Here is a 56,570-nt window from a genome sequence, read left to right as displayed (position 1 = left end):
ACCGCCGACGGTAACCGGACCTGCTCGTTCGCCCCGACCATCGGGTTCTTCTCCGTCGCCTGAACCGGCACAACGCAATTGGAGTTCGATCTATGAAGTTTGCCGTCCCCGGCCTGATCAGCGGGCTGGCCGGCGCGATCCTCGGGGTGATTGCCGTGTTGGGCATCACCGCTGGCGCGCAACAGAATTCGATTCCCGAGCCGGAGACGACCGGTGACCCGGGTTCGTCGCTGCTCGGCAACGTCACGTACGGCAGCCGATGAGCAACGTGCGCAGGATCATCGCCTGCATCCTCGTCGGTCTCGGTGCGCTGCTGCTCGCGTGCGCCGCCATGATTCCCACCTACACCGTCGGCAAGGTGGCCAAGACGCCACTGGACCTGCGGATCACCACCATCGCCAAGAGTGTTCCCGGTGAGGAAAGCCTCGTGCTCGACGCGAAGTCGCTCACCTCGCCCGAGGGTGCGGCGACGGTGCACACCAATGTGCCGCTCTTCTCGCAGCGCTTCCTGACGGTCGAGGAGCCCTCGGACGCCGACCAGATGACCGTCCAGGCCGGTCAGACGCTGCGTCGCGACGACCTCGATCCCCAAAACGGCCTGCTCACCGCCTCGGTCGACCGCGTAACCATCGACCGTGTCTCCGGCGAGCCGATCGACGCCTCGCCCAACGGCTCGATCGCCGTGGCTCAGGATCCCAAGTCGGGCGCCGAGATCCCCACCGAGTTGCAGCGTCGTGGCCTGCAGTACCGCTTCCCGATCGGGACCGAGAAGAAGTCGTACCCGTACTTCGACCTCAACGCCCGCGCCACCTATGACATCGACTTCGTCGAGGAGTCGGAGATCAAGGGCGTGCCGGTTTACCACTTCCGGCAGACCATCCCGGTGACGAACATGTGGGACGTCGTCAAGCACCCCTCGTATCAGCTCGCCCTGCCCGCCGCCAAGTGGGGCCTCGAGGGCACCGAGCCGGTCACCATGACCCGCTACTACACCAACACCCGCGACGTGTGGGTGGAGCCGAGGACCGGCGCCGTTCTCAAGGGCGGCGAGAGCATCCACATGTTCTACGGCCGCAGCGCGGACAAGGTCGACGTCACCGTGCTGAAGTCGCACCTGGTCTTCGACGAGGAGACCATCGACGCCCAGCTCGCCGTTACCCAGGAGAGCCTCGACAAGCTCGACCTCTTCGGCAAGACCCTGCCGGTGATCCTCGGCATCCTCGGCGCGATCTTCGTGATCGCGGGCATCGTCCTCGGTGTGCTGAGCAGCCGTGGCCGCACGATTGATCCTCCGACCGAAAGGCTCCGGCGCAACCTCTAGAACCCTCGAAACACCATCAACGCACGAACGCCCTCGGCTCCCACCTACCCCTCGGGAGCAGGGGGCGTTCGGCGTTTCGTTCGCCGTGAGTGAACGGTTGCCGGGGTCGGAACAAAGTGCGATCTTCTGTAGTTGAGTCAGCAAAGCTCAACTTTTGGAAGGGTCGATATGACTACAGCTCAGAACCTGCCGGTGCTGTTCCTGACCGATCCGATCGTGCTGCCGGGCATGGTCGTGCCCATCGAACTGGACGAATCCGCGCAGGCCGCCATCGACGCCGCGCAGGCAGGCAAGACCGGCGCCGTGCTCGTGGCGCCGCGCCTGGACGAGGGCTACGCCTCCTACGGCGTGGTCGCCACCATCGAACAGATCGGCCGGATGCGCGGTGGCGCGCCCGCGGCCGTGCTCAAGGCCGAGCGCCGGGCGCGGATCGGACACGGGGTCACCGGGCCGGGTGCTGCGCTGTGGGTCGAGGCCGAACCCGTCGAGGCGCCCGCGCCCGACGAACGGACCACCGAGCTCGCCGCCGAGTACCGCAAGCTGGTGATCGCCGTCCTGCAGCGCCGCGAGGCCTGGCAGATCATCGATATCGTCAACCAGCTCGACAACCCCGAAACCATCTCCGACACCGCCGGTTACGCGCCGTATCTGTCCAACGAGCAGAAGCGCGAACTGCTGGAGACCCCCGATGTCGCGCAGCGGCTGACCAAGCAGATCGAGTGGATCAAGGCCCATATCGCCGAGGTCGAGGTCACCGAGAAGATCAGCGAAGAAGTGCGCGACGGCATGGAGAAGAGCCAGCGCGAATTCCTGCTTCGCCAGCAGCTCAACGCCATTCGCAAGGAACTCGGCGAGGACGAGCCCGACGGCGCCGACGACTACCGCACCCGCGTGGAGAACGCCGACTTGCCCGAGAACGTGCGCGCCGAGGCGTTGCGCGAGGTCGGCAGGCTCGAACGCGCCAGCGACCAGAGCCCCGAGTCGGGCTGGATCCGCACCTGGCTCGACACCGTCCTCGACCTGCCGTGGACGGTGAAAACCGAAGACAACACCGATGTTTCGGGTGCCCGTGCGATCCTCGACGCCGATCACCACGGGCTCGACGAGGTGAAGGACCGCATGGTCGAGTACCTCGCGGTGCGCTCGCGTCGCGCGTCGCGTGGGCTCGAGGTCGTCGGCGGCCGCGGCTCGGGTGCGGTGATGGTGCTCGTCGGCCCGCCCGGTGTCGGTAAGACCTCGCTCGGCGAGTCGGTCGCGAAGGCCTTGGGCCGCAAGTTCGTTCGTGTCGCCCTCGGCGGCGTGCGCGACGAGGCCGAGATCCGCGGCCACCGCCGTACCTACGTCGGTGCCATGCCGGGCCGCATCGTCCGCGCGGTGAAGGAGGCGGGGTCGATGAATCCCGTTGTCCTGCTGGACGAGATCGACAAGGTCGGTTCCGACTTCCGCGGTGATCCAGCGGCGGCGCTGCTCGAGGTGCTCGACCCCGCGCAGAACCACACCTTCCGCGATCACTACCTGGATCTGGACCTCGACCTGTCCAACGTGCTGTTCATCGCGACCGCCAACGTCATGGACACCATCCCCGGCCCGCTGCTCGACCGCATGGAACTCATCACGGTCGACGGCTACACCGAGGCCGACAAGGTGGCGATCGCGCGCGACTTCCTCGTCCCGAGGCAGCTGGAGCGCAATGCGCTGACGGCGGAAGAGGTCTCGATCACCGAAGAGGCGTTGCGGGAGGTCGCGGCGAACTACACCCGGGAGGCCGGAGTTCGCCAGATGGAGCGTTTGGTCGCAAAGGCCTTGCGCAAGGCGGCAACTCGCCTGGTGACCGGTGATGCGGAGCCGAGCAGTGGGGCGTTCACGGACAAGGCGCAGGTCAGCGCTGCGACGGACGGCGAGGCGACTCTCGGGTACGACCCCGAACTCGGCTACGACAATGTCATCGACATCAGTACCGGTCCGCAGCCGGCGGGCCAGGTGCAGAGCCTGGTGATCGATGTGGACAACTTGACCGACTACCTCGGCCGCCCCCGCTTCACCCCGGACTCGGTGGAACGCACCGCCGTCCCCGGTGTGGCGACGGGCCTCGCGGTGACCGGTGCCGGTGGCGATGTCCTCTACATCGAGGCCAACGCCGCCGAGGGCGAGCGGTCGCTCACCCTCACCGGCCAGCTGGGTGACGTGATGAAGGAGTCGGCGCAGATCGCGCTCACCTACGTGCGTTCGCACCTGGAGGAGATCGGGATCGAGCCGAAGGTGCTCGACCGCAATATCCACATCCACTTCCCGGCGGGCGCGGTACCCAAGGACGGTCCGTCGGCGGGTGTCACCATGGTCACCGCCCTGGTGTCGCTGGCGCTGGATCGTCAGGTGCGCGCCGATGTGGGGATGACCGGCGAGGTCACTCTCAACGGCCGGGTCCTGCCGATCGGCGGGGTGAAGCAGAAGCTGCTCGCCGCGCAGCGAGCCGGCCTGAAGACGGTCTTCATCCCGGCCCGCAACGAACCGGACCTGGACGAGGTGCCCGCCGAGGTGCTCGAGGCCCTGGACGTGCGCCCCGTCGCCGACGTGGCCGACATCCTGGCCTACGCCATCGAGCCCATCGCCGAACCGGCCGCCGACGGTACGTTCGCCGTCAGCGCCTGATCGAAAAGGGGCCGTGCATTCGTGCGTGGCCCCTTTTCTCGTGCGCCGGGCTACCGGCTGACGGTCGGCGGTAGTTCGGCCATGTCCGCGGTGACGACGGTGAGCTGGTCGGTCTCGTATTCGTCCTCGTCGTCCTCGAATTCGGTGTCCTCGTCCGTTTCGGCCGTGGGGGTCAGGTCCTTCTCGACGCGGCGGGTCGTGCCCTGGGCCACGGCGCAGTGGATCGGTTCCTCGCCCTCGGTCTCGGCGTAGACGTCGCAGTGGGTGACGGCCTGGCGGCGGGTGGCGCCGAGCACCGTGGCGTGCACGCGCAGCCGCTCCCCCTTGGCCGGGCGCAGGTAGGTGATGGTGAAGCCGCCGGTGAGGACATTGGGCCCGAGTACGGTTCCGGCGGCGAAGGTGAGTGCGTTGTCGGCTGCGTAGGCGAGCACACCGCCGTGCACGAAGCCGAACTGCTGGCCGTGCTCGGGCTGGATCTCGATCACCAATGTGGCTGCACCGTCGCCGAATTCGGTCAGTTCGGTACCGACGAGACGAGCGAAGGGTTGCGCGGCGAGTACCTGCCGGGCCAGGTCGAGGTCGAGGGAGGTGGCTTCGGTCGGCATCGGGTGTTCCGTTCTTCGAGTGGCGGTGCTCGGTGACTATTCGGCGCCCTCGACCCGCAGGGTCGCCCAAGCGGCTGCGGCGAGTTCGGGAGCGACATCGGTTGGCGCGGTACGGATATTGCCACCAAGCCATTGGCGGCTGTATTCCTGTGCCGCCCCGAGCCACAGGGCGTAGACGAGGTCGAGTTCGAGGTCGCGCACCGTGCCGTACGCGACATGGGTCCGCCACCAGCGGCGGACCGAGGCGAAGAACTCCAGATTGCGCTCGCTCTCGCGCACACCCGGCGGTCGTGCGGCGGTGAGAACGGTTGCGCGGTACTGGTTTTCCTGCACCCAGCGCAGATGCGCGTGCACGCCCGCGACGACGCCGGTCTCGGCGTCGGCACAGTCGGCGACGGCGTCGTAGAAGTGCTGTTGATAGTCGGTGAGCGCGTTGACCCAGACCTGCCGGTACAGGTCGGCTTTGTCGGGGAAGTGGTGGTAGAGCGCGCCGACGCTGGCTTCGGCGGCGGCGCGGATGTCGTTGAGCGTGGCATCGAGGACACCGTGTTCGGCGAACTGCCGCTCCGCGGCGAGCAGCAACCGATCTCGGATCTTCATAACCAGAATTTAGTTCTGTTTTGCGCCGTTCGCAAGAGGTGGGCGCCATCGCGGCGGTGATGCGATAGAACGGAACAGTGCCCCGGTGGCTCCTGCATGTCGATCTCGACCAGTTCCAGGCGGCGGTGGAATTCCGGCGTCGCCCCGAGCTGCGCGGACAGCCCGTCATCGTGGGCGGTGAGGGCGACCCATCCCAACCCCGCAAGGTCGTGACCTGCGCTTCCTATCCGGCCAGGGCCTTCGGCGTGCGCGCGGGGATGCCGCTGAAAGCCGCGCAGCGCAAGTGTCCCGACGGTGTGTTCCTGCCGTTGGACATGGCGACCTACGAGGCCGCCTCCGAGGAGATCATGGCCACGCTCGCCCGGGTGGCCGGTGCGGTGGAGGTGTGGGGCATGGACGAGGCCTTCGTCGCCTCCGACAGTGATCCCTGGCAGCTCGCCGCCGAAATCCGGAGTGCTGTCACCGAACTAGGTCTCACCTGCTCCGTCGGCATCGGGGACAATAAGCTCACCGCCAAATTGGCCACCGGCTTCGCCAAGTCCACCGGCAAAACGTCAGCCGAACCCGAACACGACGCAGGAGCAGCAGGGGGCATTTTCCAGCTCACCGCCGCGAACTGGACCGAACTCATGGGCCACCGCCCCACCGATGCGCTCTGGGGCGTCGGGGCACGCATCGCCAAACGTCTGGCCGAACTCGATATCGCCACCGTCGCCGATCTGATGGCCGCCGACCGCCAACGCCTCGCCGCCGAGTTCGGCCCCAACACCGGCCCGTACCTGTGGGTTCTCGGCCACGGCAAAGGCGACACCGAGCTGACCACCACTCCGCGAATCCCGGTGGGCCGCAGCAAGTCCGAGACCTTTCCACACGACCTCACCGACCCCGAGGAGATCCGCCGCGAGGTCGCCCGCATCGCAACCGAAGTCGCCGAGGAGATGCTCGCCCATAACCGCGTGAGCACCCGAGTCTCGGTCACCGTGCGAACCAAAACGTTCTACACCCGCAGCAAGCAGCGCAAACTCCCCCAGCCGACCTCCGACATCGCCACCATCGTCGACACGGCCCTTGCCGTCATCGACCGCTTCGACCTCGATCGCCCCGTCCGCCTCCTCGGCGTCCGCCTCGAGCTCCTGCCCTTGGACGAGTGATCACCACGCTCTGGTGGTGGCATCGGCCGGGAGGCTCGCGCCACCGGAGGGTGATGATCGAACGTCCAGGATTTGATTCGTCGCTGGACGGGTGGATGACTCGTATGCTCGGCTCATGAACTTCTCCGCGATGGTGGCCCGTGAGTCGGATGGTGGGATCGTGCTCGGTCGGGAGGAGGTAGGGGACGATTTCCTCGGCACCGGCGATGTGACGATCAAGATCCACTACTCGAGTGCGAACTACAAAGACCTGCTGGCGATCACGCCGCGCGGTGGGGTCGTCCGCAACTACCCGATCGTCCCCGGCATCGACCTCACCGGCGAGGTGACCGCCTCGGAGTCCGAGGACTTCGCCGTCGGTGACCAGGTGATCGCGCACGGCTACGACCTGGGTGTCTCCCGCAACGGCGGCTTCGCCGAATACACCAGGGTGCCCGCCGAATGGGTGGTCAAACTCGACGGCCTCGACACCCGCGACGCCGCGACCATCGGCACCGCGGGCTTCACCGCCGCGATGAGCGTGCAGGCCCTGCTCGACCACGGCCTCACCCCCGACGACGGCGCGGTGCTCGTCACCGGCGCCACCGGCGGTGTCGGCACCGTCGCCATCGACATCCTGTCCGGCCTGGGCTTCGAGGTGATCGCCTCGACCGGCAAGACCGACGCGGGCGACCTGCTCGCCGAACTCGGCGCCAACGAGGTGATCGGTCGGCTCCCGCTCGATCCTGAGGCCAAGCCGCGCCCGCTGAACAAGGCGAACTGGGCTGCCGCGGTCGACAGCGTCGGCGGCTCCTCGCTGGCATTCGTCCTCAGCTCCATCGGCTACGGCGGTGCGGTCGCGGCCAGCGGGCTCACCGGCGGGTCCGACCTGCCCGCCACGGTGCTGCCGTTCATTCTGCGCGGGGTGAGTCTGCTGGGTATCGACTCGGTGTTCCTGCCTATCGAGAAGCGCCGTGCACTGTGGACGGCTCTTGGTAAAGAGCTTCGGCCGCAGCATCTTTCATCGCTGGAGTCGTTCGCTCCGATCGTCGAAGTGGGCAATGTCCTGCAGTCGATCAAGGAGGGTACGCACTCCGGTCGCACGGTGATCGGGGTCGCGGGCGAGTTCTGAGGTCGGGGGCCTTTTTAGGACGCGGCACTGCCTCGGTGTTTTGTGCACCACAAAGGTATTGGGCTGTGTTTGTTGGAGCGCTGGCGCGCTCGAGCGCGGCCCCTGAGGGGCCGCTGCGCCGCTTCGCGGCGGACCCTCCTCGAGGTCGGGTCGTGCGGGGCTGGGAGTGCGGTCATGGCGGACTTAAGTGGTGCCGTGCGGCTGGGAGTGCGGTAGGTGGCGGACTCGAGCGGTGCCACGTGGGTTGGGGTAGGCGGCCAGCTTGCGCGGTGCCACGTGGGCTGGGGGGTGCGGCAGGTGGCCAGCTTGCGCGGTGCCGCGTCGGCTGGGGGGTGCGGCAGGTGGCTAGCTGGTGTGGTGCCAGGTGGACTGGGTGTGCGGTGGGAGGCGGGACTTGAGCAGTGCCGCATCGGCTGCGGGGTGCGGCAGGTGGCCAGCTGGTGTGGTGCCACGTGGGCTGGGGGTGCGGTAGGCGGCCAGGTTGTGCGGTAGGTGGCGGATTTGGGGTGGTGCCACGTGGGCGCGCAGTCGGCCGTCGGCGGGCACGGGAGCGGTGGCCAGGGCGGCGGCACAGGCCGCAGCGAGGAGGGTGCGGAATGCGGGTGTGTTCATCGGTGGTACGAGCCTGCTGACTTCTCGAAGAGCGACCGGGGGCCGGCCGATAGGCCGGCCCCCGTGACAGAGCTGAGGGCTACTTGCCGGGCGACAGCGTGCCGCCGCTGGCCGAGATGAGCGCCTGCACGAAGGGCAACGCCGCATTGGCGGGTAGTGGGTTCGGTTGGTGCCGGGTGGGCGCGGAGTGCGGTCGGTGGTGGACTCGGGTGGCTTCCGGCCGAGTGGTGCCTGGGTCAGGCGATGGCGGGGGTCATCGGGTCGTCGGCGAACTGGGTGCGGTACAGCTCGGCGTAGCGGCCGTCGGCGTTGAGGAGGTCGGCGTGGGTGCCGCGTTCGATGATGCGGCCGTCTTCCAGGACGAGGATCTGGTCGGCGGCGCGGATGGTCGAGAGGCGGTGGGCGATCACCAGGGCGGTGCGGCCGGTGAGGGCCTCGGTGAGGGCTTCCTGGACGGCGGCTTCGGAGGTGGAGTCCAGGGAGGCGGTTGCCTCGTCGAGGATCACCACGCGGGGCTGCTTGAGCAGTAGGCGGGCGATGGTGAGGCGTTGGCGTTCACCGCCGGAGAGGCGGTAGCCGCGTTCGCCGACGACGGTGTCGAGGCCGTCGGTGAGCGAGTCGACCAGGTCGCCGAGGCGGGCGCGGTGCAGCGCGTCCCAGAGTTCGTCTTCGGTGGCTTCGGGGCGCGCGAGCAGCAGGTTGGCGCGGATGGTGTCGTGGAACAGGTGCCCGTCCTGGGTGACCAGGCCGACGGCGCGCTGGATCGATTCGGTGGTGAGCTCACGCACGTCGGTGCCGTTGAGCCGGACCGCGCCGGAATCGACATCGTAGAGGCGCGAAACCAGTTGGGCGATGGTCGATTTGCCCGCACCGGAGGAGCCGACGAGCGCGATCAGCTGGCCGGGTTCGGCGCGCAGCGACACATCGTGGAGCACCTCCACCCCGCCGCGCGTGTCGAGCGTCGCGACGTCCTCGAGCGAGGCGAGCGACACCTTGTCGGCCGACGGGTACCCGAAGTGCACGCCGTCCAGTTCCACCGAGACCGGGCCGTCGGGCACCGCGACGGCCCCGGGCGCGTCCTCGATCAGCGGCTTCAGGTCCAGCACCTCGAACACCCGCTCGAAACTCACCAGTGCCGACATGATCTCGAGCCGGGCACTCGCCAGCGCGGTGAGCGGAGTGTAGAGCCTGGTCAGCAGCAGCGACAGCGCGACGACCGACCCGGCGTCGAGGCTGCCCGCCAGCGCGTACCAACCGCCGAGGCCGTAGACCAGGGCCAGCGCCAGCGCCGATACCAGCGTGAGCGAGGTGACGAACGTGGTCTGCAGCATCGCCGTACGCACCCCGATATCGCGCACCCGGGTGGCCCGGACCGCGAATTCCGCCGACTCCTGCTGCGGCCTGCCGAACAGCTTCACCAGGGTGGCGCCGGGCGCGGAGAACCGCTCGGTCATCTGGGTGCTCATGGCCGCGTTGAGCTGGGCGGCCTCGCGTTGCATCTCCGCGAGCCGATTACCCGCGCGCCGGGCGGGGATGACGAACACCGGGAGCAGCACGAGCGCCAGCAGCGTGATCTGCCAGGAGATGCTGAGCATCACCGCGAGGGTGAGCAGCAGCGTCACCAGATTGGTGATCACGCCGGACAGGGTGTCGCTGAACGCGCGCTGCGCCCCGATCACATCGGAGTTCAGCCGGCTCACCAGCGCACCGGTCCTGGTCCGGGTGAAGAAGGCCACCGGCATCTTCTGCACGTGGTCGAACACGGCGGTCCGCAGATCGAGGATCAGCCCCTCGCCGATCCGCGCCGACAACCACCGGATCACCAGCCCGAGCCCCGCGTCGACGATCGCCAACCCCGCGATGGCGAGCGCCAGAATCACCACCGTGCGCGGCGCCGACCCATTCACGATGCCGTTGACCACCTTGCCCGCCAGCACGGGTGTCGCGACGCCGAGCACGGCGGCAACCACGCTGAGCAGCAGGAACGCCGAAATCCGGCGCCGATGTGCCTGCGCGAACAGCAGGATCCGGCGCGCGGTGGCCATGCTGAACGGCCGCTCCTCCTCCGGCGCGTTCATCCGCCGATACATCTGGCTGTAGGCCACGGACTCGATACTCATGTGTGTTCTCCCTCGGCTCCCCGCCCAGTCAACTCCTGCCCACCGACAGTAGAACCTCAAGTTAGGTTGAGAGCAAGCCGAAATTCGGCACCATACACCTGGACCGGGAGGTGGCAGTAACTGCATGGTGCCGAGTGCAGGGGCCTGTGCGGGGTGACCCGCTGCCCCTTCTGCAGGCTGACCGGCCGGTCCTTGCTGAGGCGGGCCTCCCCGGTCGGCTGCGGCGGCACGGCCGGAGCTTGTCGACCCGAGTAGTGCCGAATGGCCCGGCGTGCGTCCGGGTGGGCGCCCGGGCCGAGGCAACTACCGGGAATAGGCTGGACGGGTGACGAGGCGCGTTGATGCGGAGCGGGCGGCCGATGCCTTGCGAGCGCGGGTCGGCTGCGTGGTCGATGTGTCCTCGCGCAGACTGGCCGAGTACTCCTCCGACGCCTCCAACTATCGCGTCCGGCCCACCATGGTCGTGTTCCCGCGCGGCGACGACGATGTGGCGGCGACGCTCGAATTCGCGCGCGAGAACAGCCTGTCCGTGACCCCGCGCGGGGCGGGCACTTCCGTCGCCGGAAACGCGATCGGCCCCGGGATCGTCGTCGACTTCAGCCGCCATATGAATGCCGTGCGTGCGGTCGACGTGGAGTCCGCAACCGCACGGGTCCAACCGGGTCTCGTACTCTCCGACCTCCAAGCCCACCTGCGCCCGCACGGCCTGCGTTTCGGTCCCGATCCCTCCACCCAGGACCGCTGCACCCTCGGCGGCATGATCGGCAACAACGCCTGCGGCCCCCATGCCCTGGCCTGGGGCCGAACCTCCGACACGGTGCGTGAACTGCGCATTCTCGACGGAACGGCCACCGAGCGGCGCTTCGGCACCGGCCCTTCCACGCTTGCGCGGTCGCACGCCGACGGCCGATTGCTGGACAGCGGCCTCCGAACATCCGGGCTTTCCGCGATACCGGGCCTGGCCGAATTCACCCGCGACAACCTCGCGGTGCTGCGGACAGAACTCGGCCGGTTCGACAGGCAGGCGTCGGGATACAGCCTGGAACACCTCTTACCGGAACGAGGTTCGTCGATAGCGAAGGCCTTCGTCGGCTCGGAAGGAACGTGCGGCTTGCTGCTCGAGGCCGAAGTCGAGCTGGCACCCCTGCCGGGCGCGACAGTCCTCACCGTGCTGGGCTACGCCGATATCGCCTCGGCCGCAGACGATATCGCGGCTGTCATGCAGTGCGCACCGATCGCGGTGGAGGGAATCGATGCCGGTCTGGTCGACGTCGTGCGCACCCACCGCGGCACGGTCCCCGACCTCCCACGCGGCCGCGGCTGGCTGTTCGTCGAAACCGCCGGCGCCACACCCGCCGAAGCCCTGGCGGTAGCCCGGCAACTCGTCAGGGAAGCTCACGCCGACGACCACCGCATCGTCACGGATGCCGCTGAGACGAAAGCACTCTGGCGTATCCGGGCCGACGGTGCGGGACTCGCCGGCCGCTCCCCCGACGGCAAGCCTGCCTGGCCTGGTTGGGAGGATGCCGCAGTCCCGCCGGTAAATCTCGGGACCTACCTGCGCGAATTCGCCTCGCTCACCGAAGAATACGACGTATCCGGGCTCCTCTACGGCCATCTCGGTGACGGCTGCATCCATGTCCGCCTCGACTTCCCCATCACCGACGCCCCACAGCGCTTCCGCTCCTTCCTCTTCGACGCGGCGCATCTGGTTGTGCGCCACGGTGGTTCACTGTCCGGCGAACACGGTGACGGCCGCGCCCGCTCCGAACTGCTCGAGGTCATGTACTCACCGGCCGCACGCACCGCCTTCGCCGGCTTCAAATCCCTGTTCGACCCGGACGACATCCTGAACCCGGGCGTGCTGGTCGCCCCGAGCCCCGTCGATACCGACCTGCGCGTAGCCGGTCTGAGCCCGGTCCGCGCCCATGGCTTCGCCCTCCACAACGACAAGGGTGATTTATCCACAGCTGTGCACAGATGTGTAGGAATCGGCAAGTGCCGAGCCGACACCGGTGCATCGGGTGGCTTCATGTGCCCGTCGTACCTGGCGACCGGCGATGAAAAGGACACCACACGTGGCCGCGCGCGGGTCCTCCAGGAAGTGGTCCGTGGGGAACTGGACTGGCGCGCAAAGGAAGTCGAGGAGTCCCTCGACCTGTGCCTGTCGTGCAAAGCCTGCTCCTCGGACTGCCCGGCAGGCGTCGACATGGCCACCTACAAGTCCGAGACGCTCTACCGCCGCTACCGCCGCCGCCTTCGCCCTGTGGATCACTACGTGCTCGGCCAACTCCCGCGCTGGCTCGCCCTGGCTCAACGTGCCCCACGCCTGGTCAACACCCTCGCCGCCGCGACCTTCTTGCGCCGAATCGGAATGCGACTGTCTCGCATAGACACTCGCCGCGAGATGCCGACGCTGGCACCGAAGTCGTTCCGCCGAATATGGTCGACGCTGGGCGGAAACCAGCGCACCGAGCCACTGTCGCGCGCGTTCTCCCCCTTCGCGCAGCTCGCGATCGGCCGGGATTCCGGCACTCAGCCGGGTGAGCGCGGCACCGTCATGCTCTGGATCGACACCTTCACCGACACCTTCGACCCCGAAAACGCCCTCGCCGCAACCGAACTCCTCGAACGGCTCGGCTACCGGGTCGTCGTCCCCGCCACCCGGGTCTGCTGCGGTCTCACCTGGATCAGCACCGGCCAGCTCGACGGCGCCCGCACCCGCCTGCGCGGCACCGTCGACGCGCTCGCCGCGCACGTGGCCGAGGGCGGCAAGGTGGTCGGGCTGGAACCGTCCTGCACCGCCACCCTGCGCGCCGACCTCCCCGAGCTCCTCCCCGACGACCCACGCGCCGCCCGGGTGGCCGCGTCTGTCCGCACGCTCGCCGAATTCCTCCTCGAGCACCCCGACTGGCGCCCGCCCGCCCGGGCCGACACGGTCGTCGTCCAGCCGCACTGTCACCAGCATGCCGTCGGTGGCTTCACCGCCGAACGGACCATCCTCGCGGCGATGGGCGTGACGGTCCGGGAACTGGCCGGTTGCTGCGGGCTCGCCGGAAACTTCGGCATGCAGCACGGCCACTACGACATCTCCGTAGCGGTCGCGAACAATGCTCTGCTTCCGGCGCTGGAAACGCTGGCACCGGACGCGATCTTCCTGGCCGACGGCTTCTCCTGCCGCACCCAGGCCGCCCAGCTGGCCCGCAGACCCGGCCTGCATCTGGCCAGGTACCTGCTGGAACGGTGAGCAGGCTCAGCTGCCGAAGGGCAGGGTGCCCGGCGGGATCTGATACCCGGAGCTGCCTGCGAAGATATTGCCCCATGCGGCGAGCAGCCAGTTGAGCGCGTCCGTGATCATCCGTTGCCTCCTGTGACGAGGGGATGCCGACTGTTTGCCGACGAGGGTTTCATCGTCGCGAATGCGGTCGGTATTACGAAATGGCGTCGCCGGGGGAGAAGGGCGCACAATGGGTCGGTGCGTGACCAGACCCTGAACCCGGACCTGGCCGGGCTGTCGCGGACGGTCCGGTCGAGCAGGCCCTTCGACGTGGGGCTCACGGTGGCGCCCCTGCGCCGGGGAATGGGCGATCCCTGCCATCGCACCGACCCGGACGGCTCGCACTGGCATGCCTCGCGCCTACCGAGCGGCCCGGTCACCTACCGGCTCACCCAGGACGGCCGTGACGGCGTGCACGCGCGCGCTTGGGGCCCCGGTGCCGAGGAGTTCCTCAGCGGCCTGGACCGCATGCTGTGCCTCGAGGAGAACGTCGAGGATTTCGCCCCCGAGCATCCCAAGCTGGTCGAGGCGCACCGCCGCGTCCCCGGCCTGCGGATGCTGCGCACCGGCCTGGTGCTCGAATCGCTGATCCCGGCGATTCTCGAACAGAAGGTGCACACCAAGTCCTCGTTCGCGGCGTACCGCACGCTGGTGCGCGAGTTCGGCACCAAGGCCCCCGGGCCGGGTGACCTGATGATCGCACCGGACGCCGACACCTGGCGGCGGATCCCGTCGTGGAAATTCCATCGCGCCAATGTGGGCCCACAGCGCGCGCAGACGATCGTGCGCGCCGCCCGCGTGGCCGACGCCATCGAACGCACCGCCCGCCTCGACCCGCGGGAAGCGGCGACCCGGCTGCGCAGCATCCCGGGCATCGGCGTGTGGACCGTCGCCGAGACCGCACAGCGCGCGTTCGGTGACGCCGACGCCCTCTCCGTCGGCGACTACCACCTGGCCGCCACCGTCGGCTGGAGCCTGTTCGGGCGCCCCATCGACGACGACGCCATGGTCGCCTACCTGGAACCTCTTCGCCCACACCGGTATCGGGCCGTGCGTCTGCTCATGCTCAGCGGCCAGGCCCACAAACCGAAATTCGGTCCACGCACCCCGATCACCGATCACCGCGACCGCTGATCGATCGGTCCCAATTCACTGCACGGAACCCAAGGGAGAGTGCAGGATTCCCCACAGCGCGAATCGAAGGAGCACGGCTGTGGCCACTGCATCTAACCGAACTCCGGCGGCGTCTACGCTGCCGCGCCGTCAACTCGGCCGCCATCTGCGTGAATGGCGGACCAAGGCGGGCCTGACCATCGCCGAGGCGGCCAAACGTATGGAATGGGGCGCGAGCACCCTGCAACGCCTGGAAAAGGGCCACGCCGACCGCATCCGCACCATCGATATCAACGAACTCTGCCGCATCTACGGCGTCCCGCGCGAGGTGACCGACGGGCTGGCCGGCCTGGCTCAGCAGGCCGCCGTCAAGAGCTGGTGGCACGCATACGGCGACCTCATTCCCGAGAATTTCGACATCTACATCGGATTGGAGGCCTCCGCCCGCAGCCTGCGCACCTATCAATCCGAGCTCGTCCCCGGACTGCTGCAGACCGCCGACTATGTGCGCACGCTGAATCAGCTTGCCTGCCCGAAAGATTCACCCGCCGAACTCGAACGGCGCGTATCGCTGCGCATGCAACGCCAGACCCTGATCGGGCGCGAACACGAACCGGCCGAACTCGATGTCGTTGTGCACGAGTCGGTCTTGCATCGCGTCGTCGGTAATGCCAAGGTGATGGCTGCGCAGTTGCGCCATCTTGCCGATTTCGGTACCCGGGGCAATGTCGCACTGCGTATTCTGCCGTTTGCCGCCGGTGTTCCACTCGGAGTCTCCACCGGACCTTTCACGGTTCTCGAGTTCGGCACCGATGGCAGCGGTAAACCGGTCGAACCACCGGTGGTGTACGCCGAAGGCTTTACCGGCGACCTCTACCTGGAACGACGCACGGATGTCACACGGTACGACCGGGCTCACGAGTGCCTCCGGCGCCATGCGCTGGATTGTCAACCGAGTAGAGACCTGCTCCGGCGGGTCGCGAAGGAGTATGTGGCATGAGTTTCGATCTCGTCGACGCACACTGGTTCAAGAGCACCCGCAGCAGCGCGAACAAAGATTGCGTGGAAGTTGCCTTTCTGTTCGGCGGTCACGTCGGCGTGCGTGACAGCAAGAATCCGGCCGGGCCCGCGCTGGTCTTCGACGGACCGAGCTGGGACGCCTTCACCCGCAGCATCGACACCGGGGTACTGGCGTGAACACCAAACGCGATATCGATCTCACCGGAGCCACCTGGCAGCGCGCCGGCGACGGTGACGACGCGAGCGTCGAGGTGGCAATGCTCGACGAGGGCAACGTAGCCCTGCGTGACGGCAAGAACCCCGACGGCCCGGTGCTCATCTTCACCCCGAGCGAATGGGCGGCGTTCACGGCGGGCGTGCACGACGGTGAGTTCGACCGCCCGTAACGTTTGCCGAATGCCCCCGGTGGGTAATCCTTCTTCATGGACCGAGGGTTGAAGAAAACTGCACCCCGGTACCGGAGGCTGGCGCCTGAGGACGGGGTGGAACGCCTGATCATGATCCTGCTTTTCGCGGTATCGGCGATCGGAATCTACACACTCACCGGATCGTTGCTCGCGGCGCTGTTCATCGGATTACTGGTCGGATCGGTAGCGGTAGGGACCGTGGCTGTCTTGTAGCGGACAGCCACGGTCTCACCGCCGGAACAATTTATTGCCGAGCCAGACAATCGGATCGTATTTACGGTCGACCACCCGTTCCTTGAGCGGAATCAACGCATTGTCGGTGATCTTGATGTGTTCCGGGCACACCTCGGTACAGCATTTGGTGATATTGCAATAGCCCAGGCCCGCGTCCTCCTGGGCGAGTTCGCGCCGGTCGGCGGTGTCGAGCGGATGCATCTCCAGTTCCGCGATGCGCATCAGGTAGCGCGGCCCGGCGAATTCCTGCTTGTTCTCCTCGTGGTCGCGCACCACGTGACAGGTGTTCTGGCACAGGAAACACTCGATGCACTTGCGGAACTCCTGCGAGCGTTCCACGTCGACCTGCTTCATCCGGTACTCGCCCGGCGCGAGGTCCGGCGGCGCGAAAGACGGTATCTCCCTGGCCTTCTCGTAGTTGAACGACACATCGGTGACGAGATCCTTGACCACCGGGAAGGTGCGCATCGGGGTGACCGTGATGACCTCGTCGGGAGCGAACGTCGACATGCGGGTCATGCACAGCAGCCGTGGCCGCCCGTTCACCTCCGCCGAACACGAACCGCACTTGCCCGCCTTGCAATTCCAGCGCACCGCCAGATCGGGGGTCTGGGTGGCCTGCAGGCGGTGGATGATGTCGAGCACCACCTCGCCCTCGTTCACCGCGACGGTGTAGTCCTGCAGGTCGCCGCCGTCGATGTCACCGCGCCAGACCCGGAAACGAGCGTCGTATCCCATGGTCACGCCTTTCCTTCGGCCGCCGGGTGGGCGGCCAATTCTTGCTCGGTGTAGTACTTTTCGAGCTCGGAGAATTCGAACAGGGCCAGCAGGTCCTCGCGCATGGGAGTCTGTTCCTTGCGGGTGACGGTGACGCCGGGCACCAGTCCGCCCGAGCGCCCCGGATCCAGCGCGCAGACCAGCAGCGAATTGCGCCAGGTCGGATCCATGCCCGGGTGGTCGTCGCGGGTGTGTCCACCTCGGCTCTCGGTGCGCAACAGCGCCGCCTGGGCAACGCATTCGCTCACCAGCAGCATGTTGGCCAGGTCGAGCGCCAGGTGCCAGCCGGGATTGAAGTGCCGGTCGCCGACGACGGTGACTCGCGCGTACCGGGCGCGCAGGTCGGCCAGTTTGTCGATGGCCTCGCGCACCTCGTGTTCCTTGCGGATGATGCCGACGAGGTCGTTCATCGTCTCCTGCAGCTCGGCGTGCAGGGTATAGGGGTTTTCGCCTGCGCCGTCCGTCGGCGGATCGAACGGTGCGAGAGCGGTTTTCGACGCCGACTCGATATCGGCGTCGCTCGGTGCGGGGCGCTCGGTCAGCCCGCCGACGTAGGCCGCGGCGCCGAGGCCGGCCCTTCTGCCGAACACCAGCAGATCCGACAGGGAATTCCCGCCCAGCCGATTGGAACCGTGCATGCCGCCGGAACACTCACCGGCAGCGAACAATCCGGGCACCACGGCCGCGCCGGTGTCGGGATCGACCTCGATGCCACCCATCACGTAGTGGCAGGTGGGCCCCACCTCCATCGGTTCGGCGGTGATGTCCACATCGGCCAGTTCCTTGAACTGGTGATGCATCGACGGCAACCGCCGCACGATCTCCTCGGCGGGCATCCGGGACGCGATATCCAGGTACACCCCACCGTGTTCGGTGCCGCGGCCCGCCTTCACCTCCTCGTTGATCGCGCGTGCCACTTCGTCGCGGGGGAGCAGGTCGGGGGTGCGGCGCGCGGAGTCGTTGTCGCGCAACCACTGATCGGCCTCGTCCTCGGTCTCGGCGTACTGGCCCTTGAACACCGGCGGGATGTAGTCGAACATGAACCGCTTGCCCTCGGAGTTCTTCAGCACGCCACCGTCGCCGCGCACCCCCTCGGTGACGAGGATGCCCTTCACACTCGGCGGCCACACCATGCCGGTCGGATGGAATTGCAGGAACTCCATATTGATCAGCGTGGCGCCCGCGCGCAGCGCGAGGGCGTGCCCGTCGCCGGTGTACTCCCAGGAGTTCGAGGTGACCTTGTAGGACTTGCCGATACCGCCGGTCGCGAGCACCACCGCCGGCGCCCGGAACAGCACGAATCGCCCCGACTCCCGGTAGTAGCCGAACGCGCCGGCGATCTTTCCGTCCTCGGTGAGCAGCTCGGTGACCGTGCACTCGGCGAAAACCTTGATCCGCGCCTCGTAATCGCCGGTCGCCGCGTAGTCCTCCTGCTGCAGCGACACGATCTTCTGCTGCATGGTCCGGATCAGTTCCAGCCCCGTCCGGTCACCCACATGCGCCAGACGCGGGTAGGTGTGGCCGCCGAAGTTGCGTTGGGAGATGCGTCCGTCGGGCGTTCGATCGAACAGCGCCCCATAGGTTTCCAGCTCCCACACCCGGTCGGCTGCCTCGCGGGCGTGCAGTTCGGCCATCCGCCAGTTGTTGAGGAACTTGCCGCCGCGCATCGTGTCCTTGAAGTGGGTCTGCCAGTTGTCCTTCTCGTTGGCATTGCCCATCGAGGCCGCGCACCCGCCCTCGGCCATCACGGTGTGTGCCTTGCCGAACAGCGACTTACACACCACCGCCACCGAAAAGCCTTGCTCACGTGCCTCGATCACGGCTCGCAGACCCGCGCCGCCCGCCCCGATCACCACGACGTCGTAGTCGTGCCGTTCCACCTCTGGCATCGAAATGAAGCTCCTCGCGTTGTCGCGGTTCAGTTCACGAACCGCAGATCCGAAATGGTCTGGCTCGCCACCAACATCACGTAGAAGTCGGTGAGGACGAGGGTGCCGAGCGTGGTCCAGGCCAGCGCCATGTGGCGGGTGTTGAGTTTGGACACCTGGGTCCAGAACCAGTACCGCACCGGGTGAGCCGAGAAATGCTTGAGCCTGCCGCCCGCGATGTGCCTGCACGAATGGCACGACAGCGTGTACGCCCACAGCAGGATGACGTTCACCAGCAACACCACATTGCCCAGGCCGAAGCCGAAACCGCCGCCGCTGCCGTGGAACGCCGACAGCGCGTCGTAGGTGTTGATCAGTGAAACGACCAGCGCCACATAGAAGAAGTAGCGGTGCGCGTTCTGGATGATGAGCGGCAGACGTGTCTCACCGCTGTAGCGTGCGTGCGGTTCGGCCACCGCGCACGCAGGCGGCGACATCCACATCGACCGGTAGTAGGCCTTGCGGTAGTAGTAGCAGGTGAGCCGGAACCCGAGCAGGAACGGCAGCACCACGAACCCGAGCGGAATCCACATCGGCAGCTCGGGAAACGGCGTACCGAAATGGCTCGAACCCGGCACGCACGAATCGCTGAGGCAGGGGGAGTAGAACGGCGTCAGATAGTGGTACTCCGGCACCCAATAGGCCGTGCGCACAAACGATCTGACCGTCGCGTAGGCGACGAAGGCGGTCAGGCCGAGGGTGGTGAGCAGCGGCGGCAGCCACCAGCGGTCGGTGCGCAACGTGCGCGCGGCGATACGGGCCCTTGTTCGGCTGAAGACGCCGGTCCCCGCGGCGGGGGTGGTGGTCGGTGCGGCACTCACGGTCGATGCCTCGCTGCTCTGCAGGTGTGCGGCGGCAATCATTCCCCACCGCTGTGGACTGTGATGTGGAGCACCATACGCCTGTGTTCCGGCCGCTCGAGTCGGGTCGCACGCACTCGCCTGCCTCGCATGGCGGTGATCTCTATCACAGCGTTGCGCCTGTGAAGGCGCGTCATGCCCGTGCAACAAACGTGTGGTGCCCTATGGCCATGAGAAGAGCCGCGATCGTGGCGCCGGTCCGTACCCCGAGCGGGGTGGAGGGCGGGGCGCTGTCGGGAATGCCCGCCGAGTGGCTGGCGACGACGGTCCTTTCGGCGGTGATCGAACGCTCCGGCATCGACCCGCTGCGCATCGAGGACGTCGCCATGGCCTGCGTCGACGGCGGTCTGGCGAACGTGCCTGCCGTCGGCGCGCTGGCCGCCCGGGGCGCCGGACTGCCGTTCGCGGTGCCCGGCTTTCTCACCGACCGGCACGGCGGCAGTGGGCTGCAGGCCGTGATCACCGCCGCCATGATGGTGCAGACCGGCGCCGCCGACGTGGTGGTGGCCGGGGGAGTGGAATGCGTGACCACCCCGGCCGGACTACCCGGTGGCGTCGAGGGCCTGCACAATGCCGAGCGGTTGGCGGGCTACTACGGGATCGATCGCACCGCGGCCGACGAGTTCGCCGTGGCCAGCCATCGCAAAGCCGCGCGCGCCTGGCGCCAGGGCGCGTTCGGTGCGGAGGTGGTTCCGGTGGATGTCGGCCCGGGACACGGTGGGCACCAGATCGGCCGCGATGAAGGCGTGCGCGACGACCTGTCCACGCACACCCTGGCCGGCCTGCGACCCCTGCTGCCCGACGGCGTGGTGACGGTGGGGAACATGAGTAGCCATCGGCTCGGTGCGTCGGCCTGCCTGGTCGTCGCCGAGGACCGGCTCACCTCGCTCGGCCTGACCCCGATGGCCTTCCTCGCGGGCTGGGCCGCCGCGGGCTGTGACACCTCGGGTCCCGCGCTCGGCGCCGCACCGGCTGTCGCCAAACTGCTCGGCCGCACCGGTCACACACTCGACGATGTCGATCTGCTCGAGATCAACGAGGGCTACGCGGTGGAGGTGCTGGCACTGGCCACCGCCTGGGAACTCGACCCACTCGACCGCCTCAATGTGAACGGCTCCGACATCGCGCTCGGTCACCCGGTCGGTGCGACCGGCCTGCGGATCATGACCACGATGCTGCACGAACTCGGCCGCACCGGTGGGCGATTCGGGTTGGAAGCCATCGCCCTCGGCCACGACCACGGCATTGCCGCGCTGTTCGAATCGGTCGAATCCGACGAGCCGGTGGAGACCCCACGCGGCGCCCGCTTCCATGGTGTCCGCGGCGGTCGCCGATTGGGTAGACACCGCGCCTGACCGGTCGGCCTGCACCGCGGGCGAGCCACACGCGGCAGTGTGTCAGGCCCGTGCACCGCGGACAGGGATCGGCGCGGCAACCCGGAGGCTGCCGCGCCGAGGTCGTGCTCCTACTTGGTCCTGGGCCGCGAGTGGAAGCCGAGGCCCTCGTCCTGCGCACCCATCCAGGCCGCCTCGTCGGACTTGCTGTCGGGAACATAGATCGGTTCCGCCCGGCGCGGTACGGCCAGTTCCGGCGGGGGCGCCTGCTCGAAGTCCTCGGCGTCGATGACGAGCCGCTCGAGGTCGTTCTCCAACCGGCGCACGGTGGCCGCGTCGCCGTAGTTGGAGCGCAGTGCGCCGATCGATTGCCGGAGTTGGCCGACCGCGTAGCGCAGTTCCGCGATATCGCTGCGTGTCATCGTTACCTCCTGGGTATATGGCGGGCATACCGACTCGCCGGATCACGGGCACGCCCGAAAAGCTCCCGGGCCGCACTGCACCGAGCCGTGTGACTCACCACACAACGTGATCTCCACCACAGTAACTGATCTTTTCGGTTTACGCCCGAAGTTGCTGGGGATTCGGCGGTTGCCGTCGGATAACTGTTGGATGTCAGCCCGCGATGGCGTAGCGGTTGTGAATGCTCACACCCGAGCGCTCGACCAGCGCGGCGATGGCGTGGGCCACCTCCTCGGCGTGTTCGAGAATCACGCTGTGACCGGCACCTTCGATCCGCACCAGCTCGGCACCGGCCAGTTCCGAGGCCAGCGCGATCGAATGCGTGAACGGCACCATCAGGTCGGCGGACCCGGCGAGCACCAGCGCGGGCAGGTCGCCGAAGCGGCGCAGGGTGTGCGCCTCGTCGAAAGTGAGCAGCGAGTTCAGGAAGCCCGCCATGGTGAGCAGGGCGGTCTCGTTGAGGATCGCCGTGGCGATCGCCGTCGTGCGGGTGCGCTCCCGGCCCTCGCGGATCAGCGGCCCGAACACCCAGCGTGACAGGCGCTTCGAGGCCTGCATCACCCGTGGCGCGTGGACCACCGCACGCTGCAGGGAGGCGACGGCGTGCCGGTTGAGCAGTCTGCCGAGCCCCAGCTCGGTGAGCCCGCCCGCCGCGCCCGCGATGAGGCCGACGCCGGTGACCCGCGTACCGATGGTCTCCGGGTACAGCCGGGCGTAGGCGAGCAGCACCATCGCGCCCATCGAGTGCCCGACCAGCACCACCGGGCCGGCCGGTGCGATCGTGCGCAGCACCGCGTCGAGGTCGGCGGCGAGCTGGTCGATGGTGTAGGTGTCGTGGTGGGCGTGGCCGGATTCGCCGTGGCCGCGGTGGTCGTAGAAGACCATCTTGGTGTCGGAGCTCCATCGGGTGTGCAGCTGTTCGCGCAGGCGGGCCCACGATTCGGTGTGCAGGCAGTGGCCGTGCACAAAGACGACGGTCATGGGGGCGTCGGGGGAGCCGTAGGTGCGGGTGGCGATCGGCGTGCCGTCGTCGGCGACGACGGTGCAGCGGCGGGCCTCGGCCGTTGTGGTGTCCATGGGCTGGGCCTCCTGGTCGACTGCGTGCGCGGGCTGTGGTGGTGTTTCGACCTAGGTAGCCCTGGCGTTAACCGGGCATGCCTCGCGTTATTCAGCCGATGCGCAAAAGACTCCGGCGTGGCCGTTCTTGTGATCGCAGGAAGCTCTAAAGGAATCTAGGGTTTCGTCCAGAAACCCGAAGACGAGTGTCGAGAGGGCCTTCGTCAGCTCTTTATACCGATATCTAGCAAAATGGCTATAGAGCTGGATACTTCTATACGCTGCGCAGATAGCGCCCGAAATGCGGAACGGTGAAGCCGATCGTCCCGCGCTCGGCGGAGTAGATCAGGCCCTTCTTGATGAGCCCGTCGCGGGCAGGGGAGACCGAGGCGGGCTTACGGCCCAGCTCGGCGGCGACCGCGGCCGTGGCGACCGGGCCGTCGTCCCCGGCCAGATCGGCCATCGCCCGCATGTACTCGCGCTCCGCGGGGGTCGCGCGTTCGTAGCGTGAACCGAAGAAGCCGACGGCAAGTTCCTCCTCGGCGGCGGGGGAGGCCACGGCCACGTCCTCGGCCGTGATCGGGCTCTCGGGCGCCTGGTCCCAGGCCGCCTTCCCGTACGCCTGCACGAAATACGGGTAACCGTCGGCCCTTTGGTACAGCGAATCGAGCGCCTCGGAGGTGAACTTCACCTCCTCACGCTCGGCGGGCGCGATGAGCGCCTGATCCGCCGACTCCCGGTCGAGCCGATCGATGCGGTGATAGCTGAACAGACGCTCGGAATAGCTCTTCGACGCCGACAGCACCGCGGGCAGGTGCGGCAGACCCGCACCGACCACGATCAACGGCGCGGCATCCTGGCTCAATTCATGGCAGGCGCCGCAGATCGCCGACACATCGGCGGGCCCCAGATCTTGCATCTCGTCGATGAATATGCCGATGCCCACGCCGATCGCGGCGGCGAGGGCGGCGGCCTCCTTGAACAACTCGATCAGATCGATCTCGATATCGCCGGAATCGGCCCGGCCGGTCACCGCGGGCACATCGATACCGGGCTGCCAGCGTTCCCGCATGCCCTTGTCGGCGGTGGCGCGCAACGCGAAAGCCTTGAGGATGCCGAGGAAATCGTCGACCTGTTCCGGATTGCGATGCGCCATCGCGACCGCGCGCACCGCCATGTGCAGCGCCGAGGACAGCGGCCTGCGCAGATCCTGATCGGGCCGTGCCTCGATCTTGCCGGTACCCCAACCGCGCGACACCGCGGCCGACCGAAGCTGATTGAGCAGCACGGTCTTTCCCACTCCACGCAGCCCGGTGAGCATCACACTGCGCTCCGGCCGCCCGCGCGCCACCCGTTCCAGGACGATGTCGAAGGCGGCGAGTTGCTTGTCGCGCCCGGCCAATTCGGGCGGACGCTGACCGGCGCCGGGAGCATAGGGATTGCGCACGGGGTCCATGCCTGGCAACCGTAGCGCGTGTGCACGGCAGAATCTCGGTAACTCTGTGCCGTGTCCTAGATACTGCTAGCGAACCCGAGAAAGAACGGAGCCCGATGTTCGAGGAGCCAAGCTCGGAGCAACCATCGCGAGACGAGGACGCCACGTCACCGGTCTACCTGACGCCCGCCCAGATCGTCGCCGGCTGGCGGGTGCCACCCGGCGCGCACCGGGCCGACACCATCAAGCGTGGCGTGCTGGCCGCCCTCGCGGCGGGAACCGGCGACATGAACCCCGTGGAGGCCGTCGCCCACATCGCCATCGGTCCGGTCGTCGCGGCGCTGGGCCGCCTCGAGGCCGACCTCGCCGATGCCCGCAGCCGCATCGCCGAACTCGAACAGGCGCTGCGCGACCGCGACGGGCAGTGACATCGAGAGACCGCGCGACATCGGGAGACCGGACCGTTATCCCTCTCGACACGCCGTGGCAGCGCGCTGAACAGGGCTTTGGCGGCAGCGGGAAAACAACTTGCGGGCACCGCTGGACACCGTGGATCACAGGCCGTAATCTTCTCGTGACTTAGTGGAGTCTGTCGCTTCGTCAGAGAAGCGGCGCCACGGGTCACCGCCGAATAGTCGTGTTTCCCAAGCGAACACGACAGCGCGGCGGGTGAGCAGCAAGATCGGAGACTCGTCTCGGTGGGTAAACACAGCTTGCAGCGGGATTCTCGTCTGCCGAATTCCGTCAAGGGTGCACTCGTCATGGGTGCGGTGGCCGCCACAACCGGTGCGATGCCAGCGATTTCGCAGGCCGCCACGATCAACATTCCGGGCCTCGGCAATTTCGATCTGCCGCCCGAACTCGAACAGCCCGCCCAGCAGGTGGAAAAGCAGCTGCAGTCCATGGTCGCCCCGCAGGGCCAGGCCGCGCCGCAGCTGCCGAGCGTGCAGTTCGACAACCCCTTCGAGCAGCAGCAGCAGTCGGCGGGCAACATCGCCCTCGACGCCGCGCGCAGCAAGCTCGGTGCCTCCTACAACTGGGGCGCCGCGGGCCCGTCGAGCTTCGACTGCTCCGGTCTCGTGCAGTGGGCCTACCGCCAGGCCGGTGTCGAGCTGCCCCGCACCAGCTTCGAGCAGTCCCACGTGGGTGCGCCCGTATCCTTCGACAACCTGCAGGCCGGTGACATCGTCATCACCAACGGCGGCGGCCACGTCGGCATCTACGCGGGCAACGGCCAGCTGTTGAACGCCGTGCAGTCGGGCACCCCGGTGTCCTACACCCAGCTCTCCGCCGACGACGTCGTAACGGCACGCCGTATCGTCTAAGGGGTGTCCCCAGCGGAACAACGATCACCCGACCAGGCCCGCGTCGATGCGTGGACCTGGTCGGTTCGTCTGTTCAAGACCAGGTCGGCGGCGGCCGATGCCTGCCGCGCCGGGCACGTGCGCGTCAACGGGGTGACGGTGAAACCGGCCCAGCCGGTGCGTCGCGGTGACGAGATCAGGATCCGGCATGCCGGGACCGAACGCATCGTCGTGGTCGAGCAGATCATCCACAAGCGCGTCGGCCCACCCGTGGCCGCCCAGTGCCTGATCGACCGCAGTCCACCGCCCCCACCGAAGGAAGTCCTGGCCACCTTGCCGCGCCGCGATCGTGGTGCGGGCAGGCCGACGAAACGCGAACGCCGCGAGACGGACCGGCTGATGGGACGCATCGACTGATAGCCCGGTATTCGCTGGATGTGGATGCGGAATCATTGCGGTGGTCGGTCGTCACCGCCATCGCCTACGGTGGCACTCATGGGTGAGCACAGAGCTATGTTGACGACGCTTCTCACCTGTGGTGTCGCCGCGATCGCCTCGGGCCCACGGCTGCTGTGGCCGCGCGGCGCCGACACCCGCTTCCTCGCCGCACTCGAGCAGGCGCCGCTGCCACCGGCCCGGCACACCGTCTCGCTCGCCGCGCTCACCCAGGCCGATTTGTCGGCACCGACTGCGGCGGTCGTCGAGGGCACCCGGACGTTGCGCTGCACCCCACTCACCATGTCGGCCTTCCTGATCCGCCACCCCGAGGCCACCTTCCTGGTCGACCCCGCCCTCTGTGCCGGTGTGCACCAGCGGGTGCTGCCCGAACTCGCCTTCCCCATCGCGCATGTGGTCGCCCTCGACGATCCCGTGCGCGGTCTGAGCGAGGCGCTCGCCGACCACGAACTCACCGGCGCCGACATCGACTTCGTGCTACCGACCCACCTGCACTGGGATCACGTCTCCGGGCTCTACGAGTTGCCCGGCTGGGTGCCGATCCGCGTGCCGGGAGCCGAATACCGCTGGGCCATGGGCGATTCCGGTGCCCCGTTCGCCGTGGCGCGTGGCCCGCTGCGTGGACGGGTGTTCGACCTGTACGACCTCGACGGCCCACCGGTACTCACCTTCCGTCGCAGCCACGACCTGTTCGGCGACGGTTCGGTCCTCATCGTCGACCTGGTCGGCCACACGCCCGGCAGCGTCGGTGTACTCCTGGCCGTGGACGACGGCAGCCGTGTGCTGCTGGCGGGCGACGCGGTGTGGAGCAGGCGGCAGATCGAACTGATCCGCGAAAAGGCGCCGATCCCCGGCGATTTCGTCGATCACGACCGCACAGCCGCGTTCGAGACCATCCACCGCCTGCACGCCCTGCCGCCGGAGATCGAAGTGATCCCCGCCCACGACCGCGCCGCCGTCAACGCCCGCGTCACCGCATCCTGACCGCGCGAGCAGGTCAACGGGCCGCGAGTCCTTCGGCGACGCTGGAATACCTGGGCTGCCAACCCAATTCCGCGTGCGCGAGTTCGCTGGATATCCGCATCGACGTATCACCCATCAGCGCGGCGATATAGGGCACACCGAGCCGGATCAGCCACAGCGGCAACCGGATCGGCCGCGGCGCCTGCTTGCTGTGCCGCACCAGACGGAAGAACTCACCCCAGGTGATCGGGGTGTCGTCGGCCAGGTTGTAGGCGCGACCGGCGACCCCGCGTTCCAGCGCGGCCACCGTCGCGGCGGCGGCGTCCTCGGTGTGCAGCCAGCTGTTCACCCCGCCCTCTCCGCGCGGCCCCACCGGCTGATGCTTGCGCATCATGTCGCCGAACAGGTCGCTGAACGCGCCCGGACCGTAGAACAGCCCGTAGCGCAACGCGATCGCCTCGAGGCCGGGCGCCGCGAACGCCTGCTCCTCCGCCGACACGCACGCCCGCACGACTTCGTCGGCCACGCCGCCGTCGTACACACCGAACGTGTCGCGCTCGGTGAGCGGAACCGTGCCGTGGTCGCGGTAGCCGTAGCCGAGGATCAGCGACTGGGTGAGAAAGCGCCGCGCACCGACCAGCTCGGCCGCCTCGAGCAGATGGGCGGAACCGACCGTGCGCAACAGGCCGGTCGGATCGTCGGCGGGGATGCGGCGCTGGGGCTTGGCATCGCGCAGCGCGGTGGCCTGATGGATCACCGCGTCGGCGCGCAGACCGTCCAGCGCGCGCAGCAGTGCGTCGCGGTCGAGGACATCGGCGGTGACGGGTTCGGCACCGAGTTCGCGAACCAGCCCGTGGTTGGCCGGGTTGCGCACGATGGCGGTGACAGCGTGCCCGTGGGCGGTGAGTGCGCGGATCAGAGGGCGCCCGATGGCACCGGTCGCCCCGGCGAGCAGAACCTGCATGATCGTTCCTTCCGATGAGGTAGTTCCTTGCTTCCTGGACGGGACGCGGCGTCGTGATGTGACGGTCTGTGACCCGGTTCACGCTGGTCAAAGGCGACTACGAGATTGGGTGATGTCACGGCGGTTCCACGGCGTGTCGGTGTGTATCGTGCGGCTCATGCGAGTCGACGGGCGGGAGATCCCGGTCACGGGGAGTCTCCTGCAGCCGAGGATCAGGCGGACGAGTGACATCGTCCGCGTGGTCGCGGCGTCGTTGGGCGTCGGCGTCGTGGTGGCGGGTTCGCTCATCACCCGGCCCGAATGGCTGGCGCTGGAACGGTCCGTCGCCAAGATCGTCGACTTCCTCAGTCCCGAGCAGTCGACGCTGGTCTATCTGATCTACGGGATGCTCATCCTGGCGTTGCCGTTCGCCATCTTCATCGAACTCGTGGTGCGCCGGCAGTGGAAACTGCTGTTCGGCTACGGCGCGGCGGGATTGCTCGCGGTGCTGGCCCTGTCGATCACCGGGGCGGGCATCTCCACGCCCAAATGGCATCTGCCGGTGCCCGACCGGTTCGACACGTTCCTTTCCCAGTTCCTCGACGATCCGCGCTGGATCGCGATGCTCGCCGCCATGCTCACCGTGTCGAGCCCGTGGTTGCCGGTGCGGCCGAGGCGCTGGATGTGGTTTCTGCTGCTGATGTTCGCGCCGATCCACCTGGTGGTGAGTTCGGTGGTGCCCGCGCGGGCGATGCTCGGTCTGGTCGTCGGCTGGCTGGTCGGCGCCGTGATCGTCTGGCTGGTCGGCACACCCGCACTCGAGGTGCCCCTCGACGCCGCCGTGCGGGTGCTGGCCGAACGCGGCTACACGGTGAACTCGTTCCGGGTGGTCCGCCCCGCCGGTCGCGGGCCGCTGCTGCTCGCCACCGCCGTCGACGGGCCCGAATCCGAACTCATCGTCGAGCTGTACGGCAAGAACCAGCGCAGTTTCGGCGCCATCCGCCAGCTGTGGCGCTGGCTCACCTTCCGCTCCAGCGAGACCGCGCCACTACACGGCTCACTGCACCGCGCGGTGGAACATCGCGCGCTGCTCGGTATCGCCATCGGCGATCTCGGCATGGCCTCGGCGCATCAGGTCGCGGTGGCGAGCCTGAACCGTGGCTGGATGCTGTACGCGCACACCGTCCCTCGCGGAACCCCCTTGCGCAAGCTCTCCGCGCAGGTGCTGCCCGGGGTGTGGCGCTCGCTGGTCCGCCTGCACGACAACCAGATCAGCCACGGCGACCTGCGCCCCGACCATGTGCGAATGTGCCAGGGCGACACCCTGTTCAACGGTTTCGCCGCCGCCGAATTCGGGGCGTCGGACTCCCAGCGCCAAACCGACATCGCGCAGCTGCTCGTGTCGACCACCGCGCTGTTCGGCAAGCACGAGGCCGTGTCGGCGGCCGTCGCCGTACTCGGCGAGAGCGCCGTCGTCACCGCCGCGGGCAGGCTCACCAAATCGGCCATGCCGGCGGGCATCCGCAAGACGGTGCCGAAGTGGGCCAAGGTGATGGCCACCGCGCGGGAAGAGGTGCGGGAGCAGACCGGTCACGACCGCATCGGCTCCGAACAGCTCACCCGGTTCACCCGCAATCAGGTGATCCAGCTGGTGCTGCTCGTCGCGCTCGTCTACGTTGCCTACCCGTTCTTCAGCCAGGTGCCCACGTTCTTCAGCCAGCTGCGCACCCTGAATTGGTGGTGGGCGCTGCTCGGTCTGGTCATCACCGCGTTCACCTACGTCGGCGCGGCGGCCGCGCTCGGCGCCTGTGCCGATGGGCTGGTCCGAGTCCGTGACCTGTTCCTCGAACAGTTCGCCAACACCTTCGTCGCCACCACCACCCCGGCCGGTGTCGGCGGACTCGCCCTGAGCGTGCGGTTCCTCGTACAGGCGGGCATGTCGACCGCGCGGGCCACCGGCGCTGTCGCCCTGCAGCAGTCCATGCAGGTGCTCACCCACCTGGTGCTGCTCGTCGTGTTCAGTGTCGTCGCTGGCACTTCGACCAACCTCGCCCACATCGTGCCCGACGCCACCGTGCTGTACCTGGCCGCCGGGGTGGGCGTCGGGTTGATCGGCGCGTTCATGTTCGTGCCGAAACTGCGCCGCTGGGTGAACCATTCGGTGTGGCCGCAGATCCGGGAGGTGGTGGGCGAGGTCGTCGCGCTCGCCCGCAACCCGATGCGGTTCTCCGTGATCGTCGGCGGGTCGGCGGTGATCACGCTCGGTAAGGCGTTCGTGCTGTGGGTGAGCGTCGAGGCCTTCGGTGGCGGAACCGATTTCGTGGCCGTCACGATCGTCACCATGATCGGCGGCACCCTCGCCTCGGCCGCGCCGACCCCCGGCGGTGTCGGTGCGGTGGAAGCGGCCCTGATCGGTGGTCTGGCCGCCTTCGGGGTGCCCGCCGAGATCGCGGTGCCCGCCGTGCTGCTCTATCGCGTGCTCACCTGCTGGATCCCGGTGGCGCTCGGCTGGCCGATCATGCGCTGGATGGGCGAGAAGAACATGATCTAGTTCGCCCGCAGCGCGATGGTGAGCCCGTCTTTCTCGCAGACCGACGGGACGGCCGGGTCGGGCTGGGCGTGGCAGCTCCAGCCGTCGACCTCGAGCTCGTCGGACGGTTGGATCGTCGTCACGTAGGTGGCGGCGACGTCGATCGCCTCGGTGCAGCCGGGTCGGCCCGCAGGCGAGCCGACGGCGATCACCGTGCGGGTGCCGCCGACAGCGTCGGTGACCGGCCCGCAGTCCACGTCCTCGACGGGCTCGTCGGGGGCCGCGCTCGTGGTCCTCGACGCGGTGGCAGTCGCCCTGGTCGTGCTCGATGCCGCTGCGCGGGTCGACTCGACGATCTCACTCGGCGGGGCGATCACCTGGGCCGATGTGGTCGGCGCGACGGTGCTGCTCGGGTGTGCGGACCGATTGCCGGAGTCCTCACCACAGCCGGACGATCCGGCGATCACGGTGAGCGCGGCGACCGCACACGCGACGAAATGAATCTGCTTCAACGCATCCTCCAGAGTCTGGGGTCCCGCCGATACGTGCGCATTCAATCACGATGCGGCGCAACGCTGTCTGATCCGCGCGCAGCCGAATCGGGAATTCTCGCTGCCCGAATCGACGGTTGCCTGCCGGTCGCTGAACATGCCGGTCGGTCGGATCGGTTTGCTGATCGGCCGGGGTGGGGAATCACCGCGAGGATTGCCGACCGTGCCAAGCGTCGTGTCCAGCGCCTAAGCTGTCTGGGACGTAGCCGGATCATGACCGAGAGGTGTTTCTTCGATGGGATCCCGGACGGTGGTCGCCGACGTCGCCGACGAGCTGGCCCGCCGTGTCGCCACCGGCGAGTACCGGCCGGGCGAGCTCATGCCCTCGGTGCGCCAGGTCGCGGACGAATTCGGGATGAACCGGGCCACCGCCCAGCTCACCCTCGGCAGGCTCGAGTCCTACGGCTTCGTCGAGGCGCGCCGCGGCAAGGGCTTCACCATTCGCGATGTGCGCTCCGAAGGCGGGATGGACGCCTACCGGCACCTGTTCCGCTTCTCCCTGTCGGCGCCGGAGATCGCGGCGGAGATGTTCGCCGACATCGTCGAGGTGGAACGCGGCATCGTGCTCGAGGCCTTGCTCACCTACACCGGCGCGGCGAAAACGCTCGACCACCGCGAACTCGCCGCAACCGTCGACGAGCTGGAGGCGCTCGCCCGCCACACCGTGCCCGACTATCCGCGCATCATCGCCACCGAGATCGCCCTGATCCGGCGGATACTCGGTGCGCTCGGGATGAGCATGCAGCGCGCGGTGCTCAACACGATCGGCGACATGGTCGCCGAGGTGCCCGAGGCGGTCACCGCCTACTTCGCCGTCGCCGCCGACCTGCACGTGCTCGTCTGGCGTGCGCTGCTCGCGGTGTGGGAGTCGGGCTCCGAGCCGACAGAGGCGCAATCGGCCCTGTTCGTCGACCTTTTCGCGCTGTACCACGAGAAGGTGATCGCCCGGTTCGACGATCTGCTCGGCATCACCGCCCCCGCGGCCGAGGCCGAATCAGCCTGAGCTGTCTGGGTCGCCGTGGCGGCGGGCGTCGGCGGCGTGCCGCGCGTCGGCCGTGTGATGCCACGGCAGGTGCGCTCTCGGCACGATCGAATCGAGGATCGGTCCGACGTGCGGCGGGTAGGAGGCCCGCAGGCCCGAACCGACCATCACGCCGAGCGCGATCGACATCACCGACAGCAATGCCGAGGCAATCACTTCCAGGCCGCCGCTCGCGGCACCACCATGGGTGCGCAGCACCAGCTCCGAGATGCCGGTGAGGCTGATGCCGCCGGGCACGAGCATCCAGAACGCGGGCAGGAAAGCCACCTGCGTCGGCGGTGCGTTCTTGCGGTTCCGGATCAGATAGGCCGCGGGCACGGCGACGAGACCGCCGAGAAACGTGCCGGTCAGCGGGCCCGACAGCGCCTTACCGGCGAACTGCGCGAGATAGGTGATGTAGAGGACGAGCAGCAGCCAGCCCACCGAATTCTGCGGCGCGCTCGACCGCCACGAATGCCCGTACCCGATCAGCAGCACCCCGAGCAGTGGTGCCCACCAACCCAATTGGGCCGAACTCACCGGGACCGTTTGTAACTGCCCGAGCAGACTGATACCGACGAACAGCCCGAAAGCCAACAGGAACAGCATGTTGATGCCGTAGACCAGCCGGCTGGCACCCGCCACCATCGACCCCGTCGACAGCTCGATCGTGCCGTTGGTGAGCATCGCCCCGGGCAGCAGCGTCGCCACGGCGGGGATCAGTAACTGCTGCGGCTGGCCACCGGCCAGCGCGCCGGGGAACCCGAACGACAGCATCGCGACCACGGCCGCCGCGACCACCGGCAACGACGACTTCAACAGCCGGAATCGGTCGGCCAGCTGGGTGAGCAACCCGACGATCAGCCCGAGCACCACGTACCCGACCAGTGCCCGCGCCCCGGGATTGAGCATCATGCCGATACCGACTGTCAGCACCACGTGACCGAGCAGGATCACCAACGGCGGACTGCCCGGTTTCGCCGACAGGATCTCGTCGAGGTCGGCCGATGCCTCGGCCGGCGGCGGCGCGTCCTGCTCGATCTTGTCGATGAGCTTGTAGAGCCCGGCGATCTGGTCGAGCGGCAGGGTGCCGACCCGCGCGTCGAGCATGTCGACCGCGGATCCCTCGTGCGTGCGAACGCGCACGAACACCGCCGTGGGCAGCACCATGAAATGGATGTTGTCGGTGGCGTATCGCTTGGACAGCCGGTCGAGGATCTGCTGCACGCCCTGGGAGGTCTCGCCCGAGCCGACCAGCGCCACGCCGAGGCGGCACAGCAGGTTCAGCAGATCGGCCGGTACCGGTGGGTCGTCCACCGGCGCCGGCCGGCCGGGGTACTGCGCGCGGGTGGTCGCCACTGCCTCGGCGACTCGCTTGCGCGCCGCCGCCCACGTGCTGATCCTGTGTTCGGAAGCCATGTCACCGCCGTCCGCAACCGTTGGGCACTGTGCACCTGGGTGAGATACCGCGAGTCTAGGCGAGCAGTGCCGCTGACACGGTGTGGCGCCGGCAACCTACCGGCATCCGGACGGTCAGGAGTTGAGAGTGCTGAGCCGATCGCACGCGGTGACGTATTCGTTCACCAGTCGCTCGATCACGTCGGCACTGCGCTCCACCTTGTTCATCATGCCGACCACCTGGCCCACCGGATTGAAGTTCACGTCCTTGGCGGCCTCGGGGTAGCGGTGTCCGCGCTTGACGCCGTCGAGGGCCACCATCATCTGCAGCGGCATCGGCAGCGGGTCGGGAGTGTCGGTCGATTCCCAGGCGTCGGTCCAGTCGTTGCGCAGCATGCGGCACGGCTTGCCCGTCCACGACCGCGAGCGGATGGTGGAGTGGCTGTCGGCCTCGAGGTAGGTCTCCATCTGCGCGGGTGGCACATTGGCCTCCTCGACGGTGAGCCACAGCGAGCCCGTCCACGCACCCGCCGCGCCCATCGCCAGCGCCGCCGCGACCTGCGCGCCGTTGCCGATACCACCGGCCGCCAGCACCGGCGTGTCGCCGATCGCCTCGATCACCTGCGGCCACAGCACCAGCGAGGACACCTCGCCGCAGTGCCCGCCGCCCTCGGTGCCCTGGCACACCACGAAGTCCAGGCCCGCGGCCTTGTGGTTCATCGCGTGCTTCACCGAACCGCACAGCGCGCCGATCACCCGGCCGGAGTCCTGGATGCGCTTGATGACATCGTCGGGCGGGGTGCCGAGTGCGTTGGCGACGAGCTTGGCCTTGGGGTGGTTCAGGATGACGTCGACCTGCGGGCCGGCGGTGGTCGCGGTCCAGCCGAGCAGCTCGTTGTGGTGTTCGCCGTCGGGCAGCGGCGGCACGTTGTGGTCGGAGAGGATCTGCTGGGCGAAGTCGCGATGGCCCTGCGGAACCATCTGCGCCAGTTGCTTTTCCAGCTGCTCGGGGGTCAGGCCGTCGACACCCTTGCCCTCGTACTTCGAGGGGATCACCAGGTCGACGCCGTAGATGCCGTTGACGTGTTCATCGAGCCAAGCCAGCTCCACCTCGAGCTGTTCGGCGGTGAAGCCGACCGCGCCGAGCACCCCGAGTCCGCCCGCATTGCTCACCGCCGCCACGACGTCGCGGCAGTGGGTGAAGGCGAAGATCGGGAATTCGATGCCGAGCTGTTCGCAGAATTCGGTACGCATACCGAACTGTAACACGTTCTAGTTTGGTGGAGAATGCCCAATTTCTAGAGCGCCGCGTCCTCCAGTGCCGACAGCGAATCCTCCAGGTGGTCGAGCAATCGATGCAGGTCGGGCAGGGTGCGACGGCAGCCGACCAGGCCGAAATCGAGGTTGTCGGCATTGGAGGTGAGGGTGATGTTCACGGCCTGGCTGTCCAGTGGGATGGAGAGCGGGAAGACCGCGTCCAGCCGCGCGCCGTTCCAGTACATCGATTCGCGCGGACCGGGCACATTGGAGATGACGATGTTGAACGGCGGCGCCGTCATCGACGCGAAGCCCGGGAGCAGCATCGCCGCCATCGGGCTCACCACCGCCCCGGACACGGCGAGCGTCTGCAATGGGCCGAGACCGTGATACACCTGCTTGTTGCGCCGCATCGAATCGCTCACCACCCGAAGGCGTTCGGCCGGGTCCTCGATATCGGTACCGAGATTGCACAGCAGCGCAGCCACTTTCACGCCCTGCGTGTCGAGGTCGTCCTCGTCGCGCAACGACACCGGAACCATCGCGATCAGCGGCTTGTCCGGTAAGGCGTTGTGCTCCAGCAGGTATGCGCGCAGCGCGCCGGCCGACATCGCGAGCACCACATCGTTGAGGGTGGTGCCGGTCGCCTTCTTCACCTGCTTGAGCCGGTCCATCGACCAGCTGCGCACCGCGCACTTGCGGGCGCCGCCGATCGGCACGTTGAGCAGGGTGCGCGGCGCCTCGAACGGGAGGGTGAGCTGCTGCTCGAGCAGCCCGGTCCTGGTGGCTTTCAGCAGCGCGGCCGCCGATGAACTCGCCGACGACAGCGCGCCGAGCAGTCCCGTCTTCGGCTGCGCGGTCCGCGGCGTGCGCTCCTTGCGCGGCAGGTTCCACGGAACCGTCACCTCGGTGGCGAACGGGTCGGTGGTGAGGGTGCGCTGCATGATCCGCTGGGCGGAGACCCCGTCGATCAACGCGTGGTGCATCTTCGCGTACAACGCGAAGCGGCCGTCGGCCAGACCTTCGATGAAATGCATCTCCCACATCGGGCGGTGCCGGTCGAGCAGCGCGCTGTGCAGGGTCGAGACGTGGTCGAGCAGCTGGTCCATCCCGCCGGGCGCGGGCAGTGCGCTGTGCTGCAGGTGATAATCCAGGTCGACCTCGTCGTCCTGGGTCCACGCCAGCTGCGGAGCACCAAGCCAGGTGGCGGGCCGCCTGCTGAAGGTGGGCCGAACGGTGTTGTCGGCCAGTAGCGTTTCGCGCAGTTCGCGAAGATAGTCGGGCCCGGCATCCTCGGGCGGTTCGAACAGTTGCAGTGACCCGACGTGCATCGGGTGTTCCCGAGATTCCGCGAGCAAGAACAGCGCATCCAACGGCGCTATGAGATCCATGCGAGATCGCCCCCTGACGACAGGTGATGGCAAAGATTTCAGATGATCGACCACGCTGTCGGGTACGGCACCCCTGCGTGCCGTATGTATCCACGCTACCCGGTGGTACGGGTGACGTCAGCCGAACGTCGCGACCCTGCCGAACTTCCACAGCGCACCACTGCTTCACCTCGTACTGGAAAACAGCGCTCCGGACGAGCACACCGAGCCGCGAATCAGTGCGCCCGTCGGTCTCGCATGCGAGGACGGATCAGGCCCTGACCGTTTCGGCTTCGCGCGGGTCGGCCGCGTCGCGCGGATCGTTGTCCAGTGCTTCGGTCGGGTGCGGTGATTCCGCGATCGGCTGAGTCTCGGTGACCTGTTCGGGTTGGGCCTGGGGGTCAGCGGATTGCGGTGGCACGGAAGGTTGCTGCTCCTGCTCCACGGACTCGGCTGCGTCGGAATGGGCTGTCGGCGACTGGGTTTCGGCAACCACGCGAGCAGGTGCCGGAGCCGGTTCCGCGCCTACGGTTTTCGAGGCGATCTCGATCCCGAGCTCGATCCGGGTGGTCTCCACCAGCGCCCGCTCCTGCTCGGCCGCATGCCGCATCGCCTTCTGCCACAGCGACGCCATCTCCTCGAGCTCCTCGACCGTCGCCTCCACATCGATGTGGAGCTTCAGGCGCTGCATGGTGATGTGCTGGGCGACGGTGAGCGTGCGCAACAGGTCTTCACACTTGTTGGGGATGCGGCGATGGGCAACCACCCGCAACCGAGTGAGCATCCCGCTCGGGCCACCCCAGATCAGCTTGTGGATCTGCGCGCCCGCATTGTCGATCTCCTCGGTCGTCAGCAGTTCCCAATCGCCACAGCTGGCCAGATCGGCCCGCACCGACGCCGAGGTCTCCAGGATCGAAGCGACCGCGGCGAGCACGGCCTCGCGCCGCCACGCCTCGTGATCGCGTTGGTCACCGACCATGTTCGACAGCTCGACATGGCGTTGCGCGGCGTCGAGCGCCTGCCTGCCACGCTCGTCGGCCGCCGCGAGTGCATCGCGGTGGGTTCGGTTGTTGGCGATCACGCCGACCAGAACTGCGCCGGCGACGGGGAGCGAGCCGAGGAGTGGGAGCCACTGAGTCACCCGCCGATCATTGCACCGAGGCCCGTCACAGTCACCATGATCGGCGCGTCGGACCGCGATGTCGGTGCTTTCCCGGCGGGCGCGGACACGAAAAACCCGGTGCGACACGAGGTCACACCGGGTTCTTCGGCGTCGATCAGTTCGTCGCGGTGGTGGACGGCGCGACAGTGGTGCTCGGCGCGACCGTTGTGGTCGGAGCCACCGTTGTGCTCGGCGCGGGCGCCTGGGTGGTGGTTTCCGGGGCGGCGGCCTGGTTGGTCGCCGGCTCTTCGGTGGTGGTCGGCGGGGCCGTCGTGGTGGACGGTGCGACGGTCGACGATTCGACGGTGGTCGACGGCTTCGACGTGCTGGTCGCCGCCTTCGACGTGCTCGACGTGGGCTCGGCGGTCTTCGACGTGCTCGGCGCCGCCGAGGTGGTCGTGGTCGCAGGCTTGGTCGGCGCGGCGAGCGCGGCCGTCACATCGGAGTCCTCCGGAGCCGACTTCGCGTCGACCGTCTCGCCCGCCTGCGCCTGCTTGGCCAGGTGTGTCAGCCAGGCGGCGGCGTACTCCGCCGAGGTCAGCGGCTTACCGTTGGCCGCATCGGAATCGCGCCAGTAGTCGAAGTGATGACCGGTGCCGTTGGGGCCGAGGGTGAGCTGGTACGGATCGCTCAGCGCCACCGGGATGGTGTTCTGGTTCGTCACGATCAGCCCGACGATCTCGTTGAACACCTTCTGCGGCAGGTACGCCAGCGGCGAGATCTTCTCGGCCGCAATCGTGTCCGCCTTCGCCGGCGCCTTCGTCACACCCGGCTTGTAATCCGGGTCCGACACCTTCAGCAGCACATCGAGGAAGGTTTCGTCGCTGGCCATCCAATTGGGGTTCGCGGCGATATCGGAGAAGGCGGCCATCGCGATCCGGCCCAGGGTGAACGCCATGTCCTGGCCCGTCGCCGGGGTGAGACCGTCGCGCTGCAGATCGTCGACATTGATCTGCCTGCCCACGTTGGCGGCCAGTTGCAGCAGCGAAATGTTCTCCGGCGCGGCGCAAGTCAGGTCGCCCTCGGAGCAGAACGAGGCGATCTTGCCGTTGAGGGCGCCGAAGTCGCCGCCCGTGGTGACGCCCTTGCCCGAGATCGGCTTCGTGCCGTCCTGGTACTTCTGGTCGAAACCGTCCGGGTTGGCGAAGGGGTCCTCGGCGCCGATGAACGGGCCCTCACCCGCCCCGCGACCGGCATCGGCGAACATCACCACGCCGAGCACGTCGTCGGGATCGACCACTCCGTAGCCGTCCGCCGGGTCGTCGTTGCCGATGCCCTCGGCGACGCGGCGAACCACGTCGGCGCCCTCGCTGTAGCCGACGATGGAGAACTTGGTGTCCGGGCAGGCCGCGGAGATCTCCCGCATCACGCGCTGGGTGTTGGCGACACCCGCGTTCACCGCGTCCTCGTAGGTCGACATGTCCGCCGGGTACGCGATGTACACCGCCGCGTACTCGCCTTCGGCCAGATCGTCACGTGGCGCGTTCACCACCGGGTCGACCCACACACTGCTGTGGTCGCCCGACAGCGCGGCGGGCAGCGGGTTGCCGTTGGCGTCGAGCAGCATGGCGGTGGTGCCCTCGACCGGGGTGTCGTTGCGACCGGCCACCGAGATGGTCACCATCTCGCGGCACTCGGTCACCGATGTGGTGAGGGTGTATTCGGGGGAGGCGGGCTTCGATGTCACCGCGAACGACGCGGCGACGATGGCCGCGACCCCCAACGCCGCAGGCGCGGCAACAGCAGAAGCGATGCGATGTTTCGCGAGAAACGCACGCAGATTCATATGTTGATCCCGTTCGAACGACCTACAGGTGGGCAGGCCCCCCGACGGGCCGCATGTCACGAACCATGTCGCCCCCACCTGCAAGATCGTTACTGCGGCGTACGGGGCCGTATGCCGCTATGTCCGTGGTCATGCGGGCTCGCTATCGTGGTGAGGGTGGTGGCGCGGCCCGGGTGATAGCGTCCGAATGGAACAATTACGACGTGAACCGACCCGTCATCCCCAGGTAGGACTATGACCTCGCACCTCCCGGCCGACACCGTGCACCTCGCGCTGCTGCCCGGCTTCCTCGACCCGGTGAACCTGCTCAACTCCTTCGGCACCTGGATGCTCGCCGGGCTGCTGCTGGTGGTGTTCATCGAGTCCGGTTTGCTGTTCCCGCTGCTGCCCGGCGATTCCCTGCTGTTCACCGCCGGGTTGATCGCGGCGTCGAAGTCGACCGAGATCGAACCGTTCGCGCCGATCGGGGTGCTGCTCGTGCTGATCCCCGTCGCCGCGATCCTCGGCGACCAGGTCGGGTACGTGATCGGTGCGCGCGGTGGGACCGCGTTGTTCAAGAGCAACGACGCCCGGTTCTTCAAGAAGCGCTATATCGACGAATCCCACGAATTCTTCGAAAAGCACGGACCGATCACCATCGTGCTCGCCCGCTTCGTCCCGATCGTGCGCACCTTCGCGCCCGTCGTGGCAGGCGCGTCGGCCATGCGATACCGGACTTTCGCGCTCTACAACGTGATCGGCGGTGTTGCGTGGGGCGCGGGCGTCACCTACCTCGGTTACCTGCTCGGGCAGATCGCCGTGGTCCGCGACAATGTCGACCTGATCTTCCTGCTCATCGTCGCCGTCTCCGTGCTGCCGATCGTCGTCGAGGTGGTCAAGCGGATGCGCCGCAAGGGTTCTCCCGACGACGACCCCACCGAGCGCGTCAACTCCTGACCGGCCCGGCCGGGAAGTCTGTCGCTTCCCGGCCCCGCCGGCCTCATCCGGCGATTTCGCGCACCGAATCCGCGATCGCCCGGAAATCCTTCCGCAGGATCGCACCGTGATTGCTCGGCACCTTCGCCCCGAGCTCGATGTTCTCGTTGCGGGCGACAGCCGAATCCAACCCCTTGCGGATCTTCTCCTGCTCGTCCTTCTTGCTGCCGAACGACGTTCCCGAAGCGATCACATACCGCACCGGAACTGTGATCGCGTCCAGCACCGGACCCAGCGCACTCTCCCGCGAGAGTTTCCCGAGCTCGATATTGCTCTCGGCCTGCTCGGCCGCTGACAACCGCGGCGTCAACCCCGTCGGCCGCAGCAACGGCATCACCCAGTTCAACCGTTTGAACAGTTTCCGGATGCGCTGCTCCATCGCGTCATCGAGCCAGTCGTAGGGAAACGCGCCGTCCACGAGCACCGCCCCGATGGTCCGCTCCGGATTCCGTTGCGCCCAATGCGCTCCCACGACCGCGCCATAGGACCACGCCACGACAATGGCCCGCTCCACACCCCTGGCCGCGAGCACCGCATCCACATCCCGCACCGCCGCCTCGAACGAGTAGTCCTTGGACGTCTTGGACTTCCGCCCGCGCCCCCGCTCGTCGAAAGTGATGTGCCGGAAGCCGTCACCCAGTTCGGCAATGGTCTTCTTCCAGTAACCCTGGGTAGCGAACTGCCCGTTCAGGTAGATCACCGGAATACCGTCGCCACCGGTGTCGGTCACGGCCAACGCGGTGTCGTCCACCTCGACCATGCCGCTCCACGCATTACCCCGATTTGTTCCCTGAGCAGTCATCACTCTTGCCTTCCAGTTCGTTCTCGCCGTTACGAGAACCACTGTCACGCCACCTCCTGACACCGCCCTGACACCCGACCTACACGCCCGCTGACACGGGGGCGTCCGCCGTTTCCAAGTCCGCTCCTAGTGCCTTCCAAACCCCGGCGCGCATTCTCGGACATACGAGAAAGCCCCAGGAAGGGAAGCCGAAAATGCTTGTTGTCACCGGCCAGATCATTGCCACCGTCGCCGTACTCGCCAATGCCGTCGTCTACGGCACCGATGTCTGCGGGGCGGTGATCATGCGGTCGGTCTACCGGAAGCTCGACGACGCGACCGTGACGGTGAGTGCGGGGTGGGGGCATTACTACGGCGACAAACGGATGCCGGTCGTCGGTGCGGGCGGCATCGTCACCGCCGTGCTCACCCTGCTGATCGCGCTGCTCGCCGGCCAACTCGGCGCTGCCGTGGCGGCGGGTCTCGCGGTAGCCGCGCTACTCACCTGGCTCGCCCTCTACGTGCGCATCGCCAAGCCGATCAACTCCCGGCAGACCGCCGCCGCACTGAGCGGCATCATCCCCGCCGATGCCCGTGCACTGCAGGACAAGTGGGACAGCATCCTGAAATACCGGGTAACCCTGCAGTTCACCGCCATCGCCGCCCTGTGCACCGCACTGATCCTGTTCTGATCCGCATCCACCCCGACCGGATCATCTCCTGGTGCATCGATGGCGACCCCTTCGACTTCACCAATCGCGCAGCCTGGCTGTAGATATCTTCTGGGTAAGCGCACCGCCGAAAACGTTGCGTCCCTTTGCTCCGAAAGTCGTGACCCGATAAAATTCGCACTGCTGCGCGCGCTCGCCTTGCTCGCCACCGGCCTACTCGTCGGCGCCTTCGGTTACGGCGCCGCGAATCTGATCCCGACGTTCCACCGGGTGCCGCTACAGATGCGCCTCGAATTCCACACCGAGCTGATGCGCAACAACAGCATCAGCATGCAACTCACCATGGCCGTGGCCGCACTGAGCTGCCTCGTCCTCGCCGTGGTGTCAGCCCACCGCGAACGTCTACTCGCCGCTGCGGCAACAGTCTTCGTGATCGGCTCGTTCCTGATCACCCGCCTCGGCAACGTGCCGATCAACCACCGGATCAACGACTGGGCGCGCAACGGCGTCTCCGCCGACTACACCACCCTGCTCACCCGCTGGGACATCTTCCACTTCCTGCGCACCGGCACAGCATTGGTTGCGTTCGTGCTGATCATCACGCTGGTAGTGGCGGTGCCGGGGAAAGCGGTAGATCGGTGCGCGCGACGGCTCTCCGCGCACCGATCAGCCGCGGGCCATATCCACGAACCGGCTCAGATGCAGCTGGTGCGCAACGGTGATGGTGGCTGTCGGACCGTTACGGTGCTTGCCGACGATGAGGTCTGCCTCGCCACCGCGTGGGTCGTCACGTTCGAAGGCGTCCGGGCGGTGCAGCAGGATGACCATGTCGGCGTCCTGCTCGAGCGAGCCGGACTCGCGGAGGTCGGACACCATGGGGCGCTTGTCGGTTCGCTGTTCCGGACCACGGTTCAGCTGGGAGATCGCGATCACGGGAACTTCGAGTTCCTTGGCCAGCAGCTTGAGGTGACGCGAGAATTCCGAAACTTCCTGCTGCCGGGACTCGACCTTCTTCCCCGAGCTCATCAGCTGCAGGTAGTCCACCACAACGAGTTTCAGGTCATGACGCTGCTTGAGCCGCCGCGCCTTCGCCCGAATCTCCATCATGGTCAAGTTCGGCGAATCATCCACGAACAGCGGCGCCTCACTGATCTCACTCATCCGCCGTGCGAGCTTCGTCCAGTCGTCATCACTCATCCGACCCGAACGCATATCGCCCAGCTTGATCTTCGCCTCGGCCGAGAGCAGACGCATCACAATCTCGGTCCGGCTCATTTCGAGCGAGAAAATAACACTGGCCATGCCGTGCTTGATCGAGCAACTACGCATGAAATCCATTCCCAGGGTCGATTTGCCGACGCCAGGCCTGGCCGCGACGATGATCATCTGACCCGGGTGTAGACCGTTGGTGAGCTCGTCCAGTTCGGTGAAGCCCGTGGGGACGCCGAGGGAGATTCCGCCTCGGGAGGCGATGGAGTCGATTTCGTCCATCGTCGGCTGGAGGAGTTCTTCGAGGGGGGTGAAGTCCTCGGTGGTGCGGCGTTCGGTGACCTCGTAGATCTCGGCCTGGGCGCGGTCGACGACCTCGGCGACGTCCTGGCCGTCGGCGCCCGCGTAGCCGAACTGGACGATGCGGGTGCCCGCTTCGACCAGGCGGCGCAGGATGGCCTTCTCGGCCACGATTTCGGCATAGAAGCCGGCATTGGCGGCGGTGGGGACGGTCTGGGTGAGGGTGACCAGGTAGGCGGGGCCGCCGATGCGTTTCAGTTCGCCACGACGGTCGAGGCCCGCGGCGACGGTGACGGGGTCGGCAGGTTCGCCGCGGCCGTACAGGTCGAGGATGGTGTCGTAGACGGCCTGGTGGGCGGGGCGGTAGAAGTCGCCGGGACGCAGCACCTCCACCACGTCGGCGATGGCGTCCTTGCTGAGCAGCATGCCGCCGAGGACGGACTGTTCGGCAGCCATGTCGTGCGGGGGCTGACGGCCGAAGTCCTCGCCCGGGGGCTCGGGTGGAAACTCGGTATGCGCGCGGTCACCGGTGGTAGTCACCAGAATCGACCGTCCTCTCTGCCCGCAGAACCGGGGGTTTCACATCGATGTACTCGTTGTACTCCCGGGCACCGACACGAGTGCCAGCAATCGGTTCCCTGCACGATTCCCGGGGTCACGTGCGAGGCGATGCGATGAACCTAGGCGACGTTTTCGAGCCACGCCAAACCGACATGTGCACACAACTGTGGATAACTTGGGGGTAGTTCACCTGTTGTTGTGCAGCCCCTGTGGAAAACGTGGGGAAAACCCAGGTCAGTGCGGTAGAACGCCCTGATAGATCGCCCTTTACCAGACTCCGGCCCTGTGGATTAAAGAAGTTGCGGCGTGTCGTCCAACGTGAACAACCGGGCGTGTTGGGTAAACAGCGGGCGTTCACGTTATGACCGGAGTCACAATTCTGCCGGTCGGTTTCCTCGGTAATCCACAGGCTGAATAACAGGAGGTCAGGCAGTTGCCGACTGTGGGCCGGGTTACCCGACCACAATGAACCCGAATCCCGGCTACTCGCCAGCTATCGGAGAAGATCCCTCGACAAGGGCAGCAGAAACCACCCCCGTGACAACACGGGGGTGGTTTCCGGCGAAACTAGTTCGCAGCGACCTCGAGGTCGAACTTGGCAACCACATCGGGGTGCAGGTGCACCGCGATGCCGTGCTTGCCGGTCGCCTTGATGTGCGACTTCGGCAGCTCGATGCTGCGCTTGTCGACCACGGGGCCACCGGCGGCCTTGATGGCCGAAGCCACGTCGGCGGTGGTGACCGAACCGAACAGCTTGCCGCTGTCGGCGGTCTTCACGGTCAGCGAGACACCGGTCAGGCCCTCGATGGCCTGCTTGAGCTCGTTGGCGTGATCCAGGTCGCGCACCTTGCGGGCGTCCTGGGCGCGGCGGATGCCGTCGACCTGCTTCTGGGCGCCACGGGTGGCCTGGATGGCCAGACCGCGGGGCAGCAGGAAGTTGCGGCCGTAGCCGTCCTTGACCTCGACAAGGTCGCCGGGGGCGCCGAGATTGTCGACATCAGCAGTGAGGATGAGCTTCATCTGTCCGACTCCCTTTCTCAGCGAGCAGTCGACACGTAAGGCAGCAGAGCCACCTCACGCGAGTTCTTGACGGCAACGGCGATGTCACGCTGGTGCTGCACGCAGTTGCCGGTGACGCGGCGGGCGCGGATCTTGCCGCGATCGCTGACGTACTTACGCAGCAGCGTGGTGTCCTTGTAATCGATATTGACGATTCCGGACTTGCTTTCCTTGCAGAAAGCGCAGGCCTTCTTCTTCAGTACCTTTTCGCGCGCGGGCGCTTTAGGCATGGTTTTCTCTCCGTACTATGAGTGCCGTTCGATCAGAACGGCGGTTCGTCATCCATGCGGCCGCCGCCCCCGAAGGAGCCGGCCGCGGGCGCGCTACCCCACGGGTCGTCGTCGCCGGCATTACCTGCCGGGCGTCCGCCGCCACTGTTGGCGTTGTAGCCGCCTGCGCTTGCACCACCACCGGCATTACCGGAACCACCACCGAAGCCACCGCCTCCGCCACCACGACCGGCCTTGGAGACCTTCGCGGTCGCGTACCGCAGCGACGGGCCGACCTCGTCGACCTCGAGCTCGACGACCGTGCGCTTCTCACCCTCGCGGGTTTCGTAGGAGCGCTGCTTGAGCCGTCCGCTCACGATCACGCGAGCGCCTCGGGTCAGGCTTTCGGCGACGTTCTCCGCTGCTTCGCGCCAGATGTTGCAGCGCAGAAACAGTGCCTCGCCGTCTTTCCATTCGTTCGAATTGCGATCGAACACACGGGGAGTCGAAGCGACGGTGAAATTAGCCACCGCTGCGCCCGCGGGCGTGAAACGAAGCTCGGGGTCTGCCGTCAAGTTTCCGATGACGGTGATGACCGTGTCGCCTGCCATGGGGTTCCTCCTGCTCGGGGTGCAGTCCACATCTCGGGATTTGCGCTGAGCCTAAAGCCAGGCTCCGACACAAAAGATGTGAACTACTTGTCGTTGCGCAGAACCTTGGTGCGCAGCACCGTCTCGTTCAGGCCCAGCTGGCGGTCGAGCTCGCTCACGGTGGCCGGGGTCGCGGTCAGGTTGACGATCGCGTAGATGCCTTCGGCCTGCTTGGCGATTTCGTAGGCGAGCCGGCGGCGGCCCCAGATGTCGACCTTGTCGAGCTTGCCGCCCTCGGTCTTCACGACCGAGAACAGAGTATCCAGGGACTGCCCGACGATGCGCTCGTCCAGGCTGGGGTCGAGGATGACCATCACTTCATATTGACGCACGGACCAATCACCTCCTGTGGACTGGTAAACGGCCACGGACTTTCCGTGGCAGGAGGGTTCGTTGCGTCAGCAACCCGACAAGGCTACATGAGCCGCTGAGTGGAATCGAAACCGGTCGGCGCGGCGGGTGATCGCCGGGCTCCGGCGCCGGTTCCGCTTAATGTGGTCGACATGACCACGGCCGTACCGCAGCAGCATTCGGCACGCCGTGCGGCGACAGCCACGGCGCTGACCTTCCTGATCGTGCTGTTGTGCGGGCTCACCCTCGCCCTGGCGTATGCGAACAAGGCCCGGTGCGCGGGCGGCGCGATCGACGAATCGGGCCGCAGCCTGGTCTTCGAGGAGCGCAAGGACACCGCTGTCTGTTATTCGGATATCCAGTTCCTCTGGCTTGGCCGCGATATCGACAATCACGTTTTCCCGTACGTCGACGGTGCCATCACCGACGACGGCGCGCTCACCGGCGGCGCCGTCGAGTACCCCGTGCTGAGCGGCCTGCTGATGTGGGCTGGCGCGATCGGCGCGACCAACGACGCCGACTTCCTGTGGCATTCGGCGCTGCTGCTCACCCCGTTCGCCCTGCTCACCGCCTGGATGCTGGCGCGAATGGCAGGTCCGGCCGCGCTGCTGTGGGCGATCGGCCCGCCGCTGGTGCTCTACGCCTTCCACAACTGGGAACTGCCGGTGGTGTGCACGGCGGTGGCGGCGGTCTATGTGACGACGATGCTGACCGGTCTGTCCGTGCGGACAAGGGGAATCATCGCCGGGGTACTGCTCGCGCTCGGTTTCTGCCTCAAGATCTATCCCGGAATCTTCGTGCTGCCCTTGGCCTTCTACGTTCTCACCGAGGGTGCGCCGCGCGACGGGCGCCGGTTGCGCGAACTCGATGTGGCAGGCGCGTCGCAGACATTGCTCGCGGCGATGGCGACGGTGGTCGCGGTGAATCTGCCGTTCGTGGTCGCGGGGGTGGAAGGGTGGCGGGCCTCGATCACCTTCCAGCAGATGCGTCAGGCCGACATCACGACCAATTCGATCTGGTACTGGGGTCATCAGGCGTTGTTCGGCCGGACCGCCGACACCTCGCAGAGCTGGCACACCATGGTCTCGGTGGTCTCACCGCTGCTGATCTTCGCGTCGTTCGCCCTTGCCCTGTGGCTCGGTTACCGGCGCTGGACCCCGGCCTCGGCGTTCCCCTGGGTGGGCGTGAGCGGCGCGATGCTCGCCGGTTTCCTGCTTTTCCACAAGGTGCACTCACCCCAATACACCCTGTGGATAATTCCGTTCCTCGTGCTGCTCGAGGTGCCGTGGACACTCGTCGCGGGCTACCTGGTCGCCGACATCGCGGTCGGCGTCGGCGTCTTCCGCTACTTCGCGGCGATGGGCGAGGGGAAGAACGTGCACCTCATGGAAGGCATCGTCCAGTTCGGTGTCTGGACACGGATCGCCCTGCTCATCATCCTGTTCTTCGTGTTCCTGCGGGCCGGCCCACGCCGCACCGACCAGCGCGTCACCGGACAGCTCCGGCGCGAACTGCAACCGGCCTGAGAAACGACAACGGCGGCGGATCCGTCGAGGATCCGCCGCCGCAGGTCACCGCATCTAGACCGACGCGGGTTCCTTGCTGTCTTCGATCGCGTCCGGCTCCGCCTTGCGGTTGCGGATGATCGAGCTGATCAGCGCCGCGCCGATGAACGCCACACCGATCAGGCCGGTGATGAGCTCGTCGACGTGCACGCCGATCGAGACCAGCAGGATCGTGGCCAGCGCGCCGATCGCCCAGTGGGCGCCGTGCTCGAGGTACACGTAGTCCGCCAGCGTGCCCTGGCGGACCAGGTACACCGTGATCGATCGGACGAACATCGCGCCGATCAGGCCGAGGCCGAGCGCGATGATGATCGGGTCGGAGGTGATGGCGAACGCGCCGATCACACCGTCGAACGAGAACGAGGCATCGAGCACCTCGAGGTAGAGGAACAGGAAGAACGCGGCCTTACCGGTGGCCTTGACCAGCGTGGACGGGCCACCCTGCGGGCCTTCCTCGAGCTCCTCGGTGTGGAACATCGAGCCGAGACCGTCGACGAGGATGTAGGTGATCATGCCGAGCAGGCCGGCGATGAGCACGGTCGAACGCTTGTCGTCGGCGGCGAGGAACTCCGCGACCAGCACCAGGCCGGTGCCCGCGACGACGACGGAGAGCATGTCGAGCTTGCCCGCCTTCGCCAGCGGCTTCTCCAGCCAGCTCAGCCAGGTGATCTCGCGCTCTTCGAAGATGAAGTTCAGGAACAGCAGTGCGAGGAACATGCCACCGAAGGCCGCGATCTGCGGATGCGCGTCGGTGAGCAGCTTCTCGTAGCTGGGGCTGCCGTCGGGGAACTCGAGGGCATCGTTGGCCGGCGGGTTCAGCGCCAGGTCGAAGGCCTCGACCGGGTTCAGTCCGGCGGTGGCCCACACGATGGCGAGCGGGAACACCAGACGCATACCGAACACGGCGATGAGGATGCCGACGGTCAGGAAGATCCGCTGCCAGAATTCGCTCATCCGTTCCAGCACGGTGGCGTTGATGACGGCGTTGTCGAACGACAGCGACACCTCGAGGATGCCGAGGATCGCACACAGTGCGAGGGCGGTCAGACCACCGTAGAGGTAGGCCACGACCAGCGAGAGCACCGTGATGACGATGGACAGGCCGAAGATGCGCGTTATCACGCGGAGGGACCTTTCTGTGTCACACGAGCAGGGGGCCCGAAACCTGGAGCCCCCTGCTCATGATGATGACTAGACGTTGACGCCGTAGTCGCGGGCGATACCGGCCAGACCGGAGGCGTAGCCCTGACCGATGGCGCGGAACTTCCATTCGGCACCGTTACGGTACAGCTCACCGAAGACCATAGCCGTCTCGGTGGAAGCGTCCTCGGACAGGTCGTAGCGGGCGAGCTCGGTGCCGTTGGCGCGGTCGACAACGCGGATGTAGGCGTTGCGCACCTGGCCGAACGACTGCTGACGGGTCTCCGCGTCGTAGATCGAGACCGGGAAGAAGATGCTCTCGATGGTCGGCGGGGTGTTGGCCAGGTCGACGTTGATGACCTCGTCGTCGCCCTCGCCCTCACCGGTGGTGTTGTCGCCGGCGTGCTCGATCGCGCCTTCGGGGGACTTCAGGTTGTTGAAGAACACGAAGTGCTTGTCGGACACGACCTTCTTGTCGGCGCCGGTCGCGATGGCGCTGGCGTCGAGGTCGAAGTCGGTGCCGGTGGTGGTGCGCACGTCCCAGCCGAGGCCGACCGCGACCGCGGTCAGGTTCGGGGCCTCTTTGGTCAGCGAGACATTGCCGCCCTTGGACAGACTGACACCCATGCGGGAATCCCTTCGGTTAGTCCGGTGTGTCGTTTCCCAGCATGTCCGAATCGCCGGGTACCGCTACGACAGTAATAGGTTTCGGCGAACTTGCGTAGGAACAGCCGAGAGCCCTGGTAGCGATGGGGAATCTCCTACGATCGGGTCAGCGGGCGGGTGACCGCTGCGTGGTTCGGAAAGGGGATACGCCGGTGACACCTCGCAGACGCGGATGGTTCAGGTCGGGGCCGGACAATGCCTGGATCAGTGGGGCGCGGGCCGCGACGGCCGCCGCCTTCCTCGATATGGATCGCAGGCAGACGGCAGCGGAGGCGGGTGTGGCGGCGAGCGAGCAGGTGTTCCCCGAGCGTCACATCGGCGCGGTATGGGAACCGGTGCGTGCGCGGTGCTATGCCGCGTCGGGCGCCTATCTGAGTTTCACCGACGAACTCGACAGCGCCGAGGCCGCGGGGACCGCCATCGCCGACGGCCCGGCCAGGGCCGACGCGCTGGTCCGCGAACTCGCCGACGCCGCGCGCGGGGTCGACGAGTTCTATCACGCGCACCGGGCCGGACTCGAGCACGCGGTGAGCGTGCGGGCCTCGGTGCCGCAGTTGCTGGCGCAGGTGCGGGGCGAGGCCGAGCAGGAGCTCGCCGCGGCCGAGTCGTCGGAGTACGCCTCCTACCCCTCGGTGACCGTCGGCGTGCGGAAATTGAGTGAGGCACTGGTCACAGCGGCGGGTGTCGATCCGGGTACTGCTGTGGCGGCCGCGCGGGAGGTCGCGACGGAGGTGCGCCAGGCGTGCGTGGAATTGCGGGAAGCGTTGGCGCAGGCACCATCTCGGGCCAATGCCGCGACCAACGCGATCGCCTCGGTGACCACCCGGCTGGCGGCCGTGCGCAACCGCGCCGACGCGCTCGGCCCCGCGTACTCGGCGTTGCTGCGCGAATTCAACGCTGCGAGTTCGGCGGATCTGACCAACAATGAACGCGAAAGCCGGCGCGGTATCGAGGCCGCGGACGCGGCGCTGGTACGCGCGCGTGTCGCGGCTGCCGACCGCGACCCGGAGACCGCCCTTGACCTGACAGCGACCGCGCGCGAACACCTCGCCGAGTCCGAACAGCTCGTCGACGCCGTCACCCGGCGGCTCGAACTGTTGCGCCAGGTGCGTGCGGACCCCGAAGCGCAGCTGCGCACCGTACGATTCCGGCTGCGGGACGCGCAGATGCTCGCCGTCGATCGAGGGCTGGTCGGCGAGTGGGGTTCGGTGCTCGACGCGCAAGCCGAACGCCTCGATCGCATGACGGCCGGACTGACGGGTCGTCATCCAGACTATTGGGCGTATGTTTCTGAACTGCGAACCGTCGCGGAGTTCATCGCCGGAGTGGTCGATCGCATGCGAAAAACCGTAGGAACCGACAGCACTTAGGACCGCACACGACATGACACGGGTCGACGAATGAGGTGGGGGGAATGACCGCAGGCTACGCCATCGCACCGGAGGTGAACCTGCGAAAGCAGGTGCCGCTGCGCCACTTCCACAATTTGCAGGGCCCGCGCAGCCGTGAGTTGTTCCTGGTGGAACCGGAACCGATTCCGGGAACCGCCGACCGCGAACTGCTCGCCACCGCGCTCGGCGCCACCCTGTACGTGCCCGCGACCCGTCCCGATCTGGCCGCGACCATCCTGCGTCGCGCCGCGCGCGGGGTGTGCTCGATGGTGATCGACCTCGAGGACGCCGTGGCCGACCATCAGGTCGACGCCGCGAAGGAACACGCGGTCGCCACCCTCGACCTGCTCGCCGGTGTCGCCGACCCGGTGCCGATGCTGTTCGTCCGGGTGCGGGACGTGCAGACTGTCACCGAATTGGCCGACCGGCTCGGCCCGGGCGCCGACATGCTCACCGGTTTCGTCTTCCCCAAGTTCGACGCCGTCACCGGGCCCGCCTACCTGGCCGCGCTCGACGCGGCCGGTGACCGCCTCGGCCGCCCCGTCTACGGCATGCCGGTGCTGGAATCGGCGAACCTCGTGCATCGCCAGACCCGCGACGAACAGCTCTCGCGCATCGCCGAGCTGCTCGCCGAGCATCGGGACCGGTTGCTCGCGGTGCGCATCGGCGCCACCGACATGTGCTCGACCTTCGGTATCCGCCGCGACCGCGATCTCACCATCTACGACGTGCGGGTGATCGCCGACGTGATCGCCGACATCGTCAACTACCTCGGCCGCGCCGACGGCACCGGGTTCATCATCACCGGCCCGGTGTGGGAGTACTTCGCCGACCACGAACGCATGTTCCGCCCGCTGCTGCGCACCGCCCCGTTCGAGGAATCCGACGCGGTGCCGTTCCGTCAGTACCTGGTGAGCCGCGACCTCGACGGGTTGCTGCGCGAGATCACCCTCGACCGCGCCAACGGCATCCAGGGCAAAACGGTGATCCACCCGTCGCACGTGGCCGCCGTGCACGCGCTGTCGGTGGTGACGCACGAGGAATACGCCGACGCGCTGCACATCATGGAGGCCGATGTCGGCGGGGTGGCGGCCTCCGAGTACCGCAACAAGATGAACGAGATGCGTCCCCATCGCAGTTGGGCCCGCCAGACGCTGGTCCGGGCTCGTGCGTTCGGGGTGGCGAACAAGGGAGTGTCCTTCGTGGATCTGCTGACAGCGATGGTTGCCGAATGACCGCGGTGAGCACGATCGAAATACCTTGGGCTACCCGGCATCTCGGGATCCGCCTGCACCACGGGGAGGCTTTCTCCGCCGACGTATCGGGTGCGCTGCCCCGCGACCTGGCGATCGGTGAATTGGTGCGTCCGGGGCTGCGCCGGAATCCGCGTCGCGCGCATCTGCTGGTCTCGACCGTGCTCGGCAAACACCTGCCGACCGACCCGCACGTGGTGATCGGGGCGGGCGACCGTCTGGCCGACCTGGTCGCCGACAAGCTCGGCGGGCGGGAGGCTGTGGTCCTCGGATTCGCGGAAACGGCAACAGGTCTCGGGCACTGCGTGGCCGCGCACCTCGACGCGGGGTGCTACCTGCATTCCACCCGTCGACACGAATCGCGTGCCACCACGCTCACCGGTTTCGAAGAGGGGCATTCCCATGCCACCTCGCACCTGCTGCAACCGGCACCGGCCGACATCTTCGCCAATGATCTGCCGCTGGTCCTCGTGGACGACGAAATCTCCACCGGCGATACGGCTATCGATGCCGTGCGGGCCCTGCACGAGTTCGCACCGCGTTCGCACTACGTGCTGGCCTCGCTGGTCGACTTGCGGACCGCCGCCGACCGGGAAAAGTTCGAGAAGTTCGCCGCCGAGCTCGGTGCGCGTATCGATACCGTCTGTCTGGCAACAGGTCTGGTCGATCTGCCCAACGGTCTGGTCGACGCGGTCGCGGCGCTGCCCGAGCCGCGACTCAATCCTGAAGCGGCTGAGCCCGGTTCGTACAGCCGACTCGAACTCACCTGGCCGAACGATGTTCCCGAGGGCGGACGCCATGGTGTCCTGCGCGTCGACGCCCCGGCTTTCGGTGCCGCGCTCGACGATGTCGTCGACGAGGTACGCGCACGGCTGGACGCCGAGTTCGCCGGACGGCCGGTGATCGTGCTCGGCCACGAGGAACTCATGTACATGCCGGTCCGCCTGGCTGCCGGACTGGCCGACGCGGGCATCCCCGCTCGCTTCCAAACCACCACTCGCTCACCGGCTTACGTCCTCGACGAACCCGGATACCCCCTGCGCAGAGGTTTTCGCTTCACCGCCCCCGAACCCGACCCGACCGCACAGCGCTACCTCTACAACGCGCAGTGGGACGGTGAGAACCCAGTTCTGCTGGTCGTCATCGACCCACCCGCCGACACCGCGGAACTCGTCGCACCGGGTGGATTGGTAGATGTACTCACGACATCCGGCGCGGATGTGCTGGTCGCCGTTGTCCCGGGGGCCGACCCTCGCGTGCTGAACTCCTCGCGCACTGCGCAGGTATCGGACGAGGGTACGCAAGCAGGGGATGGGCTGATCCGGGCCACGAACGGCGCACCGGGCAGTGCCGCCGGCCGGGACGAGCTGGTGGCCCCAGATCACGAGCCCGTGGAGGCGCGGGCGTTCCCGGCGCCACTGCACGGCCCGGATTTCGGCTCCTACGCGCGCGAAGACGTGTCGTGGCTGCTCAAGGATCTCTCCGATGTCGACCTGGAAGCCGATGTGGCCGAACGGGAACGGCGCATCCAGGCGGGCAAGGCTCATTACGCCGAGTCACTGCCGGTGGAGTATCAGCCCGACGCCGCCTACCGCGAACTCTTCGATCGGGTGCTCGCCGACAGCGCCGAGCGGCTCGCCCTTGCCGTGGCGACGGTGGCCGAACTTGTCGTCGCCGAACGTGGCGAGAACATCGTGCTGGTGTCGCTGGCGCGCGCGGGGACACCGATCGGTGTGCTGATGCGGCGCTGGCTCGTGAGCGGGATCGGGCGTCCGGCCCTCGACGCACCGCATTACGCGGTGTCCATCGTCCGCGACCGCGGCATCGACTCGGTCGCCCTGGATTACCTTGCTCACCACCATGATCCGTCCACGATCGTGTTCGTCGACGGCTGGACCGGCAAGGGTGCCATCACCCACGAACTCACAGCCGCCCTCGACGCCTATCACGCGGCGGGCGGCGCCAGGTTCGACGACGAACTCGTCGTGCTGGCCGACCCGGCCAACTGCGTGCGAACCTTCGGTACCCGTGACGATTTCCTCATCGCCTCGGCCTGCCTGAATTCGACTGTCTCCGGCCTCGTTTCACGCACGGTCCTGAACGAGAAGCTGATCGGCCCGCGTGACTTCCACGGCGCCAAGTTCTATCGCGAACTGGCCGCCGACGACGTGTCGAACAAACTGATCGACACCGTCACCGCCGCCTTCGAATCCATTCGCGACAAGGTGCCCGCCGCCGTCGCCGCGATGCGGGATTCCGATCGAACACCCGACTGGTCGGGCTGGGCGTCGGTGGAGAAGGTGCGTGCCGAATACGGCATCAGCACAGTGAATTACGTGAAGCCCGGCGTCGGCGAGACCACCCGGGTGCTGCTGCGCCGCGTACCGTGGCGGGTGCTGGTACGGGAAGCCGACGCACCCGAGCACGCCCACATCCGCCTGCTCGCCGCCGCACGCAATGTCCCGGTGGAGGTGGTGCCGGATCTGGCCTACTCCTGCATGGGCCTGATCAAGGAGCTATCGCAGTGACCGCCCTGTTCGCCACCGACCTGGATCGCACGATGATCTTCTCGCGCAACGCCTGCCACGGCGCGGACAGTGTCGAGAAGGAATGCGTCGAGTACTACGAGGGCGAACCCCTGTCCTATATGACCACCACCGCGATCGCCCGTTTGCGCGAGCTGGCCGCGAACGCGCCGGTGATCCCGACGACCACCCGCACCATCGAACAGTTCCAGCGCATCGAATTGCCCGGTGCGCCGTGGCGTTTCGCCATCACGAGCAACGGCGGCAATATCCTCGTCGACGGCATTCCCGACCCGGCGTGGCGGTTGTCCATCGACGATCAGGTCAACGCCACCGGCGCGACCTTGGCTGCCGTCGGCGCCGAGTTACGTTCGCGGATCAGCGATTCCTGGGTCACCAAGTATCGCGAGGCCGACGAATTGTTCTGCTACCTGGTCGTCCGCCCCGAGGCGGTCCCGGCGGGCTTCCTCGCCGAATGGGACACCTGGTGTCGCGCCAACGGCTGGTCGGCCTCCCAGCAGGGCCGCAAGATCTACACCATGCCCGACGCGGTCTGCAAGAGCCTCGCCGTCGCCGAAGTCCGTCGCCGCCTCACCGAATCCGGCGAATTACCCGACGGCGCGCGACTGTTCGCCGCAGGCGACGGCGCCCTCGACGCGAAAATGCTCGAATCCGCCGACGCCGCCATCCGCCCCCGCCACGGCGAACTCGAAGAACTCGCCTACACCGCCCCCAACCTCACCGTCACCACCACCGCTGGCATCCTGGCGGGCGTGGAAATCCTCGACTGGTTCCACGCCGCCCTGCCCGTCGCGGATCCGGTCTAGTACTGCTGCTGACCGGCGAGTTTCTGGGTGACGACGGCCTGGATGCGTTGCAGGCCGCCCACGCTCACGCCGCTCTGCAACTGGCCCTCGATGGTGCGGACCAGGGCGTTGTCGCTCATCACCTTCTCCGAGGACTGGATGAGGACGGTGCCCGCGCCGGTGAAGTCGAACTGGCGTTCCTCGCCGGAGGTGGCGCCCATCGCGGCCGCGCCCGCCGACAGGAAACCGGTGATCCAGCCCTGGTCGTAGTGGTGACTCGGGGACGGGCAGTCGGCCCAGCCGACCAGCGCCTCGGGGTCCACCCGCAGCGGGGGTTCGGCGAACATCACCGGTCCGTTGGACGAGGCGAGGAACTTGCCGGTGCCGATGAGGGTGAGGAAGCCGGGCACGATCGACTGTTTCAGCGCCAGGCCAGGTTCGAACGCGAGCAGGTTGGCGCCGCGGATCGTGAGGTTGCCGTCCTCGAGATCGTAGGAATTGATGTCGTAACCCCGGTCGCCGATGATGAGCTTGCCGTGGCCCTCGGCCACCACGTACTCACCGGCGAACAGCGGCGCCGAGAACTGGCTGCTCACCATTTGGGTGAGGTGGCCCTGCAGACCGTGCGTGAGCAGCTGGAAATTGATCTGGCCGTAGTAGGCGATCATGGCGCCCTTGCGCATGAACCACGGCCCGGTCAGATCGATGCAATAGGCGTAGCTGTTGTTCGGAATATTGTCGCTGGCACCGAGATTCGCGGGGGAGAGGATTTCGCTCATGACTCACAACTTCTCTTCGGAGGCCTGCACATACACGACACCCTGACCGTGGCAATGCAATTGCATCGCCTCGCCCGATCCGCGACCCACCGCGTCGCGCCAGCTCATCGCCGCCTTCAATTCGGTCTGCACGTTGCCGTACGCAGCGACGAATGCCTGCGGGTCGACGACCACCGGATTCGGCCCGCCCACTTGCAATTCCAGGAAGCCGCCGTGCGCCAGCAGCGCGGCCGAACCTTGACCGCTCAGTTGCGTGGTGAACATGCCCTGCCCGGTCGCCACACCCGCGGCGGCCCCGCGCAGCGCACCCATCAGGCCGCCACCGCCACCACCACCGGAACTGGCCACCGACACCACCGAGGCCTGCAACCCGGCGGTGTTCGCCAGCAGCCGCGAGGCCTCCACCCGCAACACCGCACCGGGCTGCATCTGCACCACGTGCACCTCGAGCCCGGCGAATCCGTAATGGACGGAACCGTTTCCACGAGCCAGCATCGTTCGTTCGTGTTCGCCCGCGATCATGGCCCCCGCCATGCGCATCAGCCCACCACCGCCGCCCATGCCGCCACCCGCGCCGGGAATCTGGTGCGGGGAGAACTGCACCTGACCGGTGTAGAACAGCATCGCGCCGGTGCGCCCGACCACCCCGCCCGCCTGGGCGACGTCGACCTTGACGACCTTGCTGTTGACCTTCTCGAACATCGTCGCTTCCCTTACCGTTCCGCGGGCTGGATCAGCACAACGCCCTGGCCGTCCCACCGCAGCGAGAACGCCTCGCCCGCGTCCTGGCCGACCATCGTGCGCCAGGAGACGTCGGTGACGAACGACTGGTTGAGATTGCCGCGCGCCGCGACGAACGCATCGGG

The 56,570-nt window shown here is 67.4% G+C and carries 53 protein-coding genes and 2 pseudogenes (2 of these 55 running past the window's edge); 27 read left to right on the top strand and 28 right to left on the bottom strand.

Annotated elements, in window-relative coordinates; all coding sequences use genetic code 11:
• The 4 genes from LDL21_RS22275 to lon all read left to right on the top strand — a co-directional run.
• On the top strand, positions 1-63 hold the final stretch of the coding sequence (locus LDL21_RS22275; RefSeq protein WP_181698569.1) for an Rv1157c family protein. Its footprint begins 714 nt before the window's first position; 63 of the gene's 777 nt are visible here — the last part of the coding sequence; the start codon falls outside the window, past its left edge; the stop codon is at positions 61-63.
• Between the two features lie 29 nt (positions 64-92).
• Positions 93-263 (top strand): DUF2613 domain-containing protein, encoded by a 171-nt coding sequence (locus LDL21_RS22270; protein ID WP_084457534.1) that lies wholly within the window; start codon positions 93-95, stop codon positions 261-263.
• Complete coding sequence (gene pgfA, locus LDL21_RS22265; protein WP_181698570.1) at positions 260-1,321, top strand: cell envelope lipid trafficking protein PgfA; 1,062 nt, start codon at positions 260-262, stop codon at positions 1,319-1,321. Before LDL21_RS22270 ends, pgfA begins: the two co-directional genes overlap by 4 nt.
• Before the next feature lie 168 nt (positions 1,322-1,489).
• A complete protein-coding gene (gene lon / locus LDL21_RS22260) occupies positions 1,490-3,970 on the top strand; it encodes an endopeptidase La (protein ID WP_225281607.1) in 2,481 nt (826 codons plus the stop codon).
• A 176-nt stretch (positions 3,971-4,146) separates the two neighbouring features.
• Here the strand turns inward: lon and LDL21_RS22255 are convergent.
• Together LDL21_RS22255 and LDL21_RS22250 are read right to left on the bottom strand one after the other, a co-directional pair.
• A pseudogene (locus LDL21_RS22255) lies at positions 4,147-4,575 on the bottom strand (PaaI family thioesterase); the annotation flags it as partial.
• Between the two features lie 36 nt (positions 4,576-4,611).
• Complete coding sequence (locus tag LDL21_RS22250; RefSeq protein ID WP_181698572.1) at positions 4,612-5,175, bottom strand: TetR/AcrR family transcriptional regulator; 564 nt, start codon at positions 5,173-5,175, stop codon at positions 4,612-4,614.
• 77 nt (positions 5,176-5,252) lie between these two features.
• Between LDL21_RS22250 and LDL21_RS22245 the strand changes: the two genes are divergently transcribed.
• Positions 5,253-6,326, top strand: a complete 1,074-nt coding sequence (locus LDL21_RS22245) for a DNA polymerase IV (RefSeq protein WP_225281606.1) — start codon at positions 5,253-5,255, stop codon at positions 6,324-6,326.
• Between the two features lie 115 nt (positions 6,327-6,441).
• Entirely contained in the window at positions 6,442-7,437 is a 996-nt protein-coding gene (locus LDL21_RS22240; RefSeq protein WP_225281605.1) for an acrylyl-CoA reductase family protein, read from the top strand.
• Between the two features lie 345 nt (positions 7,438-7,782).
• Here the strand turns inward: LDL21_RS22240 and LDL21_RS22235 are convergent, their stop codons facing one another.
• Positions 7,783-8,049, bottom strand: a complete 267-nt coding sequence (locus LDL21_RS22235; protein ID WP_225281604.1) for a hypothetical protein — start codon at positions 8,047-8,049, stop codon at positions 7,783-7,785.
• Between the two features lie 236 nt (positions 8,050-8,285).
• On the bottom strand, positions 8,286-10,169 hold the full coding sequence (locus LDL21_RS22230; protein ID WP_225281603.1) for an ABC transporter ATP-binding protein: 1,884 nt from the start codon (positions 10,167-10,169) through the stop codon (positions 8,286-8,288).
• Positions 10,170-10,494: 325 nt separating this feature from the next.
• Between LDL21_RS22230 and LDL21_RS22225 the strand changes: the two genes are divergently transcribed.
• The 6 genes from LDL21_RS22225 to LDL21_RS22200 all read left to right on the top strand — a co-directional run bounded on the left by LDL21_RS22225 (position 10,495) and on the right by LDL21_RS22200 (position 16,199).
• Complete coding sequence (locus LDL21_RS22225) at positions 10,495-13,416, top strand: FAD-binding and (Fe-S)-binding domain-containing protein (protein ID WP_225281602.1); 2,922 nt, start codon at positions 10,495-10,497, stop codon at positions 13,414-13,416.
• Between the two features lie 228 nt (positions 13,417-13,644).
• A complete protein-coding gene (locus LDL21_RS22220; RefSeq protein WP_225281601.1) occupies positions 13,645-14,580 on the top strand; it encodes a DNA-3-methyladenine glycosylase family protein in 936 nt (311 codons plus the stop codon).
• 79 nt (positions 14,581-14,659) lie between these two features.
• Complete coding sequence (locus tag LDL21_RS22215; RefSeq protein ID WP_181698578.1) at positions 14,660-15,559, top strand: helix-turn-helix domain-containing protein; 900 nt, start codon at positions 14,660-14,662, stop codon at positions 15,557-15,559.
• Positions 15,556-15,756, top strand: coding sequence for a DUF397 domain-containing protein (locus LDL21_RS22210; protein WP_067497279.1), 201 nt, complete (start codon positions 15,556-15,558; stop codon positions 15,754-15,756). Before LDL21_RS22215 ends, LDL21_RS22210 begins: the two co-directional genes overlap by 4 nt.
• Positions 15,753-15,965: a DUF397 domain-containing protein gene (locus LDL21_RS22205; RefSeq protein ID WP_067497277.1), complete on the top strand. Its 213-nt coding sequence runs from the start codon at positions 15,753-15,755 to the stop codon at positions 15,963-15,965. Before LDL21_RS22210 ends, LDL21_RS22205 begins: the two co-directional genes overlap by 4 nt.
• 96 nt (positions 15,966-16,061) lie before the next feature.
• On the top strand, positions 16,062-16,199 hold the full coding sequence (locus LDL21_RS22200; RefSeq protein ID WP_225281600.1) for a hypothetical protein: 138 nt from the start codon (positions 16,062-16,064) through the stop codon (positions 16,197-16,199).
• Positions 16,200-16,214: 15 nt separating this feature from the next.
• Here the strand turns inward: LDL21_RS22200 and LDL21_RS22195 are convergent, their stop codons facing one another.
• Genes LDL21_RS22195 through sdhC form a run of 3 tightly spaced genes read right to left on the bottom strand, consistent with a single transcriptional unit; the run spans position 16,215 to position 19,788 of the window.
• Complete coding sequence (locus LDL21_RS22195) at positions 16,215-16,958, bottom strand: succinate dehydrogenase/fumarate reductase iron-sulfur subunit (protein ID WP_181698580.1); 744 nt, start codon at positions 16,956-16,958, stop codon at positions 16,215-16,217.
• A gap of 2 nt (positions 16,959-16,960) precedes the next feature.
• Complete coding sequence (locus LDL21_RS22190; protein WP_225281599.1) at positions 16,961-18,886, bottom strand: fumarate reductase/succinate dehydrogenase flavoprotein subunit; 1,926 nt, start codon at positions 18,884-18,886, stop codon at positions 16,961-16,963.
• Between the two features lie 29 nt (positions 18,887-18,915).
• Entirely contained in the window at positions 18,916-19,788 is an 873-nt protein-coding gene (sdhC, locus tag LDL21_RS22185) for a succinate dehydrogenase subunit SdhC (protein ID WP_255495376.1), read from the bottom strand.
• A gap of 167 nt (positions 19,789-19,955) precedes the next feature.
• Here sdhC and LDL21_RS22180 point away from each other — a divergent pair, with 167 nt between their 5' ends.
• Positions 19,956-21,140, top strand: coding sequence for a thiolase family protein (locus tag LDL21_RS22180; protein WP_225281598.1), 1,185 nt, complete (start codon positions 19,956-19,958; stop codon positions 21,138-21,140).
• 110 nt (positions 21,141-21,250) lie between these two features.
• Here LDL21_RS22180 and LDL21_RS22175 read toward each other — a convergent pair whose 3' ends face one another.
• From LDL21_RS22175 to LDL21_RS22165, 3 genes are all read right to left on the bottom strand, one after another.
• On the bottom strand, positions 21,251-21,541 hold the full coding sequence (locus LDL21_RS22175; RefSeq protein ID WP_067497270.1) for an Rv0250c family protein: 291 nt from the start codon (positions 21,539-21,541) through the stop codon (positions 21,251-21,253).
• 193 nt (positions 21,542-21,734) lie between these two features.
• Complete coding sequence (locus LDL21_RS22170) at positions 21,735-22,658, bottom strand: alpha/beta fold hydrolase (protein WP_181698583.1); 924 nt, start codon at positions 22,656-22,658, stop codon at positions 21,735-21,737.
• 253 nt (positions 22,659-22,911) lie between these two features.
• Positions 22,912-24,093 (bottom strand): DUF8462 domain-containing protein, encoded by a 1,182-nt coding sequence (locus tag LDL21_RS22165; RefSeq protein WP_067497266.1) that lies wholly within the window; start codon positions 24,091-24,093, stop codon positions 22,912-22,914.
• 95 nt (positions 24,094-24,188) lie between these two features.
• Between LDL21_RS22165 and LDL21_RS22160 the strand changes: the two genes are divergently transcribed.
• The 4 genes from LDL21_RS22160 (at position 24,189) to LDL21_RS22145 (ending at position 26,816) form a co-directional block, all read left to right on the top strand.
• The gene (locus tag LDL21_RS22160) at positions 24,189-24,500 is read left to right on the top strand and encodes a hypothetical protein (RefSeq protein ID WP_225281597.1); all 312 of its coding nucleotides are present in this window, start codon (positions 24,189-24,191) and stop codon (positions 24,498-24,500) included.
• A gap of 333 nt (positions 24,501-24,833) precedes the next feature.
• On the top strand, positions 24,834-25,397 hold the full coding sequence (locus tag LDL21_RS22155) for a C40 family peptidase (protein ID WP_067497265.1): 564 nt from the start codon (positions 24,834-24,836) through the stop codon (positions 25,395-25,397).
• A gap of 3 nt (positions 25,398-25,400) precedes the next feature.
• Positions 25,401-25,793 carry an RNA-binding S4 domain-containing protein gene (locus tag LDL21_RS22150; RefSeq protein ID WP_225281596.1) on the top strand — a complete coding sequence of 131 codons (393 nt, stop codon included), beginning with the start codon at positions 25,401-25,403 and terminating at the stop codon, positions 25,791-25,793.
• 96 nt (positions 25,794-25,889) lie between these two features.
• The gene (locus tag LDL21_RS22145; protein WP_225281595.1) at positions 25,890-26,816 is read left to right on the top strand and encodes an MBL fold metallo-hydrolase; all 927 of its coding nucleotides are present in this window, start codon (positions 25,890-25,892) and stop codon (positions 26,814-26,816) included.
• A gap of 13 nt (positions 26,817-26,829) precedes the next feature.
• Here LDL21_RS22145 and LDL21_RS22140 read toward each other — a convergent pair whose 3' ends face one another.
• Complete coding sequence (locus tag LDL21_RS22140; RefSeq protein WP_225281594.1) at positions 26,830-27,759, bottom strand: NAD-dependent epimerase/dehydratase family protein; 930 nt, start codon at positions 27,757-27,759, stop codon at positions 26,830-26,832.
• A gap of 157 nt (positions 27,760-27,916) precedes the next feature.
• On the opposite strand from LDL21_RS22140, the gene LDL21_RS22135 reads away from it, so the two are divergent.
• Positions 27,917-30,289, top strand: a complete 2,373-nt coding sequence (locus LDL21_RS22135) for a lysylphosphatidylglycerol synthase transmembrane domain-containing protein (RefSeq protein ID WP_181698585.1) — start codon at positions 27,917-27,919, stop codon at positions 30,287-30,289.
• On the opposite strand, the gene LDL21_RS22130 is transcribed toward LDL21_RS22135, so the two are convergent.
• Positions 30,286-30,780: a hypothetical protein gene (locus LDL21_RS22130; RefSeq protein WP_225281593.1), complete on the bottom strand. Its 495-nt coding sequence runs from the start codon at positions 30,778-30,780 to the stop codon at positions 30,286-30,288. The two genes, LDL21_RS22135 and LDL21_RS22130, sit on opposite strands and share 4 nt — an antisense overlap.
• Before the next feature lie 274 nt (positions 30,781-31,054).
• On the opposite strand from LDL21_RS22130, the gene LDL21_RS22125 reads away from it, so the two are divergent.
• The gene (locus tag LDL21_RS22125) at positions 31,055-31,822 is read left to right on the top strand and encodes a GntR family transcriptional regulator (RefSeq protein ID WP_225281592.1); all 768 of its coding nucleotides are present in this window, start codon (positions 31,055-31,057) and stop codon (positions 31,820-31,822) included.
• Here the strand turns inward: LDL21_RS22125 and LDL21_RS22120 are convergent.
• The 5 genes from LDL21_RS22120 to LDL21_RS22100 all read right to left on the bottom strand — a co-directional run bounded on the left by LDL21_RS22120 (position 31,814) and on the right by LDL21_RS22100 (position 38,813).
• The gene (locus tag LDL21_RS22120) at positions 31,814-33,259 is read right to left on the bottom strand and encodes a threonine/serine exporter family protein (protein WP_225281591.1); all 1,446 of its coding nucleotides are present in this window, start codon (positions 33,257-33,259) and stop codon (positions 31,814-31,816) included. The two genes, LDL21_RS22125 and LDL21_RS22120, sit on opposite strands and share 9 nt — an antisense overlap.
• 114 nt (positions 33,260-33,373) lie before the next feature.
• Positions 33,374-34,492, bottom strand: coding sequence for an NAD(P)H-dependent flavin oxidoreductase (locus tag LDL21_RS22115; protein ID WP_067497251.1), 1,119 nt, complete (start codon positions 34,490-34,492; stop codon positions 33,374-33,376).
• 44 nt (positions 34,493-34,536) lie between these two features.
• Positions 34,537-35,886, bottom strand: a complete 1,350-nt coding sequence (locus LDL21_RS22110; RefSeq protein ID WP_225281590.1) for a WS/DGAT/MGAT family O-acyltransferase — start codon at positions 35,884-35,886, stop codon at positions 34,537-34,539.
• A 250-nt stretch (positions 35,887-36,136) separates the two neighbouring features.
• The gene (locus LDL21_RS22105; protein WP_225281589.1) at positions 36,137-37,006 is read right to left on the bottom strand and encodes a hypothetical protein; all 870 of its coding nucleotides are present in this window, start codon (positions 37,004-37,006) and stop codon (positions 36,137-36,139) included.
• A 136-nt stretch (positions 37,007-37,142) separates the two neighbouring features.
• Entirely contained in the window at positions 37,143-38,813 is a 1,671-nt protein-coding gene (locus tag LDL21_RS22100) for a cutinase family protein (protein WP_225281588.1), read from the bottom strand.
• 234 nt (positions 38,814-39,047) lie between these two features.
• Between LDL21_RS22100 and LDL21_RS22095 the strand changes: the two genes are divergently transcribed.
• Positions 39,048-39,749, top strand: a complete 702-nt coding sequence (locus tag LDL21_RS22095) for a VTT domain-containing protein (RefSeq protein ID WP_181698592.1) — start codon at positions 39,048-39,050, stop codon at positions 39,747-39,749.
• Positions 39,750-39,792: 43 nt separating this feature from the next.
• On the opposite strand, the gene LDL21_RS22090 is transcribed toward LDL21_RS22095, so the two are convergent.
• Entirely contained in the window at positions 39,793-40,548 is a 756-nt protein-coding gene (locus LDL21_RS22090) for an alpha/beta fold hydrolase (RefSeq protein WP_225281587.1), read from the bottom strand.
• Between the two features lie 236 nt (positions 40,549-40,784).
• Here LDL21_RS22090 and LDL21_RS22085 point away from each other — a divergent pair, with 236 nt between their 5' ends.
• Positions 40,785-41,261 (top strand): DUF1772 domain-containing protein, encoded by a 477-nt coding sequence (locus LDL21_RS22085; protein WP_181698594.1) that lies wholly within the window; start codon positions 40,785-40,787, stop codon positions 41,259-41,261.
• A 39-nt stretch (positions 41,262-41,300) separates the two neighbouring features.
• Positions 41,301-41,822, top strand: a pseudogene (locus tag LDL21_RS22080) (anthrone oxygenase family protein); the annotation flags it as partial.
• A gap of 84 nt (positions 41,823-41,906) precedes the next feature.
• Here the strand turns inward: LDL21_RS22080 and dnaB are convergent.
• The 5 genes from dnaB to rpsF all read right to left on the bottom strand — a co-directional run bounded on the left by dnaB (position 41,907) and on the right by rpsF (position 45,560).
• Positions 41,907-43,289, bottom strand: coding sequence for a replicative DNA helicase (gene dnaB / locus LDL21_RS22075; RefSeq protein WP_157105125.1), 1,383 nt, complete (start codon positions 43,287-43,289; stop codon positions 41,907-41,909).
• A gap of 588 nt (positions 43,290-43,877) precedes the next feature.
• Positions 43,878-44,330 (bottom strand): 50S ribosomal protein L9, encoded by a 453-nt coding sequence (rplI, locus tag LDL21_RS22070; RefSeq protein ID WP_225281586.1) that lies wholly within the window; start codon positions 44,328-44,330, stop codon positions 43,878-43,880.
• A 17-nt stretch (positions 44,331-44,347) separates the two neighbouring features.
• Complete coding sequence (rpsR, locus tag LDL21_RS22065; RefSeq protein ID WP_067497238.1) at positions 44,348-44,599, bottom strand: 30S ribosomal protein S18; 252 nt, start codon at positions 44,597-44,599, stop codon at positions 44,348-44,350.
• Between the two features lie 32 nt (positions 44,600-44,631).
• Complete coding sequence (locus LDL21_RS22060; RefSeq protein ID WP_067497236.1) at positions 44,632-45,189, bottom strand: single-stranded DNA-binding protein; 558 nt, start codon at positions 45,187-45,189, stop codon at positions 44,632-44,634.
• An 83-nt stretch (positions 45,190-45,272) separates the two neighbouring features.
• Positions 45,273-45,560: a 30S ribosomal protein S6 gene (gene rpsF / locus LDL21_RS22055; RefSeq protein WP_181698616.1), complete on the bottom strand. Its 288-nt coding sequence runs from the start codon at positions 45,558-45,560 to the stop codon at positions 45,273-45,275.
• A 171-nt stretch (positions 45,561-45,731) separates the two neighbouring features.
• On the opposite strand from rpsF, the gene LDL21_RS22050 reads away from it, so the two are divergent.
• The gene (locus tag LDL21_RS22050; protein WP_225281585.1) at positions 45,732-47,105 is read left to right on the top strand and encodes a glycosyltransferase family 87 protein; all 1,374 of its coding nucleotides are present in this window, start codon (positions 45,732-45,734) and stop codon (positions 47,103-47,105) included.
• Positions 47,106-47,159: 54 nt separating this feature from the next.
• Here LDL21_RS22050 and LDL21_RS22045 read toward each other — a convergent pair whose 3' ends face one another.
• Both LDL21_RS22045 and LDL21_RS22040 read right to left on the bottom strand, forming a co-directional pair.
• Entirely contained in the window at positions 47,160-48,266 is a 1,107-nt protein-coding gene (locus tag LDL21_RS22045; protein ID WP_181698599.1) for a DUF475 domain-containing protein, read from the bottom strand.
• Between the two features lie 69 nt (positions 48,267-48,335).
• Positions 48,336-48,911: a TerD family protein gene (locus LDL21_RS22040; protein ID WP_067497229.1), complete on the bottom strand. Its 576-nt coding sequence runs from the start codon at positions 48,909-48,911 to the stop codon at positions 48,336-48,338.
• 191 nt (positions 48,912-49,102) lie between these two features.
• Between LDL21_RS22040 and LDL21_RS22035 the strand changes: the two genes are divergently transcribed.
• The 4 genes from LDL21_RS22035 to LDL21_RS22020 are packed head-to-tail and all read left to right on the top strand — an operon-like array spanning position 49,103 to position 54,946.
• Positions 49,103-50,320, top strand: a complete 1,218-nt coding sequence (locus tag LDL21_RS22035; RefSeq protein ID WP_225281584.1) for a hypothetical protein — start codon at positions 49,103-49,105, stop codon at positions 50,318-50,320.
• Between the two features lie 44 nt (positions 50,321-50,364).
• Positions 50,365-51,576: an HpcH/HpaI aldolase/citrate lyase family protein gene (locus LDL21_RS22030; RefSeq protein ID WP_181698600.1), complete on the top strand. Its 1,212-nt coding sequence runs from the start codon at positions 50,365-50,367 to the stop codon at positions 51,574-51,576.
• Complete coding sequence (locus tag LDL21_RS22025) at positions 51,573-54,122, top strand: phosphoribosyltransferase (protein ID WP_225281583.1); 2,550 nt, start codon at positions 51,573-51,575, stop codon at positions 54,120-54,122. The genes LDL21_RS22030 and LDL21_RS22025 overlap by 4 nt, the downstream gene beginning before the upstream one ends.
• A complete protein-coding gene (locus LDL21_RS22020; protein ID WP_443678051.1) occupies positions 54,119-54,946 on the top strand; it encodes an HAD family hydrolase in 828 nt (275 codons plus the stop codon). The genes LDL21_RS22025 and LDL21_RS22020 overlap by 4 nt, the downstream gene beginning before the upstream one ends.
• On the opposite strand, the gene LDL21_RS22015 is transcribed toward LDL21_RS22020, so the two are convergent.
• The 3 genes in view from LDL21_RS22015 to LDL21_RS22005 are tightly spaced (at most 11 nt apart) and all read right to left on the bottom strand, a layout consistent with a single transcriptional unit that may run on beyond the window.
• Complete coding sequence (locus LDL21_RS22015) at positions 54,943-55,704, bottom strand: AIM24 family protein (protein ID WP_181698602.1); 762 nt, start codon at positions 55,702-55,704, stop codon at positions 54,943-54,945. The genes LDL21_RS22020 and LDL21_RS22015 overlap by 4 nt on opposite strands.
• A 3-nt stretch (positions 55,705-55,707) precedes the next feature.
• Positions 55,708-56,406 carry an AIM24 family protein gene (locus LDL21_RS22010; RefSeq protein WP_225281582.1) on the bottom strand — a complete coding sequence of 233 codons (699 nt, stop codon included), beginning with the start codon at positions 56,404-56,406 and terminating at the stop codon, positions 55,708-55,710.
• Between the two features lie 11 nt (positions 56,407-56,417).
• Positions 56,418-56,570: the 3' end of an AIM24 family protein gene (locus LDL21_RS22005; protein ID WP_067497217.1), read on the bottom strand. Its footprint extends 471 nt past the window's final position; 153 of the gene's 624 nt are visible here — the last part of the coding sequence; the start codon falls outside the window, past its right edge — the gene reads right to left on this strand; its stop codon occupies positions 56,418-56,420.

The sequence above is a fragment of the Nocardia rosealba genome, assembly GCF_020216065.1.
GTDB lineage: Bacteria > Actinomycetota > Actinomycetes > Mycobacteriales > Mycobacteriaceae > Nocardia > Nocardia rosealba.
This window is presented reverse-complemented; position numbering and strand designations above follow the sequence as displayed.

What these genes read in the sequence shown, in the direction of transcription:
- LDL21_RS22270 (WP_084457534.1), top strand. Translation starts at nt 93, where the DNA reads ATGAAGTTTGCCGTCCCCGGCCTGATCAGCGGGCTGGCCGGCGCGATC.
- pgfA (WP_181698570.1), top strand. Translation starts at nt 260, where the DNA reads ATGAGCAACGTGCGCAGGATCATCGCCTGCATCCTCGTCGGTCTCGGT.
- lon (WP_225281607.1), top strand. Translation starts at nt 1,490, where the DNA reads ATGACTACAGCTCAGAACCTGCCGGTGCTGTTCCTGACCGATCCGATC.
- LDL21_RS22250 (WP_181698572.1), bottom strand. Translation starts at nt 5,175, where the DNA reads ATGAAGATCCGAGATCGGTTGCTGCTCGCCGCGGAGCGGCAGTTCGCC.
- LDL21_RS22240 (WP_225281605.1), top strand. Translation starts at nt 6,442, where the DNA reads ATGAACTTCTCCGCGATGGTGGCCCGTGAGTCGGATGGTGGGATCGTG.
- LDL21_RS22235 (WP_225281604.1), bottom strand. Translation starts at nt 8,049, where the DNA reads ATGAACACACCCGCATTCCGCACCCTCCTCGCTGCGGCCTGTGCCGCC.
- LDL21_RS22230 (WP_225281603.1), bottom strand. Translation starts at nt 10,169, where the DNA reads ATGAGTATCGAGTCCGTGGCCTACAGCCAGATGTATCGGCGGATGAAC.
- LDL21_RS22210 (WP_067497279.1), top strand. Translation starts at nt 15,556, where the DNA reads ATGAGTTTCGATCTCGTCGACGCACACTGGTTCAAGAGCACCCGCAGC.
- LDL21_RS22195 (WP_181698580.1), bottom strand. Translation starts at nt 16,958, where the DNA reads ATGGGATACGACGCTCGTTTCCGGGTCTGGCGCGGTGACATCGACGGC.
- LDL21_RS22190 (WP_225281599.1), bottom strand. Translation starts at nt 18,886, where the DNA reads ATGCCAGAGGTGGAACGGCACGACTACGACGTCGTGGTGATCGGGGCG.
- sdhC (WP_255495376.1), bottom strand. Translation starts at nt 19,788, where the DNA reads ATGATTGCCGCCGCACACCTGCAGAGCAGCGAGGCATCGACCGTGAGT.
- LDL21_RS22180 (WP_225281598.1), top strand. Translation starts at nt 19,956, where the DNA reads ATGAGAAGAGCCGCGATCGTGGCGCCGGTCCGTACCCCGAGCGGGGTG.
- LDL21_RS22175 (WP_067497270.1), bottom strand. Translation starts at nt 21,541, where the DNA reads ATGACACGCAGCGATATCGCGGAACTGCGCTACGCGGTCGGCCAACTC.
- LDL21_RS22170 (WP_181698583.1), bottom strand. Translation starts at nt 22,658, where the DNA reads ATGGACACCACAACGGCCGAGGCCCGCCGCTGCACCGTCGTCGCCGAC.
- LDL21_RS22165 (WP_067497266.1), bottom strand. Translation starts at nt 24,093, where the DNA reads ATGGACCCCGTGCGCAATCCCTATGCTCCCGGCGCCGGTCAGCGTCCG.
- LDL21_RS22160 (WP_225281597.1), top strand. Translation starts at nt 24,189, where the DNA reads ATGTTCGAGGAGCCAAGCTCGGAGCAACCATCGCGAGACGAGGACGCC.
- LDL21_RS22155 (WP_067497265.1), top strand. Translation starts at nt 24,834, where the DNA reads ATGGGTGCGGTGGCCGCCACAACCGGTGCGATGCCAGCGATTTCGCAG.
- LDL21_RS22145 (WP_225281595.1), top strand. Translation starts at nt 25,890, where the DNA reads ATGTTGACGACGCTTCTCACCTGTGGTGTCGCCGCGATCGCCTCGGGC.
- LDL21_RS22140 (WP_225281594.1), bottom strand. Translation starts at nt 27,759, where the DNA reads ATGCAGGTTCTGCTCGCCGGGGCGACCGGTGCCATCGGGCGCCCTCTG.
- LDL21_RS22135 (WP_181698585.1), top strand. Translation starts at nt 27,917, where the DNA reads ATGCGAGTCGACGGGCGGGAGATCCCGGTCACGGGGAGTCTCCTGCAG.
- LDL21_RS22125 (WP_225281592.1), top strand. Translation starts at nt 31,055, where the DNA reads ATGGGATCCCGGACGGTGGTCGCCGACGTCGCCGACGAGCTGGCCCGC.
- LDL21_RS22120 (WP_225281591.1), bottom strand. Translation starts at nt 33,259, where the DNA reads ATGGCTTCCGAACACAGGATCAGCACGTGGGCGGCGGCGCGCAAGCGA.
- LDL21_RS22115 (WP_067497251.1), bottom strand. Translation starts at nt 34,492, where the DNA reads ATGCGTACCGAATTCTGCGAACAGCTCGGCATCGAATTCCCGATCTTC.
- LDL21_RS22110 (WP_225281590.1), bottom strand. Translation starts at nt 35,886, where the DNA reads ATGGATCTCATAGCGCCGTTGGATGCGCTGTTCTTGCTCGCGGAATCT.
- LDL21_RS22100 (WP_225281588.1), bottom strand. Translation starts at nt 38,813, where the DNA reads ATGAATCTGCGTGCGTTTCTCGCGAAACATCGCATCGCTTCTGCTGTT.
- LDL21_RS22095 (WP_181698592.1), top strand. Translation starts at nt 39,048, where the DNA reads ATGACCTCGCACCTCCCGGCCGACACCGTGCACCTCGCGCTGCTGCCC.
- LDL21_RS22090 (WP_225281587.1), bottom strand. Translation starts at nt 40,548, where the DNA reads ATGGTCGAGGTGGACGACACCGCGTTGGCCGTGACCGACACCGGTGGC.
- LDL21_RS22085 (WP_181698594.1), top strand. Translation starts at nt 40,785, where the DNA reads ATGCTTGTTGTCACCGGCCAGATCATTGCCACCGTCGCCGTACTCGCC.
- rplI (WP_225281586.1), bottom strand. Translation starts at nt 44,330, where the DNA reads ATGAAGCTCATCCTCACTGCTGATGTCGACAATCTCGGCGCCCCCGGC.
- rpsR (WP_067497238.1), bottom strand. Translation starts at nt 44,599, where the DNA reads ATGCCTAAAGCGCCCGCGCGCGAAAAGGTACTGAAGAAGAAGGCCTGC.
- LDL21_RS22060 (WP_067497236.1), bottom strand. Translation starts at nt 45,189, where the DNA reads ATGGCAGGCGACACGGTCATCACCGTCATCGGAAACTTGACGGCAGAC.
- LDL21_RS22050 (WP_225281585.1), top strand. Translation starts at nt 45,732, where the DNA reads ATGACCACGGCCGTACCGCAGCAGCATTCGGCACGCCGTGCGGCGACA.
- LDL21_RS22040 (WP_067497229.1), bottom strand. Translation starts at nt 48,911, where the DNA reads ATGGGTGTCAGTCTGTCCAAGGGCGGCAATGTCTCGCTGACCAAAGAG.
- LDL21_RS22030 (WP_181698600.1), top strand. Translation starts at nt 50,365, where the DNA reads ATGACCGCAGGCTACGCCATCGCACCGGAGGTGAACCTGCGAAAGCAG.
- LDL21_RS22025 (WP_225281583.1), top strand. Translation starts at nt 51,573, where the DNA reads ATGACCGCGGTGAGCACGATCGAAATACCTTGGGCTACCCGGCATCTC.
- LDL21_RS22015 (WP_181698602.1), bottom strand. Translation starts at nt 55,704, where the DNA reads ATGAGCGAAATCCTCTCCCCCGCGAATCTCGGTGCCAGCGACAATATT.
- LDL21_RS22010 (WP_225281582.1), bottom strand. Translation starts at nt 56,406, where the DNA reads ATGTTCGAGAAGGTCAACAGCAAGGTCGTCAAGGTCGACGTCGCCCAG.